Below are 49,766 nucleotides of genomic sequence, written 5' to 3' on the forward strand. Positions count from 1 at the left end.
AGTGAAGTTGCGCTGAATGTGGACATTGATCAACGCGTAGATCTTGGGATCGTGCAGCTTTTGCGCAAGCGCAGGAGAATACGAATACTCGCAAACACCGTTCTTGAGTTTAGCAAACGAAAGCAGCGAAGAGACGCCCCATTCCTGTCGGCCCTCTTCATCCAGCATGTCCCATTCTGCCACCGTCTCGGCCAAAGCGCGCAGACTGGCACGCAAAGTGTCCATGTCGTTGGAGTTGTAACCAACCATAGTGGCCAAGGTCCTGGCATCGATGGTGTGGCTCTGTGCGCTGGTCAATGCATCATAGGCATTGAGCAACAGCACGTTCGACAGCTTACGCTGCAGCAAACTAAGTTTGCCGCTGATGTGGATTGCCGCCACATTCTTTTTCACCGTCTCGCGGCGCAAAGCACCGGTCAACTGATCCATATCTATTTGTGCGTTGGTCATTTTTTCTTTCTGCTCTGGCCTAGTTGTCGCACAAAAGGTACCTCAAATCAAGTATACGTGGGTTCTCTAACCTCATCCCGTATGCGGGTACCCTAAGACAAGTTTTGTCGGGACTCACCGTAAATATCGCCTGGGATGGCATCGAATATGGCCTAGAAAACACGCGAAAACGATCCAAAACAGGCTCTATTGCGTGGTTTTCGTCCAAACCGAGAATCGGTACCTTAAGCCCTGTATTCGGGTACCCATGCACCTGCAGATGGGTACCTTTGGCACTGTATTTGGGTGCCTTTAATCCTGTTCAAAGGTCCTCTGTATACCGTAAGCCTTTGTTGATAAATGATTTCTCTTCCGCAAAGATTCTAAATCTCATAAAGATAATAAACAGTTTGTTGTGTGGATAACTTTGATTTTCCCTTGGTTTCGTGGCGAAACCATTGGTCTTGGATCAATTCTCCGCCCAGAATCCCAATTCATGGTAGTCTAAGTCCACGATGTTCGCTAATGTAGTCAATATACGCTGAAAAGGCGAACATACTGTGAGGCACAGACATTGAGCAAACAACCCACACAATCGGTTCCACCATATTTGAACCTCAACCCCGAGGCCGCTGCCGCCCGTCTGCCCGATCCTATCGACACAACGCGATTCGCCAAAGCCGCCGCTTTTTGTGCGAAGGGACGCGAGGATCTGGCACGTCGTGGGTATGCACCGGATGGGCAGAAACGTCTGCGCAAGTTTTCGACGTGGGAAATCACCAAATACCTTATCCCTGTCGCCCCTGCCCATCTGCGTCGGGTGCTAAAGGCAAACCCCGAACTGCCTCAAGGCGAGGGGGACGGTGGGTCCAAATGGTTTACTCTCGAAGAGGTACTCACGCTTCGTCAGCATTTCGCAAGCGAGGGGGTCAGCACCAAAGAGTACCTGCCCTATCGGCCAAAAGACGCACAGGCCAAGGTCGTGTCGGTTGCCAATTTCAAAGGTGGCGTTGGCAAGACCAGCACGGCGGCCCATCTGGCAATGTCGGCCGCTTTGGATGGCTACAAGGTTCTTGTAATCGACCTTGATAGCCAGGGATCGATGACCTCGATCTTAGGCGGAACTGTTCCTGACGAATGGTCCACAGTGTTTCCCCTGATTGCCAAGGACTTTGCCAAGGCGGTCACGGCCGAGAATAAGGTGCGCAGCGCCGGTGGTCAGACAGAGATCCCGTTGGATGAGACGCTGCAAGAAGCCCTGGAGGTTTCGTCGCGAAACGTCATTCAGAAAACCCACTGGCCCAACATCGATCTGATCGGCGCACAGTTGAACCTTTATTGGGCCGAGTTTCAGATCCCCGTGTGGCGCATGGGACTGCGGTCTTGGCCGTTGTGGGATGGGCTGACCAATTTCCTAGAAGATGAGGGCGTGCTGGATGACTATGACATAATCTTCCTAGATACGCCCCCTGCCCTTGGCTATTTGACGATCAACGCCCTGGCTGCTGCCGATATCCTGCTCGTGCCGCTTGGCGCATCCTTTCTGGAGTTCGATTCCACGGGCCGTTTCTTTGACATGCTCTATTCGACCTTTGCTTCGATCGAGGATGGAGAGAACGCATCCCGTCGTGCGGCGAGCCTTCCTGAGATGAAATTTGAATGGGATGTGGTGCGGGCCATCGTTACCCGATTTGATGCATCGCAACAGACGGACATGGCGAATGTGATCCAGGCCTATTTCGGTGATTTCATGAATGCCTATCGGCAGGACTATACCGCATTGGTTGGTCAAGCCGGCGAACAGGTCAACGGGATTTACGAGGCCGACTATCGCGAGTTCAACCGCGAGACCTATGTGCGGGGACGCGAGACATTTGACCGTACCTATGCCGAATTCAAAGAACTGCTAATCGGCTGCTGGTGGCGGGATGTGAACTTGGAGGGGAATGATTGATGGCAAAACGTAGACGTTTGACCGCCCCGGATGCTGACACTCTGCGTGAGTTGGATGAGGGTTTCGCCGCGAAACCAGTGGATGCGTTGTCGATGACAGCTCCGATTGCTCAGGTCGCAGGCGAGGCCGCTGCGCTTGCCGGCATGACATCCGTGACAGATCGGGCGACCCAGGCAAGGGACTCGGCCGAGGCCGAGCAGTTCCGACAGGCCAAGGCAGCAGGACTTGTCGCCCAACCCATTGCGCTGGACGAGATCGACGCGGACTTCATCCGACGTGACCGGCTGACCGAAGACCCCGAGTTGATGGCGGAATTGCTGGCGTCGATCCGCGCGTCGGGTCTGCGCAGCCCGATCGAGGTTTCTGCCACATCTGAAGGGTTTGGTCTGATCTCGGGCTACCGGCGTTTGAAAGCCTATCAGGTGCTGGCGAGCGAAGACCCGGCTTTCGGTCAAATCCCGGCCTATGTGCGCGATGCGGATGCAGGGCAGGATGCCTATGTCTCGATGGTCGAAGAGAACGAGGTGCGCGCCAACCTGACACCATATGAACGAGGTCGGATTGCAGTGCTGTCGGCGGGGCAGGGCGTGTTCCCTAGCGTTTCTGACGCAGTGGATGCGCTGTTTGCTTCGGTGTCCAAGGCCAAACGTTCCAAGGTGCGTAGCTTTGCTTTGGTTCATGAGTGTCTCGGTGACCTGCTGCGTTTCCCGGCGGCCTTGACTGAAAAAGCAGGGTTGCAATTGGCGTCTGCATTGCGGGACGGGGCGCAGGCAGAATTGCGTGTGGCGCTTGACGGATCTGATTGCACTTCAGCCAGCGAAGAATGGAGTGTTCTCAGCAAAGCTTTGTCGACGCGTGGCAAGTCCGAAAAGGACCCGCGCAAAGGTGGGCGCCCAAGCAGCAACACGCGCTTGCCGTCAGTCTATGTGGAAGATGGGTCTGAGTTGCGCGGAGAGTTGTCTGCCAACGGGTTCAGGGTCGAGCTATTTGGCCGCAAGATCGACCCGACTACTGGTGAAATCATCATGCGCGAAATTCGCCGGATTCTGGAAGACTGACACTTTCAATGTTGGATGTCCTGAAGTAGCGATCAAAATGTCGAAATTTAGATCGCTACTTCAGGATTGCTTGATTTTCAAACCGTTTCTTTGGATACATCTGTCGAGCGCCTCAAATTGGGTTCTAAGCAAACAGAAGGCTGATGAGGATCTACTGCCAAGTGTTTGAGGCTCAGCCTCAGCCGCGTTCCCGAGCGAACTGTTGAAAGCGATAGCATCGGTGGCTTTGGCTGATCGCAAAGATCGGAAGCTTTGTCGGTAGCCGAGCGACCCTCAGCACGGTTGAGTCAATCCGCGCCATCAAACGCGGCGACATCCATCACAAACTGCCGGTGACTGTAAACTGGGCACCGTGGTCCTTCAGTGCGGCCCCCGTCGCCTTCAGAAATGGTGGTGGGGATCCCATAAGCTCGACATCGTTTCCGGAATGTCCAGCAATCACGCCGATGGTGCCTCATTGTTGCCCGAAATGCAGGCCAAAACGGTTCTTGGTGTTTAGAGGGTATAATGACATGGGTTTGGAATAAATTGAAAATACGATTGCCACCATGTGGCATAACACAGGCGGTGTTCTGTTCAATGCGGGGCATTTTCTGAGCATTGGGTCACTTCTGATTGCGTTTCTGATCGCCTTTCTTGTTGTGGTGGCACGCATTCACAAGCGGACGGGCGGCCTGCCGACACCGCGGCGCATATTGGCCGTCTTGTTTCCCCGCAGTGTTTTCCTGCACGGCTCTGCCAAGATTGATTATTGGATATTCCTCATTAATCAGGGCGTTCTGTTTTGGATGACGGTGACCGTTCTTCTAAGCCCGGCGCTGGTATCGGAACTGGTTCTTGGTCTGGCAAATTGGATCGGTCTGGAAGGGGGCAACGTGGAAACCGGTCTTGCCGGGCGGGTCTTCTATTCGGCGATGCTGGTGCTGCTATGGGACTTTGGCGCGTCTTGGGCTCACTACCTCAAGCACCGCGTTCCCATTCTTTGGGAACTGCACAAAGTTCACCATTCCGCCGAGGTGATGACCCCCGTCACAGCGATGCGCCGTCATCCGATCGAGGCTGTATTCGGCTCTTTGGTAAGCGCCGTTGTCATGGGGACAGGCATTGCGGTGTGGGTCTTTGCTTTTGGTCAAAGCCCGATGCCCTTCACGATCTTTGGCACCCTCGCGGGGATCTGGGTCTGGCGCATGGCCGGGTATAACCTGCGACATACTCATGTCTGGATCAGCTATGGTGATTTCTGGAACCGGGTCTTCATCTCACCTGCCCAGCATCAGGTTCATCACAGCAAGTCGCCTGAGCATTTTGACACGAATTTCGGTCACATCTTTTCGTTCTGGGACACGCTGTTTGGAACGCTTTACCTTCCCCAAAAGGACGAGCGCGTGGAATTTGGCATCGAAGACCGCGACATGGAACAGTTCCGTTCTCTATGGGGCGTCTACATTACGCCAGTCGTGAAAATCTGGCGGCGGTTTTGTAAAAAGCCATCGCAAAACGGCCAGGTTCCAGCGGAATAATCTGAAAAGGACGTTCGTACCGTGCTCTTCGCATCCCTTCCATTTCTGCTTGGGTTCCTGCCGGCGGTGTTGATCGCAACCTATGCGATGCGCCGCGGGTTTGGCCCGCGCGGAGCATTGGCGGCGTTGACCATCGCGTCACTTGTTTTCTATGGCTGGTATCATCCGCCGTTCCTGGCTCTGTTGTTGGGTTCGGTTGGAGCGAACTTCTTTCTTGCCCATAGAATTGCGGCACGTCCCACCCGGCTGCTGACCGGAACAGGGGTTGCGTTCAATCTGGGTCTTCTGGGGTGGTACAAATACGCCGGGTTCTTCGATGATATCGCGCGGGCCGTGTCTGGCAGTGGGTTGGGCATTCCCGAGATCCTGTTGCCTTTGGGCATTTCCTTTTTCACCTTCCAGCAGATCGCCTATCTGGTTGACATCCATCAGGGTAAGGCAAAACCGGGCGACGCGCTGGAATACCTCTTTTTCGTCTCCTTCTTTCCGCAACTCATCGCCGGGCCGATCGTTCACCACCGCGACATGATCCCCCAATTGTCACAGCCTCGATTTGCCATGTTCAAGTCCGAGGACATCGCGTCAGGGCTTGTTCTGTTTTGCATTGGTTTGGCCAAGAAAGTCCTGATCGCGGACGGGCTGGCCCCCGGGGCGGATGCCATGTTCCAAGCGCAATCGCTGGGAATAGAGCTGAGCCTTGCCGAAGCATGGTTGGGAATGCTGTGTTACACGTTCCAGATCTACTTTGATTTTTCGGGCTACGCAGACATGGCTTTGGGCCTTGGCCTGCTCTTTGGGCTGAAGTTGCCGGTCAACTTCAACTCTCCGTACAAATCCACCGATATCATCGAGTTCTGGCGGCGGTGGCACATAACGCTGTCCACATTCCTGCGGGATTACCTTTATATCCCGTTTGGCGGGAGTCGACACGGACCTGTTCGCCGGTATGCAAACCTTTGGATTGTGATGTTGCTTGGTGGTCTGTGGCATGGGGCCGGGTGGCAGTTCGTTGTCTGGGGTGGTTTGCACGGGGCATATCTGACAGCGGCTCATTTCTGGCGGGCAAACAGCATGCCCAAGCTTTCACCAAAAATTGGGTTTGCGTTGACCTTTGCCGCTGTGGTCATCGCCTGGGTGTTTTTCTGCGCGGAAACCGTGCACCAGGCATTCGCCGTTCTGCACGCAATGTTTGGCGCGACAACGGTAAATTACACGTCAGTCGTCGTATTTCCTGAGTTGAACCCGCTTTTGGTCACCCTGCTTCTGGCCATGCTCCTTGCGTTCTTTGCACCGAATTCAATCGAGATTTCAAAAAGGCTGGAAACTCCGTCAATCAGGACATCGCGGTCCCTTTGGTACGCCGTCGGCGGGTGTATTGCTGCTTTGTCCCTTACTCATCTTTATTCAAGTGGAAGCCATGCATTCATTTACTTTCAGTTTTGACAATAAAAACAAAGCGGTGTTTCGCATGCTGTCGGCTTTTGCGGGGACATTGGCTATTGCGGTCCTGGCCAGCGAAGCCCTGTTAAGGACACAGGTTCTTCCCCAAGACAGTTACGCAAGTCATGTGTCAATTTTGGAAACCACGGATCGCTCGGACGTCGCATTTGGCGACAGTCGAACCGCTCGGGGCTTTGTTGCGGGCGAAGGGTTTGTCAATCTCGCGTTCCCGTCCGAGGGCATTTCTCATATGGCGTGGAAAGTGGAACGTCATTTCGCGGAACGCCAGCCGGGGCGTGTGATCTTGCAAGCTGATCCGCATTTGTTTGCTGCATACCGTCTGAACCGACGGTTTGAACCATACCCCGAGTTCTCGGCCGAACCCGCTGCGGCCACGGGTCTGTTTGTGACCGATCCCCGCCACAGGGCGCGACTGCCCGGCTATTGGACGCGGTTTGTTGAAAACGGGTTCAGCCTTGAAAGCAAAGTCATCCAGACCCCAGACGGCGCGTTGTTGTCACCGGGCGATTTTTCCGATCTCGATCCTCGGGCTCAAATGCTGCAAGCCAAAAAGCGCGCAATCACGCACAGAGCTGGCCCGAGCCAGCAGGTGATGACCGCCCAAGCCGAATACTCGAAGATGTTGGATGCGCTGGTGGAGCGCGGGGCCGATGTATGTTTGGTGAGCTATCCGGTGTCGCAACCTTATTTGGACGCCGTGGGGTATGCATCTCAGGGTCATATCCGGTTTTTCAAAGGTGAATCCCAAAGAACCGGTGCGCGCTATGTCGACGCGCGTTCAGCCGTCTCTAACCCCAGTTTTTCCGCGATTCCGATCACCTCAACGCTGAAGGTGCAGAGGCCTTCTCCAGAACTTTAGTGCGCTCATGTTTTGGGTAAACGGTTGAAACCGCTGCATCTGTGAATATTGACCGCGCTTGATGTGACTTGGAACAGCCATCGCATTCGCAGCTACCGTCTTGTTCTGGCGATCAATCTATGAGTCTGGAGGCAGGTAGGGTAGGGGGGCAGCGTCCAAGCTGCCCGATGACTGGAGCAAGATTATCAATTTCGAGCTCTACCTTGTCTTTTCGGGAGCGCGTAATTTCCATCGTGATGGGCGGAAGCCGGACCACAACGATATTCAGTTTGATTGTCGGTTATGTGCAAAAGCGGCTTTTTGAAAAGCTCTAAGGTTGTCCAACACTGGTTTTCCAATCCGTCTCTACAAACTGCGATTTCGCGGCCCGCACAGCTGGTGCAGCATGTTCATCTGGAAAAGTAATTGGGCGAGCTCAATGAACGAAAAGCGCTGATTTACAGAAGGTCAGACAGCTCTTCGGCGGACAATTCTTGCATGCCCTGAGTGTCGAAAACCGACCCGATCACGTGACTTGCCAGAATTTGGGACTTTGCGATCTTGTTCGTTGCGGTTCGGGGAAACTCTTCGACATATGCTATGTATCTAGGTCGTTTGAAGGCGGCCAACCGCTCCGAATGAGCCGCAATTGCTTGAGGCAGCATGTCAGAGCAGCCCACCCCTTCAGCCAGTTTTACCAACACCATAACTTCTTCGCGGCGCATCTCGTCTGGAACTGCAATAGCGGCAGCTTCGGCGATCTGCGGGGCCTCCCGCATGGCGGATTCTACTTCGCTGGCAGAGATGTTTTCGCCCGCGCGTTTGATCATCTCTTTGAGCCGCCCCACGATGCGGTGATAGCCATCAGCGTCCTTGACGAACAGGTCGCCCGAGCGAAACCAATCGCCATCAAAGCTGTCGGCATTGGCATCAGAGCGTTTGTAGTAGCCCAGCATGATCGACCGGCCACGGATTTGTAGCTCTCCAGCTTGGCCCGGGGCGCATTCTGCGCCGTTTTCATCGACCACGCGGGTTTCCCGAAACGGGGCGGCCAGACCGCAGGTGTTGGTTTCCAGCTTCTCACCTGCCGCCTGCGGGCAGATGATGGCCGGGCCGACCTCGGTCATGCCAAAACTGTCGCGGGCCACAAGGTTGAACCGTGCCTCGGCCTCGGCCCGCGCAGAAGGGCGCCAGCCAAAGGCGTGCACATAGTTCAACGGGATATTGGCGTCTTCTGGTGCAGGTGGCACGGCTTTCAGGATGGGTTCGGGCAGCACGCAGTAATGCGCCTCATGCTCGTGCAGCCAGCCCAGGAACTTGGTCAGGCTCATCTTGGACGCGATGATGGCCTTGCCGCCGATGGCCATGGCCGACAAGAACGACCACTGCCCGTCCATGTAGAAAAACGGGGCCCAAAAGAACAGGTTGCGGTTGCCATAGTGGGTGTGAACTTGGGCAATCGAATGACTGAGTACGATCCAATAGTCCTGCGTCAGCATGCAGCCCTTGGGAAAGCCAGTGGTGCCAGAGGTGTATTGCAGGTTGGCCAGATCATGCGCCGTGACGGCATAGCCAGGATCAAAGTCGGCCAACTCTTCGCCCGTTTCCAGGTCGCCGAGCTCGCCGGACACAACCACCATTGGATCGGTCAAAATGTCGGGGCGATTGGTCATTTCTTGGAGCCCAGGCAGGAATTGATCACCGATGATCAGCGCCTGCGCGTCGGATTGGTTCAGGATGTAATCCAGCTCCTTGCCGCCGTAGGCGGTGTTCACGGGCACGATGACAGCACCGATTTTCATGATTGCAAACCAGATCAGGGCCGAGGCGGGCCCATTGGGCAGCATCACCGCGATGTGCGCGCCCTTGCGATAGCCCCGAGCGAGCAGGTTGGCGGCGATCCGGTTCGAGCGGCGGTGCAGCGCCTTGTAGCTCAGTTGCACCCCGTCCTGAAAATAGTCCAGCGCGATGGCGTCGCCGTATTTCTCGGCCTGTGCCGCGCAGAATGCAGGCAGGCTGTCGGGAAAACCCTGTTCTGTCAGTTTCGCGCCCAAGGTGCCGATCTCTTGCTGGCCAGGATGAAGGGTCATTCCGCCGCTCCTTGTTCCGCCAGTGGCGGTTGCGTGGGTTGGACCGAGCGGGCCAGACGATACATGTGACCGGCCATCGCCATACTGTCGGATCGGCTCATGTCAAAACCGCGCTGATAGCTTTCCATCTCGACCCGCACACCCATTGGGGGATGCGAGGCGATGCGTTCTGCAGCGGCCCAGGCGGTGTCCATCAGCTTGTCTGGTTCCACCACGTCATTGACCAGAAACAGCCGCTGCGCCTTCTCCGCGTCGATCTTTTCACCCAGCAACAGCAGCTCCATCGCGGCGACATGGGGGATCATCTTGCCAAGTGACAGCGCAGCACCCGCCCCGCCCATACCATAGGCAATCTCGGGCATGCCAAAGACCGCATTGGTCGCAGCATAGCGGATGTCCGACAGAAGATTGAAGTAGATGAACCCCTGACCAAAGCAATACCCGTTTGCGGCGCCGACAATGGGTTTGTAGCGGGGCATTGTCATCACCTCATGCTCCCACCCTGGATATTCCTGCGTGTCGAAGGACCGCGAGGGGTTCAAATGCCGGTCAACGATTTCCTCGCGCGTGCGGTCCGGGCGTTTGGATTTGATGTCGTCGCCTGCGCTGAACGCGCGGTCCCCGGCCCCGGTCAGAATTCCGCAATAGATGTCCCTGTCTGCGTTGAACTCTTGCAGGATCTCGAACATTTGCTTGTGCATCGTCGGGGTGAAGACATTCACCGGCGGGTTGTCGATGGTGATCGTGGCGATGTGGCCGGATTTCTCGTAGTTCAGCATGTCTGTCTCCGGGATTGCGGTCAGGCCGCGTTGTTCTTTTCCGCGCGCCGACGCAGCAGTTCGGCAATGGTCATCGCAAGGGTGGTGACCACGACAAAGAACACGCTGACGGCAGCAATGGTTGGGTTGATTTCGAACCGCAGGTCGTTCCAGATCCGCATCGGCAGGGTCTCAGCGCTCGACATCAGGAACAGTGAAATGATGAGCTCGTCAAAGCTGACGAAAAAGGCAAAGATGCCTGCGGACAGGATCGCCGGGGTGAGCGGTGGCAGGGTTGCAGTCAGAAAGGCGCGCAAGGGGCCTGCGCCCATGATCCGCGCGGCACGCTCCAGCGTCGGGTCGATTTGGCGATAGGCTGAGCCGACCATGAGCACCACAAAGGGAAGGCCGATGGCAGCATGGGCGCAGATCAAGGTCAGTTCATTGTCGCTGACACCCATGCGCACAGCGAGGATGAACACCCCGAGCGCCACGATGATGTTGGGCACGATGGCCGGGGCCACGAAAAGGGCGGTCAGCGCGCCGCTTGTCTTGCTGCGTTTGCGCCCCAGGCCAATCACCGAAAGTGTACCGACAAAGGTCGCCAGGATGCTCGCCCCAAGGGCCACGCGCAGGCTGCGGAAGGTGGCGGCCATCCAGACCGGTTCATTGAAGTAGTTGATGTACCACCTCAGGCCGAACTCTTCGGGCGGGAAGCTGAGGAAGCGGCCATTAGAAAACGAAATCGGCACCACGATCAGGATCGGGAAGAACAGAAAGATCACCACAAGGACGTAGAACAGGGCGAGAGGCAGGTTCCGCTCTTGCATCAGTGTGCCTCCTCTTGATGGTGGACCAGTTTGGCGGATGCGCCCCGGACCAGAAACAACACCAGCAGCGTTGCGCCCAGCAGGACAATCGACAGCGCGGCGGCAAAGCCCCAGTTGGTCTGACTGACCTGACCGCTGATGACATTGGCCAGCATCGCGTCGCGACGTCCACCCAGCAGTGCGGGCACGATGAAAAAGCCCATAGACAGGATGAAGACGATCAGCGTGCCGGTGATCGCGCCTTCGGCTGAGAGCGGCAGGAACACCTCGCGAAAGGCTTTGCGCGGGCTCGCGCCCATGATGCGGGCGGCGCGCAGCAAGGATTGGTCAATTTCGGTCATCGAGGAAAAGCAGGTGACGATCAGGATCGGCAACATGATCTGCACCATCGCCACATAGACAGCGCCGGTGGTGAAGAGCATCTTGATCGGTTCATCGACCAGACCCAGCCAGATGAGGCTTTGATTTATGATCCCCTCTTTGCCCAGAACCACCATCCAGGAATAGGTGCGTGCCAGAATGGACATCCACATCGGCACCAGCACAAGGAACATCAGGAACGGGCGACGGGCTGGGGCTTGGCGGACAATGAAATAGGCGATGGGATAGCCGACCAACAAACAGACCAGCGCCACCACGGTCGAGATTTGAAGCGTGCTCCAGAAGATCCGCATATAGGCGCCGCGGGTGGCGAAGCGCACGAAGTGCTCGGTCGTGAACACCGGGTCGAACAGCCCCTGCTGAAACACGATCCCGACCGGGATCAGGAACAGCATCAGGATCAGGGCAATGCCGGGCAACAATGTCAGCCGCTTGGTCATGGCTTGGCGCTCCGCAAGGACAAGGGATGGGGTGGCCGCTGCTGTCGTTCAGCGGCCAGTGGGCGTGGGTGAATTATTCGAGGATCCAGTCTTCCCAACGCTCTTTCAGCGGGCCGAGGTTCTTGCCCCAGAACACGGCGTCGGTGACGAACTGTTTGCCAACGTTGTCGGGATGGGTCGGCATCATCGCGCCCTTGTCTGCGGGGATGTGGTCATAAAGCCCTTTGACCATGCCCGGATATGGCACCATCGAAGCAAACTGTGCAGCGCGTTCGGGGTTTGTCATCATGTAGCTGATGAATTGCTGCCCGGTCTCTACGTTCTCCGAGCCCTTCACAATGGCCACATATGACGCCTTGATGCCGCCGCCGTTCCAGTTGATTTCCACCGGCACACCTTCGGACGCCAGCTTGGTGATGCGCCCGTTCCAGGCCGAGGTATAGGCGACTTCACCATCCGACAGCATCTGCACGGGCTGCGCGCCAGCGGTCCACCAGGCGGTGATGTGGGGCTTGATCTCATCCAGCTTGGCAAAGGCGCGGTCCTGTCCCGCTTCGGTGGCCAGAGCGGTGTAGACATCTGCCGGAGCAACGCCGTCGGCGATCAGGGCAAATTCCAGGTTGTCGATGGGCTGGTTTTGCAACGCGCGCCCGCCTGGGAAGCCCTCGACATCCCAGAAATCCGCCCAGGACGTCATCTGTTTGCCATCCGGGAGCTCATCCGTGCGCACGGCCATGATGGTCGAAAAGGTGGCGGCGATGCCCGCGTCGGGCAGCTTTGCCTCATCCGGCAGCGCGCCGGATGGGTCGATGGCGGCCCAGTCCAGCGGCGCCAGCCAGCCCGAAAGCGAGGCGGTGGCGTATTCGATCGGGTTCAGCTCGGTCACGTCCCAGGTCACCTTGCCCGCAATCTGCATCGCTTTGAGGGCCGAAGCCCGGTCCGAGGTCGCCAAGGCATTGACCGCAATGCCTGTTTCGGCGGTGAACGGGTCGTCGAAGACACCTTTCATCACTTGGCCCAGACCGCCGCCGGACCCGGCATAGGTGATGGAGCTGTCGGCCCAGGCCGTCCCTGCGGCGAGGGTCGCGCCAAGCGTCAGCGCGGTGAATGTGGTTTTGATGGTCATCTCTCTCTCCCTTTGCGTTTCGATGTTCAGGTGGCGGCCAATGGCGCGGCGTCTGCCGAGTCAAAACCCAGCGTGATGGCCTCGCCTGTATGTGGCAGACGGTCATGGCCCGATCGCTGGCTGCGCACCTCGAGCTGGCGGCCCGAGGGCAGGCGCACGGTTTGCGCCACGACCGGGCCGTAAAATGTCTCGTCCTCGACAACCCCTTGGAAAACGGAAAGGCCCGAGGTGTCGTCCCCCAGAACCACGCGCAAGCGTTCGGGGCGGATGCTGATTGCGACGGCGGTTGGATCGGACACGGGAATTTCGATCCCCAGGTCTGCAACGGCCGCCTTGCCGTCTGTGACGGCAGAGAGGTCGAACATGTTCGATTGACCGATGAAATCCGCGACAAAGCGGGTGCGGGGTCGGTCATAGAGCACCTCGGGCGCGTCGATCTGAACGATCTTGCCCCCCTCGAGGATGGCGATGCGGTCCGACATGGTCAGTGCTTCGGTCTGATCGTGGGTGACAAACAGCACCGTCGTTCCGATCTCTCGGTGAATGCGGCGGATCTCGTCTTGCAGCTCTTCGCGCAGCTTCAGGTCCAGCGCGGACAGGCATTCGTCCATCAGCAGAACGGGTGGCTCAAACACCACGGCGCGGGCCAGGGCGACGCGCTGACGTTGTCCGCCGGACAAAGCAGCAGGCTTGCGCGCGGCAAAGGCGTCAAGCCGCACCATCTCCAGCGCCGCCTTTACCCGGCGATCAATCTCGTTCCGCGCGACTTTGCGCATGCGCAAGGGGAACGCCACGTTTTCGGCCACGGTCTTGTGCGGAAACAGGGCAAAGTTCTGGAACACCATGCCGACATTGCGATGTTCGGGCGCTACGCCGGTCAACGGGCGGTCATGGATGAAAACCTCACCCGATGTGGCATCCGAAAAACCCGCCAAGATGTTCAGCGCGGTCGACTTGCCTGACCCTGAGGCCCCCAGAAGGGTCACGAACTCCCCTGGTGCGATATCCAGGTTGAAGTCGGTCAACGCGACCGTTTCCCCAAAGGATTTGGTGACATTCTCAAAGTGAACGCGCGAGCCTTGCATGTGTGATCCATTTTTGAACACAGTGTCTTATTTTTATAAGTTGACGAAAAATAGACATTGTGTCAATTATTTTTCATGCAGATGGAAGTTACCCCACGACAGAAAGCTAAAATCCTTGAACCAGAGGGGTTTAGTGTTGCCGATGTTTTGGAAGAACGCGCCCGCAAGATGGAAAAGCGGCGCAAACGGGTGCGCACACGCGCAGCGTTGTTGGCCGTGGCAGCCCGCGAGATTGAACAGGTCGGATATGATTCCCTAACCATGGACCATCTAGCCAACGCCGCCGGAATGGTTCGGGGAACGCTTTATCTGTACTACCACAGCCGGGCCGACATCGTGAAAGCGGTGCTGCGAAAATACTGGGCCTTGATGCGCATTCATCGCCCGCGTGGCGGTGGTCTGAGCCTTAAGGAGTCTATCCATCGCGCCAACACATATTCAGTGCTGCTGGCTGCAAAAAACCCCCGCCTTCTGGAGGCCCGCGAAATTCTGTTGCGCGAAGATCCTGAAGTGGCGGCACGCATGGCAACAGTAAACCGGCTTTGGTCAGAACGCATCATCAGTGATTTGACCCGCAGGGGACTGATGCCCCATGTCAACGAGGGCTACTCTTTCTTGCGGCTTAAAACCCGCGCTGTGATCAACATGTCCGATACTTTGCTTTCCGACGTGCACCGGCTTTCCGGTTGGGACGATAAGGAAGGACCCATCGACCTGGATCTGGTCATTCAGGTGATGGATGACCTTTGGTATCGCTCGTTGTACCTTGTTGCCTCAAACGAAAACTGATCGAATATCTCAACGCAGATATTGACGGGCTGTCGACGAGCTATCGCTTCCAGTTCCAGCCTCAGCGGATGGAACTCATGGCCTTATACCACTCAACAAACGCCGTTTACACCGTTTCCGAAGAGGGCCTTATCTCCGCGCTCGAGCAGGTCGAAGCGGAAATTGATCACCAACCTGAGAGCGATTCGATACGCACCCGCATCATGCGCACCTGCTTTGACGGCAGCGGTGCCAGCGGTGCATGGGACTGACGCACCGCCTTTGACATGTTGAAAGCGGCGGCAATCACCTTTGCGGCACCAGGAATAGACAAAGAAGATGTGGTTAGTGCGTCGCAAAGGCCCGGCGGGAAAACATCTGGACGTCATACCAGGGTCAGGAAGGGGTGGGCCTCTCGGTTGTCGGCACTTCCGTTCATCTTCTGCTTGCCATAAACCGTCTTTGCGACATCTGGGGCGCTCATCGCCCGCATGAGGGCGCTGTAGTTCATGCCAATTTTCATCTCGGAGCCAACGGGCACGGCAGATTTGGCCGTGTCGATAACGGTGTGGTCGCTGGTCGCGCCGATAAACCTATATCCAGAGGGTAACGCTAGACCGCTTGTATCGGTATCCTGCTGACCGACAGCAAGGATCGTTCGGGCTCGGAGGTCATCATTCCGAACCAATTTGAGCATCCCAAGCTCTGGAGCAATTGACCTTGTTGGCAGTGAACTTGGTTTGAGCCTTGTTTCAATCACTTCGGCAATCAGGGCAAACGCGTCCGTATGAAGTCCAGTGATCGGTTGCCCTGTCACGGGGTCGGTGCCCAACAGGATCGCCTCGCCCAAACGCAGATTATTGACGCGCCCGGTTGAACCTTGACCAAGCGCCCACGTCAAATTGGCCGAGCCACCTCCTGACACAAGCTCTATGATGGGTCCGCAGGCCCCTTCGACCTGTGTCGCCAGTCGCGAAAGCCTGGCCAGATCACGGTCTGTCGGTGCCACGTTCCTCATACAGGCGAAGTTTGCGGCGATGCCTTTGAGAGTAACACCGGGTGTTGCAATCACCCGGGCAGCGTAGTCGTTAATGTTCTCTGGCAAGATGCCCTCGCGCATATCGCCCATTTCGATCATCAGGATTACATCGTGCGAGGTAATCAGTTTCTGCGCGGCTGCGCCCAGCTCCAGGATCGTGTCCATCTCTGTGTTGTAGCTTGCGTCACACCAACGGACGACGTCTTCCATCTCGTTTAGCAGCGGCGCGCGGATCATCGAAATGGGGCACGTGATCCCTGCGGTCCGCATCCGAAAGAGGTTTGCGATGCGAGCATCTGCCAGACTGGTAACGCCACCGTCCAGCATCGCCCCAACTATGTCAGGATGCCCGCACACTGCCTTGGTTACACCGGTGACCGAGATTCCACGGGTGCCAAGACGCCGGACGAGATATCGCGCGTTGGCCTGAATCTTGCCCAGATCAATTTCCACTCGCGGCGATGTCATTGTGCAGCCGCGAAAGGCACGGGCTGTAACTGCGGAAAGGCACCAAGGACCATGTCGGTCAGGTGTACCTCCGGCCGGGCCAGCGCGTCCGTCATCGGAATGCCAAGATCGCGTGACAGACTGTCGATTGCACGATCGACCTCGGCGTCCGTCATCGCTTCGTGATTGATCGTAATACCGATCACCCGTGTGTCAGCAAAAGCTTCGATGAGGGCAATTTCGCTTTTCGGCGCGGGCATCGGCATGGAAGGAAAGTCGCAGCGGTGGGTACGCTTGGGCGCATGTTGAAGAATGACGGCCTGCGGCTGGCTGCCTCGCAGAATGAACGCCGACGTGCAAAAGGCCGGATGGCTGAGCGCCCCCTGTCCTTCGATGAGAATGACATCTGGATCTTCACCGTGAGACGCCGCGGCAATCACGCGCTCGAGTTCCCCGCAGCAAAACTGCGGTGGCAGGGCGTCCATGGCGATCCCGTATTTTGCGCCCTGCATGAGCCCTGTCTGGCCGGTGCCGACAAGGACCGTTTTAATACCACGCGCATTCAATACCTTGGCCAGAACGGTTGCTGTTGTCCGCTTGCCGATTGCACAATCCGTTCCCAATACGGCAATGCGGATTGCCTTCACCTTGGACACGCTTCCGTCAAACAGGCGCATGTCCTTGCTTGGTCGGGGTTTACGGATATCTCGGATCGTCACATTGGCTGCCTCAGCGGCGCTCGAAATCTGGGGATCATCGCCGAGGTATTCGTGCAGACCACTGACGATGTTCATGCCGCATGCGATTGCATCCAGCACGACCTTTCGATCCCTAGGTGACAACTTGCCCGTAGAGGGGGCCATGCCATAAATCAAAGTGTCGGGGAGATGCACCTCTCGAGTAACGGCAGCCTTGAGGTCTTTGACAACAGGGATGCCGTTGTTCACATTGTCCAGCACCTGCCCGCTGTCGCGCCCCGTGAGTTTGGTGTCTATGACCGAAAGAATGCGGTAGGCTTGGCTGTGACGAACAAGCCCGTTTGCGGTCTTCCCGTCAATCTGCCCGAAGTTCCCCTCACAATAGACAACCGCTGTGACCCCCCGAGATGTTATGGCAGTTCTGCCGCATGATCGATGGAATGCGGGCGCTTCCGGCGGGGCTTGAGGGCCCATCGTGGACAGCCTTGTCATCGCGTTTTCTACAGTGTCCGATTTCATGGTTTTTCCTTTGCTAGGGGGCTTTGTTCAGCGCCGATTGCATAAAGCGTCCGGGCCGGAAGCGGCGTTTCAATTTGGATTGCGAGCGCTAGTCGTTCAGGACGCAACGCTCTTGCGAACGCTGAAAATTCCTGTGGCACTCCCACCGGTTTCCCGATCTGTCTAGGTGCGCATTTTCAGGAAGGTCGATCCGTGTGCAGCCGTTGTCAGCCTCTGCAAAACCGCGGTTACACTTCCAGCCTGGGCCATAGCTTGCATCGTTTAAGTAGGCATTCTCTGGAACGGCAACCGCCACACAGGCGTCATCGCGTTCGAAGTAACCTCGCTCGCATGTCCATGGCTGCCCATGTTTGGATCCGTTCAGAAAGGCGTTCTCTGGGATCGTGATTGCAACGCATGTGTCGTCTTCGACTTCATAACCCCGATCACATAGCCAGACAGACCCGTATACGTTGTCGGACAGATAAGCGTTTGGGGGTAAATCGATCTCTAGGCAGAGATCATCAACCTTCATGTAGCCACGAAGGCAGTTCCATCGCTGCCCCGAAGGGTCGAGATATCCGCCATCGGGCACAACGACCTCAAGACAAGTTGTACCTTCGATCTCCTGAAACCCGTGCAGACACGCCCAGCCTGCGCCATAAGTTCGGTTGGTGGCATAAGCGTTCTTTGGAACGATGATGGCAAGGCAGGCATCGCCGTCAGGCCGGTACCCGCGGTCACACTTCCATCCCTCGCCATAGCTTTTGGGCTGCGCATTCGCGGGCAGCGGGGCAGTCTGAGATTGGGCGTAGGATGGCGATCCAATCGCGATGTGCGCGACGAAGGCGAGCGCAAAGAGTACCGTGAAAGACACCACGGCTAGGGTGCCCGAGGTGCCCTTAGGCGAAACGGGCGACAGATTGAGGTCACTACGATGCATCAAGGTCAAGACCTTCGACGCAGGCCTGTGCAAGGTCGCGGTTCGGGCCATCTGATCCGGGCGTGGTTGCCCAGCCGGTCTCCATTACAGCGTCACGTCGCTTGAATGACGATGCCTCGCGGATCGCAGCCAGCTTTGCAATGCGTTCATTGTCGGCACGGGACATGTCCAGGCAGAAGGGAACAAGCGCTGCGATCACTTCCTCTTGTGCCATCTTGTTGGCCATTTCCTCCGCGCTGCCTCCGGTCATCCAGCCGCCCCAGGAGAATCCCACGATGCCGACAAACGCCGCGCCAAGGAGCGCGCCGTAAATGCCGGGTTTCAGCCATTCGGGTGTGGTCATGTCATGTCCTCTTGCGGGGAAAGCGCCGCTTCGCTGTCATTGGTGGTTTCCGAAAGGACCCGATCACATGCGATGGCATGTTCGAGTTCCTTCTTTGTGAACATTTGCATCGTCGTTTGACCTGCGCGCGCACCGCGCCCCCGGACAATCAGATATGTCGCGGTGCGTCGGTAAGCTTTGACGCTGATACCCTGTATCAGCTCTTCCTCGGCAACGATTTCATATGTGCCGGGAGGAAGCTTCATCTGGCTGTCGCCAATCGTGAAGTCGTTTGAAAACGTCACCATTGATCTGGTCGAACGCGTGAGCATCCCGGGTCTCCATTGAAAAGAAGCTGGGCTTGCCGTCGCCGCCATTGTGGCAAGCGTCGAAAGCAACACCTCGCTGAGGCAAGGCTGTTAAGTGCACATTATCCGAGCGTGCGCCGGGCGAAGCTGATCGAGGTTAGCCCCAGTCGGGTTCATTCCTGGCAGGGTAAGAGGAAAGCCGTTCCTCGGCTTCAGAAAGCTCCGTGCAAGTCTTCTTCAGTCTCACGCCGAAAGGAAATCAATGTCCGCCTCAGACGTCCTGTACCCGGATGGCAGTGATTACGATGCCTTCCTCTTCGCGAAAGTGGGGGAGGACAGAGCCGGTGCCGCCGTGACGGTCTTGTCTGTGCTTGCGCGCCTTGACCTCGAGCCGTGGACCGAGGCGCGTGAACTTGCACGCCTATGCCGGGAGGATGCCCAAGTTCGGCTGACAACGCATTTCGAAACGATAACGGATATTCCGGCGCTGGCGTTGGCAAGCGAGGGCAGAGCGGCAAAGCTGGTTTCATTGCTGCCCAAACGCGCACCACTTCGCGTCCCGAAATCGCTTGAGGCAGGCAGCAACACTTTTTCAAGGCTGTCGATCTCCTGGTCAACGATGGCCCTCGTTGGTCTCGTGGTTCTAGCGTGGATCCTCTTTCTGGCTCAGACGGGCTAACCTGCGTCAGTGCAAGGACGCAGAGAAACCGGATAAGTAATCCAGTCCACCGAAAGTCATGGTGGTTTTTCCAAGTGGCTCAGAGGCGCGGGGCACATGCAGTTTTTCAACAGAACTGTATGCATTCCGCGCCTCTTGTTCTCGGACCCTCTGGGAAAGGACAATTTCACGAGTGACGAAGACTAGACCGAGGAAAGCCGGACCGGAAAACACATGGACCCGGTCAAGGCCGCTTGGAGCAAGGGGCCCGAAGCCTAACCTGGGGTGGCCGTTTCACGACAAAAGAGGCCGCGACTGATCGAGGTAGGCCGGATCGAAATCTGCCAATGCAACCAGTCCCTCGTAGTCATCGAACGTCACAAGCCCGCCCTGAAACGTGACGAGCCCACCTTCGCGGAGTTTGCGAAGGACGCGGTTGACGTGAATGGCGCTTAACCCCAACGCATCAGCCAGATGATACTGTGTGAGTGGACAGGCATAGCCTTGTCGGCTTCCCATACCGACGAGTGACAGTCTCGCGCCAAGCTCCAGCAGGAAATGCGCCATGCGCGCATCTGCTTCGCGCCGCCCCAGCCCAACCAGATGTTCGACAACCATCGCTTCGTCACGCGATACGGCCCAAAGAACGGCCGTGGCCAGCCGGGGTGTCTCGGCGAAGGCCCGCAGAAGATCGCTCACCAGAACCTCTGCAGCTTCGATATCGACGATGGGTTCGATCCCATGATCGGATGTGTGCAAAAGAACGCTGCGCAGCCCCAGAAAATCACCCGGTATCTGGAAATCGACGATCTGGCGCGATCCGTCAGGTTGGATCTTGTAAGAAACGACCCAACCCGCCGCCAGGATGTAGGCCGCCTGTTCAGATTGGCCCTGGTGAACCAAATCGCGCCCGACCGAGAAAGATTTCCTTCGCTGGTGCAAGCGCTCAAGAACGGCCAGTTCAGCCTCCGACAGTGCGACGAACGCGGAAAGCTTCTGGGTGAGCGGGCTGGCTTTGACGTTCACGATCGGTCCCTCCCGAACCGGCGCATACTTAAGCAAGAATTCGGTGATGAGGCTGCTTTCGATCAGTACGAAATACCGAACTCTCTGCGATGATGTCCAAGATCATCAAGACCCAGCCCGGTCGCGGTATGACACACGAAAGAGGAATGGCTCGATGTCAGAACAACGAGACCCCACAGGCATGGCCGCCTTCTCGATTTGCGAGGCCCTCTTACTTGCTCTGCAAGAACGCAATCTGCTCCCGGAGAGCGAAATTGTCGGCATTCTTCGCGATGTGGTAGCGACCCACGAAAATGCCCAAGGCCCAGAGTCCGAGCGAAAATTGCATATGGCAACCGCCAAACTGATCAATGAGATCATCATTCGCGGCAACCTTTCGCGACGCCTGTAGTGCCAACCTTTCTACGCTGGAAACGAGCGAAGCCTAAAATGCTCAGTCGCGTCTTTTAACCCGCTGTCGGATCGGCCGATTCAGTCTTAGTTTCAGGAGACCGTTCGGTTTCAGTTTGTGACTTCGGATCTTTTTCTTGCGAGGCCTTTTTGTCGGCGGCCTCTTTCTTCGCCAAGTCGTTGAACGACATTCTGGCTTTCCTTTTCTGGCTGCCGGGGTGTCCAGCAGCTAGTGATCTATAGGGGATAGATGCTCACGAGGCAAATGGAAACATCGGCTGTCAGAGCGTGCGTACCTTGTAATCCGGCCGGGTGGTTACCATATGAAAACTGCTACTGACCTCCATTCGACCCTCTGTTTTCCTTCACCGGCTCACAGCGCGAGACACTGTCGTGAGAAGCCGGGCTGCTGCATATTGCGGGCAGCAATCAATCAAGGAAAATTCACATGGCCAACGGCACAGTGAAGTGGTTCAACACCAACAAGGGTTTCGGATTTATTGCTCCTGAAACAGGAGGCAAGGATGTATTTCTGCACATTTCCGCACTCGAGAAGTCTGGCATGACCACCGTGAGCGACGATCAGAAGGTAACATTCGATGTCGAGACCGGCCGCGATGGTCGCGAAAGCGCAACCAACATCGCGCTTGCCTGATCTTTGAAAGTGGGCGCTCCTGTGGGGCGCCCCATCGCCGGACGGCCATTTGTTTCATTAATCGTCTTTTGCTGCCTGACGCAGCAGTTTCGTTGCCCGGATTGGTCTCCGCCGAACCAGTACTACGACTTGTTCATCTCAGGAGACCAGCCAATGTCAGAATACACAGCGCCAAACAGATCAGACGCGGGACGTGACGTGTTCAAGGGTATGTCGAAAAAATCGAAGACCAAGGACACCGAAAAAAAAGCCCCTATGTCGATCCGTGTCGGCGCCTATGGCAGATATCAGATCAAATCTGGTTATGTCGCAGGCGTATACACGGCCCGGGCATTCCCGAAGCCACCCACAAAGGCGCGTGGTCTGATTGCCGAGGCAACCGGTAAGACCGAAGAAGCTGCGATCGCCGCTTTGCATTCCGCCATCGATGAACGTGAAGTCCGCAGGAGCGAGAGCCGCAGGGCAGATCCTCGCACGGGGACGCTGATACCAACATCCGAAGAATACGTTGAAGCGCTCAACACTGTAAATCTGACGCGCCCGCAGCGCACCATGGTGATGGCGTTGGCGCAGGCGGAAGCAGACGGGTTGGCAAAGGTGAAGGTTGCGGCAGCTGGCAGCTACAAATCCACGACCTCGGCAAAAAAAGCCCTAGCCAGCGCGGGTCGAATGATTGTTGAATATCTGTCGTCAGAAACAGGATCCAAGGTGCCTGCGACGAGTTTGGATGGGTTCGCGTCAATTGGTTTTTGCGGTGATGCCGAACACCAAGAGAATCCCGCGAACTGGATTTTGCACCCCGAACTTTGCGCCGCCATCCGTATCGCGACATGAGCCAAAAGAGTTATCCGTCCGCGTGATTGCCCTCTGGGGGATGGCAGCCAATTTGCTCCAACTTGATCTGGTTCAGGATGGCTGAGGCGATCGGCAGGTGACCGAACGCACCGCATTTGCGGAACGTGGCAGTTATCGGGTCGTTGGGCAGTGCCAACTTGCGTCCGTGGCGAACTTTGTTCAGAAAACCGGATCCTTAATAGATAGCATCGGCTGATCACTGGCCAACAATCGTCGACACGCCGACCAAAACCAATCCAGCGCCCAGCAGTTGAAGCGGCTTTAGGCGCTCGTTCAAAAGCATCCATGCCAGACCCATGGTGACGACCGGAAAGGCAGATGCCACGACAGCAGTCAGGGTGTCATTTGGACTGCCGTTAGTGCCCAAAAGCAGAAACAAAAGCCCGCCCGAATCCAGTGCCCCATGAACCGCGAACAGTAGCCACCATTGCGCTGAAGGGGGGAATGGAGTTTGCCGCTTGGCGAGGACAAAGATCAAGACAGTAAAAAACCCGACAACACGTCCGAACCAAAGCACTTGCGAGTCTGTGATTCCGTCGGCCGCTGACTGTAGGAACAGGATTGCTGTTCCGTATAGAATGCTTGATGCTAGGGATATGAGCACCACGATTTGCCATTTGGCGTAGCGCTTGGCCAGGCCATCGTCAGAGGCGTGATCTCTGCTGCTCCCCCCTATCAGTGCGACACCTACCAATACGCCGATAACGGAAATCCATTGCGCGGTCGTCAGGTGCTCGCCTTGGGCGACGCGAAAGATGACAATCACCAAAGGGTGTGAAGCAACGATTGGGGCGACTATGCTTATTTTGCCGACAGACATCGCATGAAAGAACAAAAGCAACGCGAATGCCATCGTGAAACCGTGCAAGCTTGCCAGCAGAATCGACCACAGTTTTGTGGGAACAAACAGCTCTGCAAATCCACCCTGAAACAGCAGGAAAACGCTCAGAACGACAGAGCTGACCAGCAACATCCCAAGAAGGGAGCGCGCTGCGCCGATGCGCGACGAGGTCTGGCTGGCTATGAAGTCGGCGACACCAAGAGACACCGCGCTAAGGCCACCCATTGCAACTGATATCATTTGTTTTCAACTCACTATGGGATTTGTGGGGGCGTTTGACCAACACGTTGTGGTCGGCTGAGTTTCGATCATGCAATCGAGCATCCATCAAAATACATTGATAAATGTCAATGTAGCCATTTTGGATGTCCGCATTTAACGATGTTAGCGCTCTGTTACCTTGGCTGGAAATGGAACCAGCTAACACATGAAAGATCCCCTGATGAGCAGCCATGGATATGAAGGTGGGCGGTTGAATTTGCCCTTTGTCGGCATCTGTACTTTTGCCAAGGGTGAATACGTGGCCGATTGGAACGCAATCGACGCAGATGTTGCGGTATTGGGCGCGCCGTACGATTTTGGATGTCAGTGGCGATCAGGGGCCCGCTTTGGTCCACGTGCGATCCGTGAAGCGTCCACACTATTCTCGTTCGGGCACGGTGGGGCTTATGATTTCGAGGACGATATCACCTATCTCCCTGCTGAGACGACCAAGATTGTCGATATCGGTGATGCCGACATAATCCATACGGATACAATAAACAGCCACGCCAATATCGAAGCCGGAGTGCGGGCAATTCTGAAGTCCGGCGCCCTGCCAGTTGTGCTTGGCGGCGACCATTCCATCAACATTCCATGCATCAATGCATTTGATGATCAGGACCCCATTCACCTTGTCCAGATCGACGCTCATTTGGATTTCGTTGATGAGCGCCACGGCGTGCGGTATGGCCACGGCAATCCGATGCGACGCGCAGCCGAGAAAGAGTATGTCACCGGCTTGACCCAGCTGGGCATACGCAATGTGTCTTCGACCGCAAAAGAAGGCTACGAACAGGCCCGCGAAATGGGCTCGGATATTCTGTCCGTTCGGCATTTGCGTAAACTGGGAGTCCAAGGTGTGCTGGATCGGGTACCCGAGGGCAAACGATACTATGTCTCCATCGACATTGACGCATTTGACCCTTCGATTGCGCCCGGGACGGGCACTCCCAGCCACGGCGGGTTTCAATACTACGAGGTTCTGGAATTTCTGGATGGCCTGTCAAAACGCGGCACCATCGTGGGGATCGATTTGGTCGAAGTGGCCCCAGATTATGACCACTCGGGGTCGACATCCACTCTGGCGGCGCAGGTCCTGATGAACTTGATCGGTCGCATCTTGCACAACCGGGCAGCATAGCGTCATGGGGTCGGTCAACTACGGATCAGAATTGATTGGCCGCCGGGCCGTGGTCACCGGTGCTGCCAGCGGAATTGGCGCTGCATGCGCCAAGGCGCTGGCCTCTCATGGGGTGTGGACGGCATGTGTTGATATTGTTCCGCCCGATGAAACCGTAGCCGAAATCAAGGCAGCCTCTGGTCGCTCGGTTTCGATCACCTGTGATGTGGCACGGGAAGAGGATGTATTGGCACTGTTTGCTCAGGTGCGCCAATACATCGGACGCTTGGATTTTCTGGTTCATTGTGCGGGGGTTATACATGAAAAGCCTCTGCTCGACACACGCACGGAAGAGTTTGATCGCGTGATCGATGTCAATTTGCGCGGCACCTTTCTGGTTGGCCGCGAAGGCATTCGTGCGATGCAACCCCAAGGCGGACGGGTGATCCTGATTGCCTCGGATCTGGGGTATCTCGGCCGCGAGACGTTTTCGCCCTATGTCGCCTCTAAACATGGTGTCATCGGCTTGATGCGCTCTTGGGCCAAGGAATTCGCGCCAAAGATCTTGGTCAATGCGATCTGCCCCGGCCCAATCGACACCGCGATGTTGTCGGTAGACCAGATGACCGAAGAATGGCGCCAGAAAGAACGGGACATTCCCTTGTCCCGGTTCGGCGCAGCCGAGGAAATCGCTGATATGGCGGTCTTCCTGTCCTCGAATTCCTCGCAATTCATTACGGGGCAGGGGATGCACGTCAATGGTGGGAGTGTAATGCCATGATCAAGAACCCTGTTCCCTGGCCCAATGGTGCCAAATGCGCGGCCTGCGTCACCTTTGATATGGATGCAGACAGCCTGATCCATGTCGCGCACAAGAATGACGGCCATTCGCGTGTCTCGGCCCTGTCAATGCTGCGCTATGGGCCCGAAATCGGCGTGCCACGCATCGTCGAAACCTATAAACAACTTGGGTTGCGCCAAACCTTCTTTGTCCCGGCCTGGTGCATTGAACGTTACCCTGCCGCCATAGACGCAATGCTCAAAGGCGGAAATGAGGTTGCGCACCACAGCTACATCCACGAACACCCCAGCCAACTGCCCCCCTCAGAGGAGGAATACTGGCTGGACCGGGCGCTGGATGTCATCAAATCAGCAACCGGGCAGGCCCCGCGTGGTTTTCGCGCCCCCCTCTATAATTTTTCCGATAGCACAGCGGACCTGCTGGCCGAGCGTGGCTTTGTCTATGACGCCTCGCTGATGGGGGACGACGTCCCTTACTATTTGGATTGCAGCAAGGGGTCCCTGATCGAATTGCCCACCCATTGGGGGCTGGATGACTGGCCGCAATATGTCCAATCAAATGACCTGGACTACATGATGCCCATCCGCGCCCCACGGGAAGGGTTCGAAACTTTCCGGCAGGAATTCGAAGCCGCCTACCGCCACGGTGGCCTGTGGATTCCGGTTGTGCATCCCTTTGCGACAGGCCGTTTGGCCCGCTGGGAGGTGATGAGCGCCTTTCTCGAAGACGTTTTGAACAGAGGTGATGTCTGGTTCGCGCCCATGGAAGAAATCGCGGCGCATGTGGAAAAGGTCACGGCTGACGGGACCTTTTCACCGCGACGGGATCAACTGCCCTATTATGATGCACCCGTCAGCCCGATCCCCTCTAAAACCAATTGAAATCCTGACCCTAGAGGCCCTGGTTCGCCTCGTCGTTCGCTTTGATTTCTGCGATGGCAATGTCCAGATCCTCCAAGAAGGTTTCGACAATGACTGAGCCGCGCAGGTTCTTGCGGGTCACGATAAAGAATTCCGACGTATAGGTGTATTCATCGCGCAGAATGGGGAAAAGCTTACCTCGCTCTTCCCACATCTTGGCATAATGGTTCGGCAGAAAGCCGATATGCCCACCAGCCAGTAACATGATGGCTGCCGCTTCCAGAAACTCGACCGAGGCGTGATTGACGCTGTGATCACTGCCCAGTGGAAACAGATCCTCACCTTCAAGATACGACCGGGTGACCTTGCGACTATCGGCAATAGCCTGGCGGATTTCGGACTCTTTTGTGAGCCTCGCGATCGGATGGTTGTATGAACAATACAGCGTGTTGTGTTCAGTATAGACAGGTTTGTATCTCAGGTTCGGCAGCTGTTGGTCAAAGGTTCCAAAGGCGATGTCGACATCCCCATCTAAAACGGCCTTTTCCAGGTGATTGGGTGTCAGAATCGACAATCGAATCGCGATTTCATTGGCTTTGTTGTTGAGCATCTCAAGGCTGCGGATGATCGGGCTGTTGGAATCCGTAACCGTACTGTCGATCAGGCCAAGCTTTAAAAACCCGCTAAGCTTGCCCTTGAGTTCCAGTGTTATGTTCTGAAAATTCTCATGTGCCTTGAACAGCAACAGGGTCTGCTCATAGACACTCTCGCCCTTGCGGGTAAGGCGAAATCCAGTGCGCCCACGGTCACACAACCGAAACCCAAGCCTTTGCTCTAATTGGCTAATATGGCTGCTGATTGTTGGTTGCCCCACGTTAAGAACAGCCTGCGCATTCGAAAAACCGCGGCATTCAACAACGGCACGAAAGACATGCAACAGACGGATATCAGTATCGCTGAGCCGGTACACCATGAGCCCTTTCATTACATCGATGGATCTCAATGTATCTGTGAATAGCTTGCAATCCTATCACTAATTAAATGCGGCCATGTTGGGAGCGAGAGTTAGGCATGGAGGCCATCCATGGGCTCGATACAGGGAAAAGAGATGTCAGACACAAGTATAAAAGCTGGAAACCCAGAGCTGACCAAAACACGCGACAAGCCAAAGAAGTTACAGCTTCTTGTCACACTTAGCGGCAAGCAAACGATGACCTACGGCCTGATTGGCGCGCTTGTGTTTTTTGGTCTGTGGGAGGTCGCTCACCTACTGACTGCCGAAGAAGCAAAGCGGTTTTTACCGTCTCCACTTTCTGTCGTTCAGGCCCTTATCACGTTGATCCAGGAAAAAGATTATATGGCGGATGTTGGCATCTCTGCCTACCGGATCTTTGGCAGTTTCTTCATTGCATGCGTCATTGCGGTTCCTCTTGGTATACTTATGGGATGCTTTGCGCCGATCCGCGCCCTGATCAATCCTGTGATCTCTGGCGCGCGCTACTTGCCTGCCGCGTCTTTCATTCCGCTTTTGCTGGTCTGGTTCGGGCCTACGGACAGCCAGAAAATGGCCTTGTTGGTTTTGGGTGTGGTCTTCTTTCTGATCGCCCTGATTTTGGACAACACCGAAGCGGTCGCCAAAGAGCTGATCGAGGCGGCCCAAACCATGGGCGCGTCCCGGCGGGAAATCGTGATCAATGTTGTTGGCCGGGCGGCCTCGCCGGCGATCATGGACTCGATGCGCAACATGATCGCTGTTGCCTACACTTACCTCGTCATCGCTGAAATCGTGGCGGCTCAGGACGGCATCGGTGCTGTGATGATGCGAGCCGGGCGGTTCCTGAAGGTTGACGTCATCATGGCGGGCATCCTGACCATCGGGATCATGGGGGTTCTCACTGACATCGTGTTCCGGGTGGTGGCTCATTACGCCTTTCCTTGGAACCGGAAACGCAAGGGTTGAGGGGGATAAATCATGAAACTGAAACGTGACATCAGCGAACACAATATCATCAGCGTCAATGACGTGACCAAGACTTACCTTGGTGGGACATTCACTGCCGTGGACAACGTGTCCCTCAATATCAAAGAAGGTGAAATCGTTGCTTTCGTCGGCCCCTCAGGTTGCGGCAAGACGACTGTGATGCGGATGGTTGCCGGGCTGGAAACGCCAACCACGGGGGGCATTCAGGTCAGTGGACATGATGTGCAGGGCCCAGGTCCTGATCGCGGTATGATCTTTCAGGCCTATACATCCTTTCCCTGGCTGACCGCCCGCCAGAACGTCGAATACGGCATAAAAATTCTGGGGGTTCCGGCTGCTGAGCGTCGTGAACGCGCGCAGAAACTCCTTGAAGAAGTACATCTGATCGCGGCCGCCGATAAGTACCCCGCAGAGCTTTCGGGCGGCATGAAACAGCGTGTCGCCATTGCCCGCACGCTCGCCCAAAAGCCCGAAGTGCTTTTGATGGATGAACCGTTTGGTGCGCTGGATGCCCAGGTCCGCTGGGAAATGCAGGAAATGATGGTCGAGATCATGGACGTCGAAAAGAAGACCGTGATCATGGTGACCCACGACATTCAGGAAGCCATCTATATGGCGGATCGCATCGTGTTCTACACCCGCACACCGGGGCGGATCAAAGAAGACGTCTACATGGATTTCAAGCAGGGCCATCGCTTTACCAGCAAGGAAGATCTGCTGAGTCAGCCCGGATATCTGGAAATCGAAAAACAAATGTTTGCCTGGATGCGCGAAGAAATTCAGCTGCAGGCCGCCTGAAATCCATCACGGGAGAAGACAAATGAAAATCATATCCATCCTCAAGACCGCAGCCAGCTCCTTGGCTTTGAGTGCGACGGTGATGGCTGGAACAGCCACCGCCGAAGAAGAATTCACTGTCACCATGCTGTCTGTGTCAGTCTACGGCCCTTGGTTCATTGCCAAAGAAAAAGGCATGGCCGATGGCGTCGACATCAACGTCAAGATCATCGAAGATATCACAGCCCGCAACGCTGGCCTGATCAGCGGGTCCATCCAATGCATGATGACCACGATGGATTCGACCGTGGTGACCGCAGCCGCTGACGTGCCGGTCAAGCATGTCGCCGTACCCCTGATGTCCTATGGTCTTGACGAGATGGTTGTCGATGGCGCGATCCAATCCGAGGCAGATCTTGCGGGCAAGACCTATGCCGCCGACTATGGTTTCCTCAATCACATGTGGATGCTGCTGACCCTGAAAAAGAACGGCATCCCGTTTGACGGCGCGACCCACAGCATCATGCTGCCCCAAGATGCAACAGCAGCCTTTTCCAGCGGCGCGTTGGATGTGGACGTCAACTTCATCCCATTCTCGACCCAATCCGCCGAACGCAAGGGCGCACACGTCCTGAAAAGCACGTTCACCGACAAGACGTATGAACGCGGGTTGGTGTCTGATTCAATTGCATGCTCGACCAGCTGGCTCGAAGAAAAGCCCGAAGTCGCGCGCGAGGTTATTCGCGCCTGGTTCGAGGCCGTGGATTGGTGGAAACAAAATCCGGCTGAGGGCAACGCGATCATCGCCAAAGGGCTGGATTGGCCAGAAGAGGACGTGCGCCTGACACAGGCCGGTGCCGTCATGCTGACCATTGATCAGAACAAGGGTGCTCTTGGCCTGGGCGACGGCAAACCGCTGTGCGAAAGCATTCCCGCCGAGGCACCACAACCAGATGGCAAGCCAAGTGGTTGGGGCGCATTGGTCGGCAAAGACGTTGACTGCGAGGCCGGCTATCTTGCGGACACCTGGGACCTATTTAGCAACGTTTATCACGAAGCCGGCGTTGCTGATGCCACGATCTCTGCTGATGACGGAATAGATTCTTCGATCATCGAATGGCTCGATGCCGAAGGCTACGACGAAACGTACAGCAACAACAATTGGGTTGGCCGCCTGCCAATCTGATCCCTTTCAGTACCCAAATCCGCCCATCTATCGGGCTGGACCTCAACAGTCGGGGGCGGTGTCGCCCCCGCATTGGACAAGTGTGGAATACGCCATGAAATCTTCATTCACTTACCAACGTGCGACAACCCCCGCCGAAGCAGTCGCTCTGCTCGCGGAAAAGGGTGCTGGAGCAAAGATCTGGGCCGGCGGGACCGACATGACGCTGCATTGGCAGCAGGAAAAAACCAAGCCGACAGCCTGCATCGACATTCGCGATCTGAAAGAACTTGATTACATCAGGATCGAAGGCGATGCGATCCGTATCGGGGCGCTGACGTCGCTTGCCACATTGGAACGTTCAGCAGATCAGCACCACGTGCTGGCGTCGCTGAGCGAAATCACCAAATTGATGGCGACCCCGCAGACCAGAACACTCGCAACGGTTGGTGGGAACCTGTGCAACGCATCACCTGCTGCGGACCTAAGCCCGGCCTTTGTCGCCCTTGGGGCGCGCGCAAAGATCTTTGGCAAAGACGGTTCGCGCGACGTGGCGATGTTCGACTTTTTTCAAGGTGTGAACAAAACCGCATTGAACGGTGCCGAGATCCTCGAAGAGGTGACCATCCCGCTGCCCTCGGACGGCGAGATCCACGTCTCGTATCGCCGGATTGACCGGACTGTCGTCGACATCGCACTGGTCAACGGCTCTGCTGCGGTGAGCGTTGGCTCAGACGGTGTGATCAGCAAGGTCGGCTTTGGCCTTGGCGCTGTGGCACCGATCATACTTGATGCGTCTGATGCCAGTGCCGAGCTGGAAGGAACGGCTCTGGCGGACGTGTCCATCGACAAACTGGCCGCTGTCGCCGCAACTGCCGCGAAACACGCAAAACCCATTTCGGACATTCGCGCCTCGGCCGGTTACCGGCAGGACATGGTCGAGATCATGCTGCGCCGCGCACTCGAAGATACCATCAAAAATCACGGAGGTACGATCTGATGACTGTACTCAAAGTCAACGGCCGTAATGTCGAAATCTCTGATCGTGGGGATCGGACCCTGGCTGATGCACTGCGCACCGATCTGGGGCTGATTGGCGCCCGCGTGTCCTGTTCCGAAGGCGAATGCGGGTCCTGCACCATTTTGGTTGACGGGCTGCCACAGACATCCTGCCTGATGCTGGCGCAACAGGCCGAAGGCAAGAACATCATGACCATCGAAGGGTTGGCAGACGGTGAAAACCTGCACCCGATCCAACAAGCCTTTATCGAAGAGCAAGGGTTCCAATGTGGGTTCTGCACACCCGGCTTCATCCTCAGCGCCAAAGCGTTTCTTGAGGAAAACCCGAACCCTACAGCAGACGAGGTATCCATCGGCATGAGTGGCAACATCTGCCGGTGCGGGGCCTATCCCTACATCGTCAAGGCCGTATTGCGCGCCGCCGAGCTGATGAACGCGTCGGCGCAAGCCGCCGAATAAGCCTGCGATTTTAATTTTACGCCCCAAAACAGGGCGGGAGGAAAACATGGTAAAACACGACAAAGCCCTCAAGGTTGTTGGCCACGGATTGCATGTGAAAGATGCGGTTGAGAAGGTGACGGGAACAATCCGCTACGGTGTCGACTACGAAGTGCAGAACATGGTGCACGGTAAGATCGTCCGCTGTCCGCATGCACACGCCAAAATCGTCAAGATCGACGCCAGCAAAGCCGAAGAAGTGCCGGGCTATATCGGCATTCTGACCCACCACGACGTTCCACAGAACGACTGGGAAGCCGCTTGGTTCAACTATCGCGGCAAAGTGCTTGACGGGATTGGGCGGTTTGTTGGCGACGACATGGCGGCCGTTGCAGCCACCACGCCCGAGGCCGCTGCCAAAGCCGCGGAATTGGTCGAAATCGAATACGAATTGCTGCCTGCTGTGTTTGACATGGAAGAAGCCCGAAAAGCGAACGCCCCTCAGATCCGGTATGAGGGCAACGAACGCGACCCCTACGGCGTGGCCTGGGGGGACGTCGATGCTGGAAAAGCGGCCGCCGATGTCACCGTTGAGTGCGACATCTTCTATGAAAGCCAGCAATATGCCCCCCTTGGCCGGAATGCCTGTATCGCAGAATGGATGGGGGATCGGGTGAATGTCATCACCTCGTCGCAAACCCCAAGCGAATTGCGCGATGGCATACACGAAGCCCTTGGAATTCCACTTTCGAAAATTCGTGTTCAGGCATTGCCAAGCGGCAGCTCGTTTGGTCAGTGGTGGTCGAACAACTTTATGCTGATCACTGTGTTGCTGGCGAAAAAGGTCGGCAAAGCCGCCAAGATCGAGTTGGACAACGAAGAATGTATGTCCACCGTCAAGCGCCGCCATCAGGAACGCACGCGCGGCTCGATGGGGTGCACCAAAGACGGTGAACTGACCTTTTTCGACTTTGATCACCTGATCGACAATGGGGGCTATGGCTTCAAAGACGACGTAGGTTTCTTCTGCGTCGACATGTGGGGAAAGAACGGCCACGGCGATTACAGCATCCACGGCATCAACACCAACATGGTGACCGCAGGGTGTATGCGCGGGGTCGGTGACTGCACGCTTGGTGCCTCGGTCGAACGCTGCGCGGATCAGTTGGCCGAAAAGGTTGGCATCGACCCGGTCGATTTCCGCATCAAGAACCAGATCGTGTCCGGCGATGAGCTGCGGATGCAGCACAGCCGTCATAACCTTAAAGGACAAGTTGACGACTACATCAAAAACGTGCCCGAACACCTGCGCAAGGATTGGCCAGAGCTGTTCAAACTGTCGGCCGGGGGCACAAGGGCGCTGCTTGAGAAGGGTTCGGAAAAATTCAACTGGAAGGACCGTTGGAAAGGTTGGGCGGTGCCCACGAAAACCGATGGCGCGCTGCGTCGTGGGATTGGGGTCGGCACCGGTGCACATGTGTGCGGTGTTGAATTTGAAGGCGCGTCCAATTCGATGGTTCGGATGAACCCCGATGGGTCGGCCAAGGTGCATTGCGCCGTGGGGCGGCAGGGCGCAGGGGCCGAAACCACCCAAGCCATGGTCGTGGCCGAGGAACTGGGCCTGACCCTTGATCAGGTTGCTATTGAAACCGGCGACACCGACAGCTGCCCTTGGAACCACGGCTCGCTGGCGTCCTCGACCATGTACCGTACCGGATGGGCCAGCCGCGAAGCCGCGCGCGATGTGAAGAACCAGCTGCTGACCATCGCCGCGCGCGAGTTCTTTGACGGTATCGATCCGTCCGAACTGGACGTGGACAACGGCGAGGTCGTTCACAGCGATCCCGGCAAGCACAACCAGAGGATTCCCTTTTCTGATGTGCTGAACGAGTTGCGCTCGGATACGTTGGGCCAGACGTCGTCGATCACCGGCAGCCCTCGGGTGCCGATGCCGCCTTCGACCACCTTTGCCCGTCAATTCGGCGCGCAATTCTGCGAGGTCGAAGTGGACGTCGAAACGGGTCAGATCAAGTTGATCGATTTCCTGTGCGTTCAGGACAGCGGGACAGTGGTGAACCCCCAGGTTCTCAAGAACCAGATCATCGGTGCCGCGATCTGCGGGTCCGGCTTTGCGATCTACGAGCATATGATCTTTGACGAGGACACCGGTGCGCTGAAAAACGGCAATTTGCTGGACTACAAGCTTTTGCGCTGTGCCGACTTCCCACATGACGCCGAAGTTCTGTTTGTCGAAGATCCCGATCCCGTTGGTCCGTTTGGGGCACGCGGCGCAGGGGAATCTCCGATCGCTGCAGGGATCGCAGCCGTCGCACAGGCTGTCTACAATGCAACCGGGGTCTGGGTGGATATGCCAATGACGCCCGAGCGTGTTGTATCGGCCCTAAAGGCCGCATCTGCAAACTAAGACACCAAATACAAAGCGGGCTCCTCTCTCTCCCCGAATTCGCTTTGTAAGCGTCTGCCCTGAGTAGGGCAGACGCATCAATCTCTGGTTTCAAGTCGCTTGAAAAGGGAGAGAGCCAACCCAAGGACTTTTGCAGGGTCAACGACGACAAGAGGCGTTTGGGGGCAATCTCGTGATAGGATGATTGCGTTACGAGTGCCCTTTTCGTTGGAACCCGCAGTCTTTCATGTGGTCCAATTGGGGCCATTGGGGGATGTCAGGTCAACTTGGAGCGCGCCAGCATGAAATGCGACCATTCAGGAGGAACGCATGACCCAAAGTTCAAATCGGTATCCGACAAAAGGGAGAGGCACGGAACACTCTTCCATTTCAGTTGGCCTCTTCCTCAAGTGTGTTGTGCCGTCGCTGATCGGCCTGATCCTGTTCTTGGTCCCGCTCAACATTGGTGGGGAATACACCATCCCGCTCGTCTATTTGGCAAACTTCATCGTCGCCGTGCTTGGCAAGGCGATGCACTGGATTCTGCTGCTGGTTCTGACGATCTCATTTGTGTTACCTCTGGTGATGCGGTCAAAACGCGCATCGGATGATGTTCCACTCTGGTTAGAGCCGCTGGTCTGCGTCACTTGGTTCACAATCCTGGTCCGCGCAGTCGGAACCCTTTTCCTGATTTCGGTGATGCTCAAAACCGGACCCCAAGCGATCTGGAGCGAATTCACCGGAGAGATCATCGTCGATGTGGTGATCATCAAACTTATGGCGATCCTGTTTCTAGCGGCGCTTTTGCTGCCAATGCTGACCGAATATGGGTTGATGGATTTCGCCGGTGCGCTGTTGGTAACGCCCTTCCGTATCCTGTTCCGGCTTCCGGGGCGCGCTGCGGTTGACAGCATGTCCTCGATCCTGGGGTCGGCTTCTGTGGGTATCATCCTCTCCAGCCGTCAATACGAGATGGGGCTGTATTCCCGCCGCGAGGCCGCCATCATCGCCAGCTGCTTTTCCATGCTGGCCATTCCTTTTTCCGTCGTTCTGGCGGATATCGCAGGCATCATGGATTACTACATCCAGTACTATTTGGCCTCGATTGGAATTTTGCTGGTCCTGGCGATGATCTTGGCCCGCATTCCACCGCTAAGCCTGATCGAGGACAGTTTCTACAATGGTATCGATAACCGCCCAGAAGAGGTGTCCGAGGATGGCCACATTTTCGCTCGCGCCAGCGAGGCAGCATTGCAGCGCGGCAAGTCCGGGCCGGACTTAGGAACATATCTGACCAACAGCATTCGGGACTTGGTCGGCATGTGGTGCAACATCCTGCCACCTGTGTTGACCTTTGCCACCATTGCCATGGTTGTGGTGGAATACTCGTCTTTCTTTCAGTGGGTTGCGGTGCCGTTTGTGCCGCTGGTTCAGTTGTTGGGTTTAGAATTTGCATCCGATACAGCGACTGCGGTCATTACCGGCGTGGCCGACCCGCTGTTCCCGGTCTTGATCGGCGCTGACATTCCGTCAGAAGTCAACCGAGTTGCAATTGCAATCATGGGCTTGGTCCAACTGATCTTTATGACGGAAACTGGCGTCGTTCTGATGAAAAGCAAGATAGACTTCAAGCTCTGGCGATTGGTCACGCTGTTCATGCTCAGACTGATTATCGGCTTCCCGTTGGCCGTCGCTGCTGCATATCTCATCGTTTAGATCCCAAGCAAAAGACACAACAGACCCAAAGGTTGTGTCGCAAGCTTTGGAGCAGGCAAAAGGCAGGTTGGCACCGCCTTTTGTCTATCACAACCTTCTCTGGTTCGCCGTTGGTCGTGGCGGTCTGACGGAAGACCCCGGACGGCTTCACTACTAGTTCGGGCTGGGTTTTCTTTGTGACCGGTCCGACCGACACCTGTGTCACCCAAGGGATCCTACAGCCTTTGAGATGCGGGCCAGAGCCGTTTCCAATTCCTGCTTCGATGTCGCGTACGAGATGCGAAAGAATGGCGACAGGCCGAAAGCCGCGCCGGGGACAACGGCCACGTCATGCTCTTCGAGCAGGAAGTCGCAGAAGTCCGTATCAGTTTCCAACCGTCGGCCTGATGGAGTGACCTTGTTCAGAACGCCTGCGCAATTGGCGAAGGTGTAGAACGCCCCTTCAGGTGTTGGGCAGGTGATCCCGTTGATGGCGTTGAGCGCGTCAACGACCAGATCCCGGCGGTCTTGAAAGTTGCACGCGCGATCTTGCAGAACCTCTTGTGGACCGGTCAAGGCTTCGATCGCGGCGGCCTGCGACACGGATGAGGGACAGGAGGTCGATTGGCTTTGGATTACGGCCATCGCCTTGATCAGGTCGGTCGGCCCACCCGCGTACCCGATGCGCCACCCGGTCATGGCATAGGCCTTGGAGACGCCGTTGATGGTCAGGGTCCGGTCCTTTAGCCGCGGTTCAACCTGCGCCGGGGTGACGAAGTCAAAGCTGTCATAGACGATGTGTTCGTACATATCGTCGGCCATGATCCAGACGTTCGGGTGATCAAGTAGCACGTCGCACAGAGGCTGATAATCTTCGCGCCGGTATGCCGCCCCCGAAGGGTTCGAGGGCGAGTTGAACAACACCCAACGGGTCTTGTCGGTGATCGCTGCGCGCAGTGCATCAGCGGTCAGGCGGAACCCGTTCTTGTCACTGCAGGGCAACAGGACAGGCACACCGCCTGCGATGGCGACGATGTCGGAATAGGACGTCCAATAGGGTGTCGGAATGATCACCTCATCGTCCGCCTCCAGGCTGGCCATGAAGGCGTTGAACAGGATCTGTTTGGCGCCACAGGCCACCGTGATCTCGTTCAATTCGAAGTGCAGGTCGTTGTCGCGGCTGAATTTGGCCTGGATGGCCTGTGTCAGCACGGGTGTCCCATCGAGGGCGGTGTATTTGGTGTCGCCCGCGCGCATGGCAGTAATGGCGGCGTCCTTGATGTTATCGGGCGTGTCGAAGTCGGGCTCGCCCGCGCCCAGGATGATCACTGGCCGTCCTTGTTGTTTCAGCCGCGCGGCCTTGGCCCCGATCTGCAGGATTTGCGACACCCCGATGGCGTCGATGCGGCTGGCTTTGTGAAACTCGGTCATATTGGTCTTTTCATCCTAGGGATCAGTGGAACCGTGCAGCCCCCAGCGGGGCGGGCGAGGTCGCGGTTTTGAGCACCTTGTTCAGGCGTTTGATCGGGGCGGGGGTGTAGGCGTCGAAATAGGCCTGGTTCTTGCGGCCAACCCCGTGTTCGGCGCTGAAACTGCCGCCGAACTGGCGCACGGTGATGTCGATCACCCAATCGCGGAGACGGGTTTCATAGGCGGCCAGATCCGACGGGGGGCCACCCGGACGGGACAGGTTGAAATGCACACCTCCGTCGCCGTAGTGGCCGAAATCGCAAATCTGCAACTCGGGGAATTTGACGGGCAGGGCGCTGCGCATGTGGTCCAGGAAGTCCGTCAGGGTGCCACGTTCAAAGGCCAGGTCAAAGGCAAAGAGGTGGCCTGCGTGTTTGACACCTTCGGACAGAGCGTGCCTGAGTGCCCAGGTCTGTTCGGGGCGCCCGATCAGCGCGTCGGCCAAGGGTTCAGTCGGTAGTTCCCAAGCCTCGGCCAGGCAGGTCTCCAGCAACGTGTCGATGTCCTGTTCCTCCGCCCTGGGGGCCCAGGTGCGGGTGACCTCGACCAGAATGGCAAGATCGGGGATGTCCCCCCGCGCAAAGGGGTTGCGCAGGCCAGGCGCATGTTTCAACGCGTGGCACATGGCGTTGCCGGACATGCCCTCGAATGCCGACAACTGACTGCCAAGCGCTGTTTCAAGGGCATTCAGGATGTCAAAGACGGCCGTGCCAGAAGATGGCACGACCAGGGCCGTCGCGCTTTGCTGGGGAAGGCGTTCCAGATTCAGAACAGCTTCGGTCACGACGCCAAAGCTGCCGACCGTACCGATGAACAGATGTTTCCAGTCAACGCAAACAGAACCTGGCCAAACTGCGCAGTGATGGCGATTTCGACGTGGTCGTCATTGGCGGCGGTATCAATGGGATTGGCGCCTACCGCGAGCTGGCGCTTCAGGGGTTGCGGGTTCTACTGGTCGAGCGGAATGATTTTTGCTCTGGGTGCAGTTCTGCGCCATCGCGGATGATCCACGGCGGGTTACGTTATCTGGAAAACGGCGAGTTCGATCTGGTGCGCGAGTCCCTGCAGGAACGCGATGCTTTGCTGCGCAATGCTCCGCATCTGGTGCGGCCATTGCCAACGGTCATCCCGATCACCTCGGTTTTTTCGGGTCTGTTCAATGCTGCGGCCAGTTTTGTTGGATGGCAGGGCAAACCGTCAAGCCGGGGGGCTTTGCCGATCAAGTTGGGGCTGTCGCTTTATGACTGGGTGACGCGCAATCGCCGAGTACTGCCGCGCCACAACTTCAACTTGCAAAGCACGACGCGCAAGCTCTGGCCGGGGCTTACACCGGCGGCGCGGCGCTCGGCGGTTTACTATGACGCCTGGATCAGCCACCCGGAACGTCTGTGCATCGAGCTTTTGCGCGACGTGGTCCAAGCGTCGGCGCAATCGGTTGCGCTGAACTATTGCGAGATCACGCAGAAAGAGGGCGTGGTCACGATGTTTGATCAACGCGGGGATGAGCTGTTCGAACTGCGCCCCAAGGTAATCGTCAACGCCACCGGAGCCTGGCTGGATGACACGGTCCAGGCCCTGTCGGGCAATGCGGCGGGCCGGTTGGTTTCGGGCACAAAGGGCTCGCATCTGATCATCGACAACCCCGACCTGATGCAGGCGCTTGGCGGTCACATGGCCTATTTCGAAAACACGGATGGGCGGGTCTGTATCGTGTTTCCCTATCTGGGCAAGGTGCTGGCCGGGGCTACGGACATTCGCGTTGATCGGGCCACCCGGGTGCGCTGCGAAACGGATGAACTTGAATACATCCTGGGCTCGTTGCGGTTGGTGTTCCCAGAAATTGCAGTCACGCCGGATCAGGTCGTATTCAGCTATAGCGGCATTCGCCCGCTGCCCCATAGCGATCAATATTTCACGGGCCGCATTTCGCGGGGTCACCATACCAAGCGGTTGGACGGTCCGGTGCCACAGTTCTGCATGATCGGCGGCAAATGGACCACTTTCCGCGCTTTTGCCGAACAGACCGCTGATCAGGTCATGGGTGCGTTGAACCATACGCGCAGGTTGTCGACGCTGGAGTTGCCCATCGGCGGAGGGCATGGGTTTCCGACCGATCGCCGTGCCCTGGAACAGCAGTTACAAGCGGACTTTGGCATTCCGACCGAGCGGGCCGCGCATCTGGTCGATCATTATGGAACGCAGGCCGCAGATGTGGCCCGCCATTGTCAGGCTACCGCGCAGGACGCACCCCTTGTCCCCGACTGCGCCTACACCCAGGCCGAGGTTGACTGGTTGCTCAGATCCGAATTCGTCGAAACGCTGTCCGACGTCATCCTGCGCCGCACCGGGCTGGCCATCACTGGCGCCATTTCGATGGAGGTGATCGAGGCTGTCTCGGACATCATGCTGCAGGCCCGCAGTCTTGGCCCGGCGGATATGGCGCGGCAGCAAACCACCCTGATTGAAGAATTGGCAGAGTATCACGGCGTGACGTCTGATGCCTTGACCGCACGAAACAAGGAACGGAGTAGAGAATGCGTATTAGCAGCAAAGCCCGCATGAACCGGATGTTCACCAATGGTGGATGTCTGGATGTCGCCATTGACCATGGTGTGTGCAACGAACCCAGCTTCATGGTGGGGCTGGAAGATATGCCAGCCGTTATGAACACGCTGATTGATGCCAAGCCGGACGCGATCCAATGCGCCTATGGTCAGGCGGATCTGTTGCAGAGCCGACCGGAAAAGGACAAGCCCGCGCTGGTGATGCGGATCGACATGGGCAACCCCTATAACGATCAGCGTCACCGGGTCATGTGGTCAATGCTGCAAAACGCTGACGATCCGATCATCGGCGCGCTTGAAATGGACGCTGCCGCCGTGGTGGTGAACCTGTTCATGCTGCCCGATGAGCCCGAGCTGTTCCGCCAATGCGTGGAAAACATCAGCCGGGTGCGCGCGGCCTGCAGCACATATGGCATGCCTCTGATGATCGAGCCGCTGGTGATGCTGCCCAATGATGTGCGCGGCGGATATCAGGTGGATGGCAATGCGGAAAAAATTGTCACATTGGTACGGTTGGCCTCGGAAATGGGGGCGGATATCGTCAAGGCGGACCCAACCGAAGACCCAGAGGACTTTCATCGCGTGATTGAGGCCGCCCGCGTGCCGGTTCTGGTGCGAGGTGGCGGCAAGGAAGACCTGAAAACCGTGCTGATGAAATCGGCGGCTCTGATAGCGCAGGGTGCGCAGGGGATGGTTTATGGCCGCAATATCTATCAGCATGACAATCCAAAGGCCGTTGTGGCGGCTTTGATGGCGATGATTCACAATGGCGCTGATGGCGAAGAGGCCTGGGATATCTACAACCGTGGCTGAGATCCGCACATACGTTTTGGGGCTGGATGCCGGCAACACCGTGATCAAGGCGGTTCTGTTCGATCAGAACGGCCAGCAGATCGCGGTGCATGCCTTGGATGGGCAATCCTCAACGCCAGAACCGGGGCATGTGGAACGCGACCTGAACGAGCTATGGTCCAACGCGCGCGAAGCCATTAGCGGTTGCATGGCGAAGGCTCGGGTGCAGGCCGATCAGATCGCCGCCGTGGGCTGTGCGGGTCATGGCAATGGGCTTTACCTGCTGGATCGGGATGGGGCGCCACTGGTCGGCATTCAATCGCTGGATACGCGCGCTTCGGATCTGGCAGCTGAACTGGGTGCGGCCCATGGGGATCGCCTGCACGAAATCTGCCTGCAAAAACCATGGCCCTCGCAGACACCCACGTTGCTGGCATGGATCAAGCGATACCGGCCCGAGGTCTTTGAGCGCGCGCAGACGGTTCTGCTGTGCAAGGATTTCATCACCTACAAGCTGACCGGCGAACGCGTCAGCGATCTGTCCGACATGTCCGGTTGTGGCCTGACCCGTATGCCCGAATGCCGCTATGACGACACGCTGCTAAATCTATATGGTCTGAGCGATGCGCGCGAAATGCTGCCGCGACTGATCGACCCGGCCGAGGTTGCCGGCGTGATCACACCTGCTGCCGCGGCTGCAACCGGACTTGCCCCCGGCACCCCGGTGATCGGCGGTTATTTCGACGTCGTCTCCAGCGCATTGGGGTCAGGTGTCGTGGGCGCGGGCGAGGCGTCGATCATTGTCGGCACCTGGAGCATCAATCAGGTGTTTTCGTCCCTGCCGGTGGTCGATCCATCGGTGTTCATGGCGTCCGGGTTCGGACAGGGGCGCTTTGTCAATATCGAGGCCAGCGCCACATCAGCCGCCAACCTGGAATGGTACGTGCGGGAATTGGTCGAGCGGGGCGGGCATCCCGACGATCCGTTCGGCTATTGCAATGCACGCGTGGGCGAAGTTCGCCCGGCCATGGACGACCCGTTCTCTCACCCCTTCCTCTATGGCTCGGGGCAAGGGGCGCAGTTTCGCGCGGGGTTTTATGGCCTGGCCGGCTGGCATGGCGAGGGGCACTTGCTGCGCGCGCTGTTTGAGGGCGTGATGTTCGAGCACCGCCGCCACATCGGCGTGTTGCAAGACGCGGGCGTGTCGTTCGACCGGGCCGTTTTGTCAGGCGGCGGGGCGCGCAGCCCGCATTGGCCGCAGATGTTTTCCGATTGCCTGGGCGTGCCCATCACTGTGGCCGAGGCGCAAGAAACTGGTGCGCTTGGGGCGGCCATCGGGGCGGCCTGCGCCATCGGTCAGGTAGCGTCCTACGAAGAGGGGATCGCGCGGATGACCCGCGTGCGGCAAACATTTGAACCCGATTCCGAAAAGTTCACCCATTATGCAAACCGTTATGAGACGTATCTCGATCTGATCGATACGATGCAAAGTTTCTGGTCGCGCCGAGTCGTCGGAAAGGACGTTCCATGAAAGCCGTCGGGTTCCTGAACTCTCTGCCAATCGAGGCCGATGACAGCCTGTTGGATGTCGATCTGTCAACGCCCGAGCTGCGCCCCAAAGATCTGTTGGTCGCGGTCGAGGCGGTATCTATCAACCCGGCGGACGCCAAGCGGCGCATCCGCACGGCAGTGGATCAACCCCACCCCGAGCCTTTTGTTCTGGGCTATGACGCGGTTGGTCTGGTCGAGGCTGTTGGCCCAGACGTGACCGGATTCAAGCAAGGTGACCGGGTTTGGTATGCTGGCGACGTGAACCGGCCCGGATCTTACGCCGAGCTTCAGGCGGTGGATCACCGGCTAGTCTCGCACGCGCCGCAAAGCGTGGATGCCGCGGCGGCGGCCTCGATGCCGCTGGTGTCGCTGACCGCATGGGAGATGCTGTTTGATCGCCTGCAAGTCCGGTCCGAGGCCTCTGGTGAAACCCTGTTGATCATCGGCGGTGCCGGTGGCGTTGGCTCGGTCACCGCGCAATTGGCCCGCAAGCTGACCGGGCTTGAGGTGATCGCAACCGCCTCGCGCTCGGAAACCGAGGCCTGGTGTCGGGACATGGGTGCGCATCACGTGGTCAATCACCGCGATCTGATTGCGCAGACCCGCGCAACCGGGACAGAGTTTGTCGACTACATCGTGCAATATGCCGACACTGCACAGCACTGGGACGCAATGTGCGAGCTGATTGCGCCGCAGGGGCGGATCGGCACCATCGTTGAAACGGATCAAAAGCTGGACATCTCGGCGCTGCAGGGTAAGTCGGCCGCGCTGATGTGGGAGCTGATGTTCACCCGCTCGCTGTTTTCGACCGCTGACATGGCGTGTCAGGGCCAGATCCTAGCGCGAATGGCGCGCTTGATCGATGATGGGGTGATCCGGACAACGCAAACTCGGGTTCTTGGCGGCCTAAGCGCGCAGACCCTGAAAACTGCACATGAAATCATAGAAACCGGGGCTATGGTGGGTAAACTTGTGGTGGACTACCGCGGTTGACCAAGCCTGACAGTGAGTGACAATGACCAACACAACCCGCCTGGACGGCGATTTTGACTTTATCATCGTTGGGGCTGGGACAGCCGGATGCGTTCTGGCCAACCGGTTGAGCGAGGATCCCGGAGCACGCGTTCTGCTGCTTGAGGCGGGGAAATCGGACAATTACCACTGGGTGCATATCCCTGTGGGTTACCTGTATTGCATCGGCAACCCGCGCACCGATTGGATGATGAAGACAGCGGCCGAGCCCGGGTTGAACGGGCGTGCGCTGGTCTATCCGCGCGGCAAGGTTTTGGGCGGCTGCACCTCGGTGAACGGGATGATCTATATGCGCGGGCAGGCGGCGGATTATGACGGCTGGCGGCAGATGGGGAATGCGGGCTGGGGCTGGGACGATGTGCTGCCCTATTTCCTGAAGTCCGAAGATCACCACGCAGGCGACACCGACATGCACCGGGCGGGCGGTGAATGGAAGGTGCAGAAGCAAAAGCTTAGCTGGGACATTCTGAAGGCCGTGCAAGAAGGCGCCAAAGAATTCGGGATCGCGCCGCGAGGCGATTTCAACGATGGCAACAACGAGGGGTCGGGGTTCTTTGAGGTCAACCAAAAGAACGGCGTGCGCTGGAACACGGCCAAGGGGTTCCTGCGTCCCGCGATGAAGCGCCCGAATCTGCGGGTGCTGACCGAGGCCATAACCGACAGCCTGATCCTTGAGGGCAAATCCGTGCGCGGCATCCGGTTCCGTCACAAGGGCCAGATGCTCGAGGCGCGTTCAAACTGCGAGGTTCTGCTGGCAGCGGGCGCGATCAACTCGCCCAAGTTGCTGGAATTGTCGGGGATTGGCCGGGGCGAGGTGCTGCGCGACCACGGTATCGAAGTTCAGCACGAAAGCGACGGTGTGGGCGAGAACCTGCAGGATCACCTGCAGATCCGAACCGTGTTCAAGGTGAAGAATGCGCAGACGCTGAACACGCTGGCCAATTCGCTGTGGGGTAAGGCGCGGATCGCGCTGCAATACGGGTTGACCCAATCGGGGCCGATGTCGATGGCGCCCAGTCAGTTCGGCATGTTCACCAAGTCCGACCCATCACTGGCCACTCCTGATCTGGAATACCACGTGCAGCCGCTGTCGACCGACAAGCTGGGCGACCCGCTGCACCCATTCCCGGCCATCACGGTATCCGTCTGCAACCTGCGCCCGGAAAGCGTTGGGCATTGCCACATCACCACCACTGACCGCGATGCACAGCCCGACATTCGGCTGAATTATCTCTCGGCGCCGCGCGATCGAATGGTGGCGGCGAAATCGGTGCAGCAAGCGCGCCAGATCATGACCGCTGCCGCCCTTGAGCAGTATGAACCCGAAGAGATCCTGCCAGGTCCAACCGTCCAAAGCGATGCGGACCTGGTCAAGGCGGTGGGGGATATCGCCACAACCATTTTCCATCCCGTCGGCACCTGTAAAATGGGCACGGACGCGCGCGCAGTCGTCGACCCCGAACTGCGCGTGCGCGGGCTTGACGGGTTGCGCGTGGTGGATGCGTCGATCATGCCCAAGATCGTGTCGGGCAACACAGCGTCGCCCGTGATCATGATCGCGGAAAAGGCCGCTGACATGATCCGGGCGCAGGGGTGACGACGCAGGGGATATTGCCCGCGTCGCCGCTGTTCTTGCTCAGTCGACCGCCAGCTCGGTAATCTCGCGGCGGAAGGGCAGGGCGTCGCCGATGTCCTCTCCGTCCAACTCGCGCGCGTAGCGGTGACCAGCGTAAGTGGCCCAGGCGATCGGGCCGGGGGCGTTGGCGTCGCCGATCAGCTTGACCGACTTGATGCCCGCATCCGCCCATTCTGCCTCGCGGGCCTTGAGGTCGTTGTAGACGCCGTTGGTTTCCAGCCGTGAGGCGACCATGACAACGGCGTCGGCTTCGATCTTCCAGGTGCGATCCGTGTAGACGCAGTTTGACACCACGTGATCGGGGTGGATTTCAGTAACGCCCTGGTTCAGCACGATCTCAACTCCGGCCTCGACCAGACGCGGGTGGATCGCGATCTGTTCCAGAGTGTTGTTGGTCCAGTCGCTGACAAAGGCAGAGGGGGTCACCAGCGTAGCCTGAGCGCCCTGTTTGGCCAGCAGTTCCGCCAGAACCCCGCCCATGTAGTAATGGTCGTCGTCATAAACCACCACGCGACCCGAAGGGATGGTGCCATCCATCAGATCGTCGGGGGTATAGATTTTGGCGCCTTCTGCAATTGGCATGGGAACCACGTGTTGCCGCGATACTCCGTCCCGACGCCAGGTGGACCCGGTGGCGATACAGACGTTTTCGAACCCGAACTCCAGGATGCTGTCGGCGTCCAGCTCGCTTTCGCGGTAGATCTCGACATTTGGGCGCTGGCTGAGTTGATAGTCGCGGTAGTCGACGACACGGCCCCAGGCGCTGAGCCCTGGCAGCAGGCGTTCACGCGCCACGCGCCCGCCGATCACATCGCGTGCCTCGGCCACAGCGACGTCATAACCACGCCGACACAGCGCCCAGGCGGCCTCGAGCCCTGCGGGACCGGAACCCACGATCAGCACGTTGTCGCTGTCGCCCTTGTCGTTCATCTTTTCGGGATGCCAGCCTTTGCGCCATTCCTCCATGAAGGTGGGGTTCTGGGTGCAGCGGCTGATCGACATGGTCATGTCGCCGGTGATGCAGATGTTGCAGCCGATACATTCGCGAATGTCCTCGATCCGGCCCTCTTCGATCTTTTTGGGCAGGAACGGATCGGCAATCGACGGGCGCGCGCAGCCGATGAAATCAAGCGTGCCAGATTTGACCATCTTGGCCATGACGTCGGGCGAGGTAAAACGGCCCACGCCCACAATCGGCTTGTCGGTCAATTCATGGATACCGCGCACCAATTGTTCCTGAGCGGCCTCTTCTTTGAAGCGGCTTGGCCCTGAACAATCTTCCCATGTGCCCTGCGCCAGATCCCAAAGGTCGGGCAGGTCCTTGTTCATCTCGATGTAATCGCGCACCTCGGCGTTGGAAAACCCAAGCTCGCCAATTGTTTCATCCAAGCTGACTCGCAAGGTGATTGCCATGGTGTCCCCGATGGCGTCGCGCATGTCTGCGATCACCTCTTGGCTGAACCGGGCACGGTTTTCCAAAGACCCGCCATATTCGTCGCTGCGCTGGTTGGTGGCGCGGCTCAGGAAATGTTGGAAAATGCCAAAGCCATGCGCACCATAGAGGCAGATCAGGTCAAAGCCCGCATCCTTGGACCGTTTTGCGGCGTTTACAAACCAGCGGCGCAGATCCTTGATGTCCTGCTTGTCCAGTGCCCGCGCCTGAACCGGGTCATTGGTGAAGGTGCGGATCGGCAGGGCGGACGGCGCCAATGGCACCTCTTTGGTATAAAGGTTCGGGCCGTTGATGCCGGAATAGGCCAACTGAATGCCCGCCAGTGCGCCATGGGTTTTCATCTGCTCGGACATCTTGCGTAGTTGCGGGATGTCCTTGTCTTCCCACAGGCGCAGCTCAATGAACGGGGTGATTTCACTGGTGTGGTGCATCTCACATTGCTCGGTGAAGATCACGCCCCAGCCACCTTCGGCCTTGATGCCACGCATCGCCGCCGCCGCCGAGGGATCGCGATAGCCGCCACCGTTGCAGTGGGGCACCTGATAGAACCGGTTCTTGGCTGTGAGGGGGCCGATCTTCATCGGCTCGAACAGGATATCGTAACGGGGATCACGCACGGCTGGCTCCTTTAGTTTTGGCTGTTGCATACCACCAATTTCAGACCATTATCCTAAGTGGGTAGGTTAAGGGGGTATATACCCCCAAGGAGGTATGCACCCATGTCCCCCGATATGGCACCAGACAAGCTGGGGCAGCTGATCTTGTCCGTAGGTACCGAACAGTTTGGCGAAACCCTTCAAGATTGGCTTGATGCGGTTTGCGTGTTCGACAACATCGGTATCTTGGCGTTCTTTCAGGGTCGCCCGCCGCGCGTGTTTTACACTCACGCGCGCACCAGCCGCGTTTTTGATCGGATCGACAGCCAATACGTTGGCGGCGCCTATCTGCTGGACCCATTTTTTGGCTTGCACCAAAGCAAGGCCCCTGCGGGCCTCTATCGTTTGTCGGATGTTGCCCCCGATCAGTTTCAGCGGAACGAGTATTTCAAATCCTACTATCGAAACACGACGCTGACGGATGAGCTGGCGTTCTTTTGCTCGCCCGCGCCGGGAGTTTCGATCACGGTTTGCATCGGGCGGGATGAAACCACGGGCAGCCGGTTTTCTACCAAGGACCGCGAGGGTGCGACCCGGATTGCCCCGGTCGTAAACGCGCTTGTCTGTCGAAATTGGGGCGATCTGAGGTCGGAAGAAAACACCACCCCGCCGGATGTGGCAGGTGATCTGCGTCAACGCCTGGAACAGGACAAGGGGATCGCGCTCAGCGGGCGGCAATCCGAGGTGGCGCTGTTGGTGCTCAAGGGGCACTCGTCCATTTCCATCGGGCTCACCTTGGGGATCAGCCCGCAAACGGTGAAAGTGATCCGCAAACAGCTTTACAAAAAGTGCCAGATCTCGTCTCAAGGCGAGCTGTATTACCTGATTGCCCCCTATTTGTCGGGGCAAAGCGACTGATCCGTCAGAGATTAGCCATAGCCTAACTAGGGGTAAGTTAGAGAGTTATTTCGCCCAAATTCAACTTGTGGAACCCTTACGTCGAAACGCGCAACACGTGCTGAAACGGAACGGATGATCCCTGGTTCGTAGCCTCATTGCCCCCGGCAAAGACGACCCAAACCGTGACCTGGATCAGCTCTGGCGCAGGAATTTTCGACCTTACGGAGCAATCCGGAGGATCCTTGAAGGGAACCGACACATGACAATTGAAAAAACCGATACTTTGGTTGTTGGCGGCGGTCAGGCCGGGATTGCGCTCAGTGAGCACCTGGGAAACAACAATGTGCCGCATGTGATTTTGGAAAAGAACCGCACGGCCGAGGCCTGGCGGACGGGACGCTGGGATGCTCTGGTTGCAAATGGTCCGGCCTGGCATGACCGGTTCCCCAGTCTGCTGTTCAAAGGCGATGACCCGGATGCGTTCGTGTCTAAAAATCGCGTCGCCGAGTACCTGGTCGAATACGCACAGATGGTGAATGCCCCCATCCGCGAAGGGGTTGAGGCATTGAGCGCCGAGCGCCTGCCCGGCGAAGGGGGCTTTCGTGTCCAGACCACTGACGGAGAGATCCACGCCAAGCGCATCGTGGCCGCAACCGGCGCCTTCCAGCACCCGGTCATTCCGCCGATCGTGCCGGAAACTCCGGGCGTCGAACAGGTGCACTCGTTCTACTACAAGAACCCCGATCAGCTGGCCGACGGTGCTGTGATGGTTGTGGGCGCGGGTTCGTCTGGTGCGCAAATCGCCGATGAGCTGAACCGCGCAGGTCGCAAGGTGTTCCTGTCGGTTGGTCCACACGACCGCCCGCCGCGCCGCTACCGTGGCCGCGACTTTGTCTGGTGGCTGGGCGTTCTGGGCTTGTGGGACGTGGCGGCGATGAAGCCAGGCACCGAGCATGTGACCATTTCGGTTTCAGGGGCCTATGGCGGCCACACGATGGATTTCCGCCGTCTGGGCAACGCAGGTGTCACTCTGGTCGGTATGACCAAAGGGTTTGAGGATGGCGTTCTGTCCTTTGCCAACGACCTTCAGGGCAATGTGGCCGCTGGCGACGCGAACTATCTGGAAATGCTGGATCTGGCGGATGCCTATGTCGTGCGCACCGGTCTGGACCTGCCCGAAGAACCCGAAGCGCGTCAGGCCTTTGCCGATCCCGATTGCCTGACCAATCCGCTGACCTCGATTGATTTCGCCAAAGAGGGCATCACGACGATCATCTGGGCCACTGGTTTCCGTCAGGACTTCAGCTGGATCAAGGCCAACGCTTTTGATGATCGCGGTGCCCCCATTCATCAGCGTGGCGTTTCCGTCGAACCGGACATCTATTTCCTGGGCCTGCCGTGGCAATCGCGCCGGGGATCGACCTTCCTTTGGGGGGTTTGGCACGACGCAAAATACATCGCTGATCAGATCGCGATCCAGCGCGCCTATGCCGAATACGATGGCCAAGCCGCCATCATCGCCCCCGCAGCAGAATAATCAGACGGAATCCAAGACATGGCTCACACGCGCATACGCAAGTTCAACACGTCCGAGACGTACCCTGAGCAGAACCTGGACAACGACCTGTGTCAGGCCGTTGTCACCCAAGGCGGCAAGACCGTTTATCTGCGGGGACAGTGCCCGCAAAACCTGGATGATGCGGTCAACATCGACAGCCACGACCCGGCCGAGCAGACCCACAAGGTGATGCAGAACATTCGCCAGCTGATCGAAGAAGCCGACGGCGACATGAGCCATCTGGTCAAGGTCGTGGTCTACATCACCGACGTG

49 protein-coding genes (1 of these 49 cut by a window edge) are annotated in these 49,766 nt (G+C 57.5%); 29 read left to right on the forward strand and 20 right to left on the reverse strand.

The genetic code is table 11. The annotated features are described in order from the left end of the window. Positions 1 to 450, reverse strand: partial view of a replication initiation protein gene (locus TRL7639_RS21075; RefSeq protein WP_085797879.1) — the start only. 816 nt of this gene lie to the left of the window's left edge; 450 of the gene's 1,266 nt are visible here — the first part of the coding sequence; it begins with the start codon at positions 448 to 450; the stop codon falls past the left edge of the window. A gap of 589 nt (positions 451 to 1,039) precedes the next feature. Between TRL7639_RS21075 and TRL7639_RS21080 the strand changes: the two genes are divergently transcribed. From TRL7639_RS21080 to TRL7639_RS21100, 5 genes are all read left to right on the forward strand, one after another. Further along, complete coding sequence (locus TRL7639_RS21080; RefSeq protein WP_370809103.1) at positions 1,040 to 2,383, forward strand: AAA family ATPase; 1,344 nt, start codon at positions 1,040 to 1,042, stop codon at positions 2,381 to 2,383. Then, the gene (locus TRL7639_RS21085; protein ID WP_085797881.1) at positions 2,383 to 3,441 is read left to right on the forward strand and encodes a ParB/RepB/Spo0J family partition protein; all 1,059 of its coding nucleotides are present in this window, start codon (positions 2,383 to 2,385) and stop codon (positions 3,439 to 3,441) included. Before TRL7639_RS21080 ends, TRL7639_RS21085 begins: the two co-directional genes overlap by 1 nt. A 548-nt stretch (positions 3,442 to 3,989) precedes the next feature. Continuing rightward, positions 3,990 to 4,961, forward strand: coding sequence for a sterol desaturase family protein (locus tag TRL7639_RS21090; RefSeq protein ID WP_085797882.1), 972 nt, complete (start codon positions 3,990 to 3,992; stop codon positions 4,959 to 4,961). 21 nt (positions 4,962 to 4,982) lie between these two features. Then, positions 4,983 to 6,404, forward strand: coding sequence for an MBOAT family O-acyltransferase (locus TRL7639_RS21095; RefSeq protein ID WP_085797883.1), 1,422 nt, complete (start codon positions 4,983 to 4,985; stop codon positions 6,402 to 6,404). Between the two features lie 16 nt (positions 6,405 to 6,420). After that, positions 6,421 to 7,281 carry a hypothetical protein gene (locus TRL7639_RS21100; RefSeq protein WP_165759869.1) on the forward strand — a complete coding sequence of 287 codons (861 nt, stop codon included), beginning with the start codon at positions 6,421 to 6,423 and terminating at the stop codon, positions 7,279 to 7,281. Between the two features lie 437 nt (positions 7,282 to 7,718). Here the strand turns inward: TRL7639_RS21100 and TRL7639_RS21105 are convergent, their stop codons facing one another. The 6 genes from TRL7639_RS21105 to TRL7639_RS21130 all read right to left on the reverse strand — a co-directional run bounded on the left by TRL7639_RS21105 (position 7,719) and on the right by TRL7639_RS21130 (position 13,970). Next, complete coding sequence (locus TRL7639_RS21105) at positions 7,719 to 9,350, reverse strand: class I adenylate-forming enzyme family protein (protein ID WP_085797885.1); 1,632 nt, start codon at positions 9,348 to 9,350, stop codon at positions 7,719 to 7,721. Next, a complete protein-coding gene (locus tag TRL7639_RS21110; protein WP_085797886.1) occupies positions 9,347 to 10,129 on the reverse strand; it encodes an enoyl-CoA hydratase/isomerase family protein in 783 nt (260 codons plus the stop codon). Before TRL7639_RS21110 ends, TRL7639_RS21105 begins: the two co-directional genes overlap by 4 nt. A gap of 20 nt (positions 10,130 to 10,149) precedes the next feature. Continuing rightward, positions 10,150 to 10,938, reverse strand: coding sequence for an ABC transporter permease (locus tag TRL7639_RS21115; RefSeq protein WP_085797887.1), 789 nt, complete (start codon positions 10,936 to 10,938; stop codon positions 10,150 to 10,152). After that, positions 10,938 to 11,759, reverse strand: a complete 822-nt coding sequence (locus TRL7639_RS21120) for an ABC transporter permease (protein ID WP_085797888.1) — start codon at positions 11,757 to 11,759, stop codon at positions 10,938 to 10,940. Before TRL7639_RS21120 ends, TRL7639_RS21115 begins: the two co-directional genes overlap by 1 nt. Positions 11,760 to 11,832: 73 nt before the next feature. Next, complete coding sequence (locus TRL7639_RS21125; RefSeq protein WP_085797889.1) at positions 11,833 to 12,885, reverse strand: ABC transporter substrate-binding protein; 1,053 nt, start codon at positions 12,883 to 12,885, stop codon at positions 11,833 to 11,835. A 26-nt stretch (positions 12,886 to 12,911) separates the two neighbouring features. Next, positions 12,912 to 13,970, reverse strand: coding sequence for an ABC transporter ATP-binding protein (locus TRL7639_RS21130; protein ID WP_085797890.1), 1,059 nt, complete (start codon positions 13,968 to 13,970; stop codon positions 12,912 to 12,914). Between the two features lie 75 nt (positions 13,971 to 14,045). Between TRL7639_RS21130 and TRL7639_RS21135 the strand changes: the two genes are divergently transcribed. Continuing rightward, positions 14,046 to 14,759: a TetR/AcrR family transcriptional regulator gene (locus TRL7639_RS21135; RefSeq protein WP_085797891.1), complete on the forward strand. Its 714-nt coding sequence runs from the start codon at positions 14,046 to 14,048 to the stop codon at positions 14,757 to 14,759. A 68-nt stretch (positions 14,760 to 14,827) separates the two neighbouring features. Next, complete coding sequence (locus TRL7639_RS23160; protein ID WP_085797892.1) at positions 14,828 to 15,010, forward strand: hypothetical protein; 183 nt, start codon at positions 14,828 to 14,830, stop codon at positions 15,008 to 15,010. 113 nt (positions 15,011 to 15,123) lie between these two features. Here the strand turns inward: TRL7639_RS23160 and TRL7639_RS21145 are convergent, their stop codons facing one another. From TRL7639_RS21145 to TRL7639_RS21165, 5 genes are all read right to left on the reverse strand, one after another. Continuing rightward, on the reverse strand, positions 15,124 to 16,245 hold the full coding sequence (locus TRL7639_RS21145) for an alanine/ornithine racemase family PLP-dependent enzyme (RefSeq protein WP_085797893.1): 1,122 nt from the start codon (positions 16,243 to 16,245) through the stop codon (positions 15,124 to 15,126). Then, positions 16,242 to 17,441: an N-acetyltransferase DgcN family protein gene (locus tag TRL7639_RS21150; RefSeq protein ID WP_085797894.1), complete on the reverse strand. Its 1,200-nt coding sequence runs from the start codon at positions 17,439 to 17,441 to the stop codon at positions 16,242 to 16,244. Before TRL7639_RS21150 ends, TRL7639_RS21145 begins: the two co-directional genes overlap by 4 nt. An 88-nt stretch (positions 17,442 to 17,529) precedes the next feature. Beyond that, complete coding sequence (locus TRL7639_RS21155) at positions 17,530 to 18,363, reverse strand: hypothetical protein (RefSeq protein ID WP_235820480.1); 834 nt, start codon at positions 18,361 to 18,363, stop codon at positions 17,530 to 17,532. After that, positions 18,353 to 18,706, reverse strand: coding sequence for a hypothetical protein (locus TRL7639_RS21160; RefSeq protein WP_085797895.1), 354 nt, complete (start codon positions 18,704 to 18,706; stop codon positions 18,353 to 18,355). Before TRL7639_RS21160 ends, TRL7639_RS21155 begins: the two co-directional genes overlap by 11 nt. Then, positions 18,703 to 19,017, reverse strand: a complete 315-nt coding sequence (locus TRL7639_RS21165; protein ID WP_085797896.1) for a hypothetical protein — start codon at positions 19,015 to 19,017, stop codon at positions 18,703 to 18,705. Before TRL7639_RS21165 ends, TRL7639_RS21160 begins: the two co-directional genes overlap by 4 nt. A 238-nt stretch (positions 19,018 to 19,255) precedes the next feature. Here TRL7639_RS21165 and TRL7639_RS21170 point away from each other — a divergent pair, with 238 nt between their 5' ends. Next, positions 19,256 to 19,672 (forward strand): hypothetical protein, encoded by a 417-nt coding sequence (locus TRL7639_RS21170; RefSeq protein WP_085797897.1) that lies wholly within the window; start codon positions 19,256 to 19,258, stop codon positions 19,670 to 19,672. 273 nt (positions 19,673 to 19,945) lie between these two features. Here TRL7639_RS21170 and TRL7639_RS21175 read toward each other — a convergent pair whose 3' ends face one another. Continuing rightward, complete coding sequence (locus tag TRL7639_RS21175) at positions 19,946 to 20,677, reverse strand: Crp/Fnr family transcriptional regulator (protein WP_370809109.1); 732 nt, start codon at positions 20,675 to 20,677, stop codon at positions 19,946 to 19,948. A 154-nt stretch (positions 20,678 to 20,831) separates the two neighbouring features. Between TRL7639_RS21175 and TRL7639_RS21180 the strand changes: the two genes are divergently transcribed. Beyond that, positions 20,832 to 21,068: a hypothetical protein gene (locus TRL7639_RS21180; RefSeq protein ID WP_085797898.1), complete on the forward strand. Its 237-nt coding sequence runs from the start codon at positions 20,832 to 20,834 to the stop codon at positions 21,066 to 21,068. A gap of 55 nt (positions 21,069 to 21,123) precedes the next feature. Here the strand turns inward: TRL7639_RS21180 and TRL7639_RS23475 are convergent, their stop codons facing one another. After that, positions 21,124 to 21,258: a hypothetical protein gene (locus TRL7639_RS23475; RefSeq protein ID WP_268875842.1), complete on the reverse strand. Its 135-nt coding sequence runs from the start codon at positions 21,256 to 21,258 to the stop codon at positions 21,124 to 21,126. 257 nt (positions 21,259 to 21,515) lie between these two features. Here TRL7639_RS23475 and TRL7639_RS21185 point away from each other — a divergent pair, with 257 nt between their 5' ends. Both TRL7639_RS21185 and TRL7639_RS21190 read left to right on the forward strand, forming a co-directional pair. Next, positions 21,516 to 21,722, forward strand: a complete 207-nt coding sequence (locus TRL7639_RS21185; RefSeq protein ID WP_085797899.1) for a cold-shock protein — start codon at positions 21,516 to 21,518, stop codon at positions 21,720 to 21,722. A gap of 21 nt (positions 21,723 to 21,743) precedes the next feature. After that, positions 21,744 to 22,556: a hypothetical protein gene (locus tag TRL7639_RS21190; RefSeq protein WP_133057688.1), complete on the forward strand. Its 813-nt coding sequence runs from the start codon at positions 21,744 to 21,746 to the stop codon at positions 22,554 to 22,556. Between the two features lie 10 nt (positions 22,557 to 22,566). On the opposite strand, the gene TRL7639_RS23165 is transcribed toward TRL7639_RS21190, so the two are convergent. Together TRL7639_RS23165 and TRL7639_RS21195 are read right to left on the reverse strand one after the other, a co-directional pair. After that, positions 22,567 to 22,713: a hypothetical protein gene (locus tag TRL7639_RS23165; RefSeq protein ID WP_165759870.1), complete on the reverse strand. Its 147-nt coding sequence runs from the start codon at positions 22,711 to 22,713 to the stop codon at positions 22,567 to 22,569. A 60-nt stretch (positions 22,714 to 22,773) separates the two neighbouring features. Further along, entirely contained in the window at positions 22,774 to 23,643 is an 870-nt protein-coding gene (locus TRL7639_RS21195; protein WP_165759871.1) for a DMT family transporter, read from the reverse strand. A 217-nt stretch (positions 23,644 to 23,860) separates the two neighbouring features. Here TRL7639_RS21195 and speB point away from each other — a divergent pair, with 217 nt between their 5' ends. Genes speB through TRL7639_RS21210 form a run of 3 tightly spaced genes read left to right on the forward strand, consistent with a single transcriptional unit; the run spans position 23,861 to position 26,482 of the window. Next, complete coding sequence (speB, locus tag TRL7639_RS21200; protein ID WP_085797929.1) at positions 23,861 to 24,820, forward strand: agmatinase; 960 nt, start codon at positions 23,861 to 23,863, stop codon at positions 24,818 to 24,820. Between the two features lie 4 nt (positions 24,821 to 24,824). After that, on the forward strand, positions 24,825 to 25,580 hold the full coding sequence (locus TRL7639_RS21205) for an SDR family NAD(P)-dependent oxidoreductase (protein WP_085797902.1): 756 nt from the start codon (positions 24,825 to 24,827) through the stop codon (positions 25,578 to 25,580). Beyond that, entirely contained in the window at positions 25,577 to 26,482 is a 906-nt protein-coding gene (locus TRL7639_RS21210; protein ID WP_085797903.1) for a polysaccharide deacetylase family protein, read from the forward strand. The genes TRL7639_RS21205 and TRL7639_RS21210 overlap by 4 nt, the downstream gene beginning before the upstream one ends. A gap of 10 nt (positions 26,483 to 26,492) precedes the next feature. Here the strand turns inward: TRL7639_RS21210 and TRL7639_RS21215 are convergent, their stop codons facing one another. After that, complete coding sequence (locus TRL7639_RS21215) at positions 26,493 to 27,446, reverse strand: LysR family transcriptional regulator (protein WP_085797904.1); 954 nt, start codon at positions 27,444 to 27,446, stop codon at positions 26,493 to 26,495. Between the two features lie 123 nt (positions 27,447 to 27,569). Between TRL7639_RS21215 and TRL7639_RS21220 the strand changes: the two genes are divergently transcribed. The 7 genes from TRL7639_RS21220 (at position 27,570) to TRL7639_RS21250 (ending at position 35,962) form a co-directional block, all read left to right on the forward strand. Next, positions 27,570 to 28,421 carry an ABC transporter permease gene (locus TRL7639_RS21220; RefSeq protein ID WP_207559706.1) on the forward strand — a complete coding sequence of 284 codons (852 nt, stop codon included), beginning with the start codon at positions 27,570 to 27,572 and terminating at the stop codon, positions 28,419 to 28,421. 12 nt (positions 28,422 to 28,433) lie between these two features. Continuing rightward, positions 28,434 to 29,240, forward strand: coding sequence for an ABC transporter ATP-binding protein (locus TRL7639_RS21225; protein WP_235820482.1), 807 nt, complete (start codon positions 28,434 to 28,436; stop codon positions 29,238 to 29,240). Between the two features lie 22 nt (positions 29,241 to 29,262). Next, positions 29,263 to 30,405: an ABC transporter substrate-binding protein gene (locus tag TRL7639_RS21230; RefSeq protein ID WP_085797905.1), complete on the forward strand. Its 1,143-nt coding sequence runs from the start codon at positions 29,263 to 29,265 to the stop codon at positions 30,403 to 30,405. Between the two features lie 94 nt (positions 30,406 to 30,499). After that, positions 30,500 to 31,384, forward strand: a complete 885-nt coding sequence (locus TRL7639_RS21235) for an FAD binding domain-containing protein (protein WP_165759872.1) — start codon at positions 30,500 to 30,502, stop codon at positions 31,382 to 31,384. Then, complete coding sequence (locus tag TRL7639_RS21240) at positions 31,384 to 31,863, forward strand: (2Fe-2S)-binding protein (RefSeq protein ID WP_085797907.1); 480 nt, start codon at positions 31,384 to 31,386, stop codon at positions 31,861 to 31,863. Before TRL7639_RS21235 ends, TRL7639_RS21240 begins: the two co-directional genes overlap by 1 nt. 46 nt (positions 31,864 to 31,909) lie before the next feature. After that, positions 31,910 to 34,267 carry a xanthine dehydrogenase family protein molybdopterin-binding subunit gene (locus TRL7639_RS21245; protein WP_085797908.1) on the forward strand — a complete coding sequence of 786 codons (2,358 nt, stop codon included), beginning with the start codon at positions 31,910 to 31,912 and terminating at the stop codon, positions 34,265 to 34,267. Positions 34,268 to 34,576: 309 nt separating this feature from the next. Further along, positions 34,577 to 35,962: a YjiH family protein gene (locus TRL7639_RS21250; protein WP_110647195.1), complete on the forward strand. Its 1,386-nt coding sequence runs from the start codon at positions 34,577 to 34,579 to the stop codon at positions 35,960 to 35,962. Between the two features lie 201 nt (positions 35,963 to 36,163). Here the strand turns inward: TRL7639_RS21250 and TRL7639_RS21255 are convergent, their stop codons facing one another. Together TRL7639_RS21255 and TRL7639_RS21260 are read right to left on the reverse strand one after the other, a co-directional pair. Further along, entirely contained in the window at positions 36,164 to 37,372 is a 1,209-nt protein-coding gene (locus tag TRL7639_RS21255) for a pyridoxal phosphate-dependent aminotransferase (RefSeq protein WP_085797910.1), read from the reverse strand. Positions 37,373 to 37,394: 22 nt separating this feature from the next. Then, on the reverse strand, positions 37,395 to 38,195 hold the full coding sequence (locus TRL7639_RS21260) for an FAD-binding oxidoreductase (RefSeq protein ID WP_207559707.1): 801 nt from the start codon (positions 38,193 to 38,195) through the stop codon (positions 37,395 to 37,397). Between the two features lie 92 nt (positions 38,196 to 38,287). On the opposite strand from TRL7639_RS21260, the gene TRL7639_RS21265 reads away from it, so the two are divergent. The 5 genes from TRL7639_RS21265 to TRL7639_RS21285 are packed head-to-tail and all read left to right on the forward strand — an operon-like array spanning position 38,288 to position 44,947. Next, complete coding sequence (locus TRL7639_RS21265) at positions 38,288 to 39,973, forward strand: glycerol-3-phosphate dehydrogenase/oxidase (RefSeq protein ID WP_235820483.1); 1,686 nt, start codon at positions 38,288 to 38,290, stop codon at positions 39,971 to 39,973. Then, positions 39,946 to 40,788 carry a class I fructose-bisphosphate aldolase gene (locus TRL7639_RS21270; protein ID WP_085797913.1) on the forward strand — a complete coding sequence of 281 codons (843 nt, stop codon included), beginning with the start codon at positions 39,946 to 39,948 and terminating at the stop codon, positions 40,786 to 40,788. The genes TRL7639_RS21265 and TRL7639_RS21270 overlap by 28 nt, the downstream gene beginning before the upstream one ends. Continuing rightward, complete coding sequence (locus TRL7639_RS21275) at positions 40,781 to 42,298, forward strand: FGGY-family carbohydrate kinase (RefSeq protein ID WP_085797914.1); 1,518 nt, start codon at positions 40,781 to 40,783, stop codon at positions 42,296 to 42,298. The genes TRL7639_RS21270 and TRL7639_RS21275 overlap by 8 nt, the downstream gene beginning before the upstream one ends. Beyond that, complete coding sequence (locus TRL7639_RS21280; RefSeq protein ID WP_085797915.1) at positions 42,295 to 43,311, forward strand: zinc-binding alcohol dehydrogenase family protein; 1,017 nt, start codon at positions 42,295 to 42,297, stop codon at positions 43,309 to 43,311. Before TRL7639_RS21275 ends, TRL7639_RS21280 begins: the two co-directional genes overlap by 4 nt. A 22-nt stretch (positions 43,312 to 43,333) precedes the next feature. Continuing rightward, complete coding sequence (locus tag TRL7639_RS21285; protein WP_085797916.1) at positions 43,334 to 44,947, forward strand: GMC family oxidoreductase; 1,614 nt, start codon at positions 43,334 to 43,336, stop codon at positions 44,945 to 44,947. Positions 44,948 to 44,986: 39 nt separating this feature from the next. Here the strand turns inward: TRL7639_RS21285 and TRL7639_RS21290 are convergent, their stop codons facing one another. Continuing rightward, on the reverse strand, positions 44,987 to 47,056 hold the full coding sequence (locus TRL7639_RS21290) for an oxidoreductase (RefSeq protein ID WP_085797932.1): 2,070 nt from the start codon (positions 47,054 to 47,056) through the stop codon (positions 44,987 to 44,989). Between the two features lie 102 nt (positions 47,057 to 47,158). Here TRL7639_RS21290 and TRL7639_RS21295 point away from each other — a divergent pair, with 102 nt between their 5' ends. From TRL7639_RS21295 to TRL7639_RS21305, 3 genes are all read left to right on the forward strand, one after another. After that, a complete protein-coding gene (locus TRL7639_RS21295; protein WP_085797917.1) occupies positions 47,159 to 47,953 on the forward strand; it encodes a helix-turn-helix transcriptional regulator in 795 nt (264 codons plus the stop codon). 241 nt (positions 47,954 to 48,194) lie between these two features. Then, a complete protein-coding gene (locus tag TRL7639_RS21300) occupies positions 48,195 to 49,472 on the forward strand; it encodes a flavin-containing monooxygenase (RefSeq protein WP_085797918.1) in 1,278 nt (425 codons plus the stop codon). Between the two features lie 18 nt (positions 49,473 to 49,490). Continuing rightward, the coding region (locus TRL7639_RS21305; protein ID WP_085797919.1) for a RidA family protein at positions 49,491 to 49,766 on the forward strand (276 nt) is incomplete at its 3' end.

Source organism: Falsiruegeria litorea R37 (assembly GCF_900172225.1).
GTDB classification, from domain to species: domain Bacteria; phylum Pseudomonadota; class Alphaproteobacteria; order Rhodobacterales; family Rhodobacteraceae; genus Falsiruegeria; species Falsiruegeria litorea.

Bases quoted from the DNA above. Each gene is read 5' to 3' on its own strand.
- TRL7639_RS21280 (WP_085797915.1), top strand. From the start codon at position 42,295: ATGAAAGCCGTCGGGTTCCTGAACTCTCTGCCAATCGAGGCCGATGAC.
- speB (WP_085797929.1), top strand. From the start codon at position 23,861: ATGAGCAGCCATGGATATGAAGGTGGGCGGTTGAATTTGCCCTTTGTC.
- TRL7639_RS21115 (WP_085797887.1), bottom strand. From the start codon at position 10,938: ATGCAAGAGCGGAACCTGCCTCTCGCCCTGTTCTACGTCCTTGTGGTG.
- TRL7639_RS21170 (WP_085797897.1), top strand. From the start codon at position 19,256: ATGTCCGCCTCAGACGTCCTGTACCCGGATGGCAGTGATTACGATGCC.
- TRL7639_RS21145 (WP_085797893.1), bottom strand. From the start codon at position 16,245: ATGACATCGCCGCGAGTGGAAATTGATCTGGGCAAGATTCAGGCCAAC.
- TRL7639_RS21150 (WP_085797894.1), bottom strand. From the start codon at position 17,441: ATGAAATCGGACACTGTAGAAAACGCGATGACAAGGCTGTCCACGATG.
- TRL7639_RS23160 (WP_085797892.1), top strand. From the start codon at position 14,828: ATGGAACTCATGGCCTTATACCACTCAACAAACGCCGTTTACACCGTT.
- TRL7639_RS21230 (WP_085797905.1), top strand. From the start codon at position 29,263: ATGAAAATCATATCCATCCTCAAGACCGCAGCCAGCTCCTTGGCTTTG.
- TRL7639_RS21245 (WP_085797908.1), top strand. From the start codon at position 31,910: ATGGTAAAACACGACAAAGCCCTCAAGGTTGTTGGCCACGGATTGCAT.
- TRL7639_RS21270 (WP_085797913.1), top strand. From the start codon at position 39,946: ATGCGTATTAGCAGCAAAGCCCGCATGAACCGGATGTTCACCAATGGT.
- TRL7639_RS21210 (WP_085797903.1), top strand. From the start codon at position 25,577: ATGATCAAGAACCCTGTTCCCTGGCCCAATGGTGCCAAATGCGCGGCC.
- TRL7639_RS21135 (WP_085797891.1), top strand. From the start codon at position 14,046: ATGCAGATGGAAGTTACCCCACGACAGAAAGCTAAAATCCTTGAACCA.
- TRL7639_RS21235 (WP_165759872.1), top strand. From the start codon at position 30,500: ATGAAATCTTCATTCACTTACCAACGTGCGACAACCCCCGCCGAAGCA.
- TRL7639_RS21285 (WP_085797916.1), top strand. From the start codon at position 43,334: ATGACCAACACAACCCGCCTGGACGGCGATTTTGACTTTATCATCGTT.
- TRL7639_RS21195 (WP_165759871.1), bottom strand. From the start codon at position 23,643: ATGGGTGGCCTTAGCGCGGTGTCTCTTGGTGTCGCCGACTTCATAGCC.
- TRL7639_RS21240 (WP_085797907.1), top strand. From the start codon at position 31,384: ATGACTGTACTCAAAGTCAACGGCCGTAATGTCGAAATCTCTGATCGT.
- TRL7639_RS21105 (WP_085797885.1), bottom strand. From the start codon at position 9,350: ATGACCCTTCATCCTGGCCAGCAAGAGATCGGCACCTTGGGCGCGAAA.
- TRL7639_RS23475 (WP_268875842.1), bottom strand. From the start codon at position 21,258: ATGTCGTTCAACGACTTGGCGAAGAAAGAGGCCGCCGACAAAAAGGCC.
- TRL7639_RS21205 (WP_085797902.1), top strand. From the start codon at position 24,825: ATGGGGTCGGTCAACTACGGATCAGAATTGATTGGCCGCCGGGCCGTG.
- TRL7639_RS21295 (WP_085797917.1), top strand. From the start codon at position 47,159: ATGTCCCCCGATATGGCACCAGACAAGCTGGGGCAGCTGATCTTGTCC.
- TRL7639_RS21255 (WP_085797910.1), bottom strand. From the start codon at position 37,372: ATGACCGAGTTTCACAAAGCCAGCCGCATCGACGCCATCGGGGTGTCG.
- TRL7639_RS21185 (WP_085797899.1), top strand. From the start codon at position 21,516: ATGGCCAACGGCACAGTGAAGTGGTTCAACACCAACAAGGGTTTCGGA.
- TRL7639_RS21130 (WP_085797890.1), bottom strand. From the start codon at position 13,970: ATGCAAGGCTCGCGCGTTCACTTTGAGAATGTCACCAAATCCTTTGGG.
- TRL7639_RS21165 (WP_085797896.1), bottom strand. From the start codon at position 19,017: ATGCTCACGCGTTCGACCAGATCAATGGTGACGTTTTCAAACGACTTC.
- TRL7639_RS21215 (WP_085797904.1), bottom strand. From the start codon at position 27,446: ATGAAAGGGCTCATGGTGTACCGGCTCAGCGATACTGATATCCGTCTG.
- TRL7639_RS21225 (WP_235820482.1), top strand. From the start codon at position 28,434: ATGAAACTGAAACGTGACATCAGCGAACACAATATCATCAGCGTCAAT.
- TRL7639_RS21300 (WP_085797918.1), top strand. From the start codon at position 48,195: ATGACAATTGAAAAAACCGATACTTTGGTTGTTGGCGGCGGTCAGGCC.
- TRL7639_RS21110 (WP_085797886.1), bottom strand. From the start codon at position 10,129: ATGCTGAACTACGAGAAATCCGGCCACATCGCCACGATCACCATCGAC.
- TRL7639_RS21125 (WP_085797889.1), bottom strand. From the start codon at position 12,885: ATGACCATCAAAACCACATTCACCGCGCTGACGCTTGGCGCGACCCTC.
- TRL7639_RS21160 (WP_085797895.1), bottom strand. From the start codon at position 18,706: ATGACCACACCCGAATGGCTGAAACCCGGCATTTACGGCGCGCTCCTT.
- TRL7639_RS21220 (WP_207559706.1), top strand. From the start codon at position 27,570: ATGTCAGACACAAGTATAAAAGCTGGAAACCCAGAGCTGACCAAAACA.
- TRL7639_RS21155 (WP_235820480.1), bottom strand. From the start codon at position 18,363: ATGCATCGTAGTGACCTCAATCTGTCGCCCGTTTCGCCTAAGGGCACC.
- TRL7639_RS21085 (WP_085797881.1), top strand. From the start codon at position 2,383: ATGGCAAAACGTAGACGTTTGACCGCCCCGGATGCTGACACTCTGCGT.
- TRL7639_RS21250 (WP_110647195.1), top strand. From the start codon at position 34,577: ATGACCCAAAGTTCAAATCGGTATCCGACAAAAGGGAGAGGCACGGAA.
- TRL7639_RS21090 (WP_085797882.1), top strand. From the start codon at position 3,990: ATGTGGCATAACACAGGCGGTGTTCTGTTCAATGCGGGGCATTTTCTG.
- TRL7639_RS21120 (WP_085797888.1), bottom strand. From the start codon at position 11,759: ATGACCAAGCGGCTGACATTGTTGCCCGGCATTGCCCTGATCCTGATG.
- TRL7639_RS21180 (WP_085797898.1), top strand. From the start codon at position 20,832: ATGTCAGAACAACGAGACCCCACAGGCATGGCCGCCTTCTCGATTTGC.